This is a genomic window from Xenorhabdus sp. KK7.4 (genome assembly GCF_963876465.1).
Lineage (GTDB): Bacteria > Pseudomonadota > Gammaproteobacteria > Enterobacterales > Enterobacteriaceae > Xenorhabdus > Xenorhabdus stockiae.
This window is the reverse complement of sequence record NZ_CAWNQF010000074.1, coordinates 1-55,029: the sequence shown is the minus strand read 5'-3', so window position 1 is coordinate 55,029 and position 55,029 is coordinate 1. Positions and strand designations below refer to the sequence as shown.

At 44.8% G+C, this 55,029-nt stretch carries 60 protein-coding genes, 9 tRNA genes and 2 pseudogenes; 27 read left to right on the top strand and 44 right to left on the bottom strand.

Annotation, left to right across the window (positions count from 1 at the left end; translation table 11 throughout):
* Nucleotides 1–612 precede the first annotated feature (612 nt).
* Genes AACS90_RS12070 through AACS90_RS12060 form a run of 3 tightly spaced genes read right to left on the bottom strand, consistent with a single transcriptional unit; the run spans nucleotide 613 to nucleotide 3,528 of the window.
* Nucleotides 613–3,000, bottom strand: a complete 2,388-nt coding sequence (locus AACS90_RS12070; RefSeq protein WP_099122892.1) for a DUF5906 domain-containing protein — start codon at nucleotides 2,998–3,000, stop codon at nucleotides 613–615.
* Between the two features lie 2 nt (nucleotides 3,001–3,002).
* Nucleotides 3,003–3,410, bottom strand: coding sequence for a hypothetical protein (locus tag AACS90_RS12065; protein ID WP_193757253.1), 408 nt, complete (start codon nucleotides 3,408–3,410; stop codon nucleotides 3,003–3,005).
* Nucleotides 3,403–3,528, bottom strand: a complete 126-nt coding sequence (locus AACS90_RS12060) for a hypothetical protein (protein WP_256376545.1) — start codon at nucleotides 3,526–3,528, stop codon at nucleotides 3,403–3,405. The genes AACS90_RS12065 and AACS90_RS12060 overlap by 8 nt, the downstream gene beginning before the upstream one ends.
* A 193-nt stretch (nucleotides 3,529–3,721) precedes the next feature.
* Here AACS90_RS12060 and AACS90_RS12055 point away from each other — a divergent pair, with 193 nt between their 5' ends.
* Complete coding sequence (locus AACS90_RS12055) at nucleotides 3,722–3,901, top strand: YlcI/YnfO family protein (protein WP_099122890.1); 180 nt, start codon at nucleotides 3,722–3,724, stop codon at nucleotides 3,899–3,901.
* Nucleotides 3,902–4,078: 177 nt separating this feature from the next.
* Here AACS90_RS12055 and AACS90_RS12050 read toward each other — a convergent pair whose 3' ends face one another.
* On the bottom strand, nucleotides 4,079–4,357 hold the full coding sequence (locus AACS90_RS12050) for a helix-turn-helix transcriptional regulator (protein ID WP_193756948.1): 279 nt from the start codon (nucleotides 4,355–4,357) through the stop codon (nucleotides 4,079–4,081).
* Between the two features lie 133 nt (nucleotides 4,358–4,490).
* Nucleotides 4,491–5,708: a tyrosine-type recombinase/integrase gene (locus tag AACS90_RS12045; protein ID WP_099122900.1), complete on the bottom strand. Its 1,218-nt coding sequence runs from the start codon at nucleotides 5,706–5,708 to the stop codon at nucleotides 4,491–4,493.
* 320 nt (nucleotides 5,709–6,028) lie between these two features.
* Here AACS90_RS12045 and AACS90_RS12040 point away from each other — a divergent pair, with 320 nt between their 5' ends.
* Nucleotides 6,029–6,451 (top strand): GNAT family acetyltransferase, encoded by a 423-nt coding sequence (locus AACS90_RS12040; protein WP_099122889.1) that lies wholly within the window; start codon nucleotides 6,029–6,031, stop codon nucleotides 6,449–6,451.
* Nucleotides 6,452–6,478: 27 nt separating this feature from the next.
* On the opposite strand, the gene AACS90_RS12035 is transcribed toward AACS90_RS12040, so the two are convergent.
* Nucleotides 6,479–6,931, bottom strand: a complete 453-nt coding sequence (locus AACS90_RS12035) for a hypothetical protein (RefSeq protein ID WP_153043683.1) — start codon at nucleotides 6,929–6,931, stop codon at nucleotides 6,479–6,481.
* A gap of 209 nt (nucleotides 6,932–7,140) precedes the next feature.
* On the opposite strand from AACS90_RS12035, the gene AACS90_RS12030 reads away from it, so the two are divergent.
* From AACS90_RS12030 to AACS90_RS12005, 6 genes are all read left to right on the top strand, one after another.
* The gene (locus tag AACS90_RS12030; protein WP_099122887.1) at nucleotides 7,141–7,767 is read left to right on the top strand and encodes an RpoE-regulated lipoprotein; all 627 of its coding nucleotides are present in this window, start codon (nucleotides 7,141–7,143) and stop codon (nucleotides 7,765–7,767) included.
* A gap of 442 nt (nucleotides 7,768–8,209) precedes the next feature.
* Nucleotides 8,210–9,043 carry a sulfate/thiosulfate ABC transporter permease CysT gene (cysT, locus tag AACS90_RS12025; protein WP_099122886.1) on the top strand — a complete coding sequence of 278 codons (834 nt, stop codon included), beginning with the start codon at nucleotides 8,210–8,212 and terminating at the stop codon, nucleotides 9,041–9,043.
* Complete coding sequence (gene cysW, locus AACS90_RS12020; protein WP_099122885.1) at nucleotides 9,043–9,891, top strand: sulfate/thiosulfate ABC transporter permease CysW; 849 nt, start codon at nucleotides 9,043–9,045, stop codon at nucleotides 9,889–9,891. The genes cysT and cysW overlap by 1 nt, the downstream gene beginning before the upstream one ends.
* Nucleotides 9,892–9,911: 20 nt before the next feature.
* Nucleotides 9,912–11,000: a sulfate/thiosulfate ABC transporter ATP-binding protein CysA gene (gene cysA / locus AACS90_RS12015; RefSeq protein ID WP_099122884.1), complete on the top strand. Its 1,089-nt coding sequence runs from the start codon at nucleotides 9,912–9,914 to the stop codon at nucleotides 10,998–11,000.
* 136 nt (nucleotides 11,001–11,136) lie between these two features.
* Entirely contained in the window at nucleotides 11,137–12,018 is an 882-nt protein-coding gene (cysM, locus tag AACS90_RS12010; protein ID WP_099122883.1) for a cysteine synthase CysM, read from the top strand.
* 40 nt (nucleotides 12,019–12,058) lie between these two features.
* The gene (locus AACS90_RS12005) at nucleotides 12,059–12,790 is read left to right on the top strand and encodes a GNAT family N-acetyltransferase (RefSeq protein ID WP_099122882.1); all 732 of its coding nucleotides are present in this window, start codon (nucleotides 12,059–12,061) and stop codon (nucleotides 12,788–12,790) included.
* Nucleotides 12,791–12,869: 79 nt separating this feature from the next.
* On the opposite strand, the gene crr is transcribed toward AACS90_RS12005, so the two are convergent.
* The 5 genes from crr to cysZ form a co-directional block, all read right to left on the bottom strand.
* Complete coding sequence (gene crr / locus AACS90_RS12000; protein ID WP_099110538.1) at nucleotides 12,870–13,379, bottom strand: PTS glucose transporter subunit IIA; 510 nt, start codon at nucleotides 13,377–13,379, stop codon at nucleotides 12,870–12,872.
* Nucleotides 13,380–13,444: 65 nt separating this feature from the next.
* Nucleotides 13,445–15,172, bottom strand: coding sequence for a phosphoenolpyruvate-protein phosphotransferase PtsI (gene ptsI, locus AACS90_RS11995; RefSeq protein ID WP_099122881.1), 1,728 nt, complete (start codon nucleotides 15,170–15,172; stop codon nucleotides 13,445–13,447).
* A 261-nt stretch (nucleotides 15,173–15,433) separates the two neighbouring features.
* Nucleotides 15,434–15,691, bottom strand: coding sequence for a phosphocarrier protein Hpr (gene ptsH / locus AACS90_RS11990; RefSeq protein WP_038262654.1), 258 nt, complete (start codon nucleotides 15,689–15,691; stop codon nucleotides 15,434–15,436).
* A 462-nt stretch (nucleotides 15,692–16,153) separates the two neighbouring features.
* Entirely contained in the window at nucleotides 16,154–17,107 is a 954-nt protein-coding gene (gene cysK, locus AACS90_RS11985) for a cysteine synthase A (protein ID WP_099122880.1), read from the bottom strand.
* Nucleotides 17,108–17,215: 108 nt separating this feature from the next.
* On the bottom strand, nucleotides 17,216–17,983 hold the full coding sequence (cysZ, locus tag AACS90_RS11980) for a sulfate transporter CysZ (protein ID WP_099122879.1): 768 nt from the start codon (nucleotides 17,981–17,983) through the stop codon (nucleotides 17,216–17,218).
* 220 nt (nucleotides 17,984–18,203) lie between these two features.
* Here cysZ and zipA point away from each other — a divergent pair, with 220 nt between their 5' ends.
* Nucleotides 18,204–19,121 (top strand): cell division protein ZipA, encoded by a 918-nt coding sequence (gene zipA / locus AACS90_RS11975; RefSeq protein WP_099122878.1) that lies wholly within the window; start codon nucleotides 18,204–18,206, stop codon nucleotides 19,119–19,121.
* Between the two features lie 217 nt (nucleotides 19,122–19,338).
* Here zipA and AACS90_RS11970 read toward each other — a convergent pair whose 3' ends face one another.
* The 4 genes and pseudogenes from AACS90_RS11970 to AACS90_RS11955 form a co-directional block, all read right to left on the bottom strand.
* Nucleotides 19,339–19,644, bottom strand: a complete 306-nt coding sequence (locus tag AACS90_RS11970; RefSeq protein ID WP_099122877.1) for a type II toxin-antitoxin system RelE/ParE family toxin — start codon at nucleotides 19,642–19,644, stop codon at nucleotides 19,339–19,341.
* Between the two features lies 1 nt (nucleotide 19,645).
* Nucleotides 19,646–19,924 (bottom strand): damage-inducible protein J, encoded by a 279-nt coding sequence (locus AACS90_RS11965; RefSeq protein ID WP_099122876.1) that lies wholly within the window; start codon nucleotides 19,922–19,924, stop codon nucleotides 19,646–19,648.
* 191 nt (nucleotides 19,925–20,115) lie between these two features.
* Nucleotides 20,116–20,343 (bottom strand): ogr/Delta-like zinc finger family protein, encoded by a 228-nt coding sequence (locus AACS90_RS11960; protein WP_099122875.1) that lies wholly within the window; start codon nucleotides 20,341–20,343, stop codon nucleotides 20,116–20,118.
* A 148-nt stretch (nucleotides 20,344–20,491) separates the two neighbouring features.
* Nucleotides 20,492–20,905 (bottom strand): annotated as a pseudogene (locus AACS90_RS11955) (phage tail protein); the annotation flags it as partial.
* Nucleotides 20,906–21,143: 238 nt separating this feature from the next.
* On the opposite strand from AACS90_RS11955, the gene AACS90_RS11950 reads away from it, so the two are divergent.
* Complete coding sequence (locus tag AACS90_RS11950) at nucleotides 21,144–21,374, top strand: tail fiber assembly protein (protein ID WP_099122874.1); 231 nt, start codon at nucleotides 21,144–21,146, stop codon at nucleotides 21,372–21,374.
* Between the two features lie 26 nt (nucleotides 21,375–21,400).
* Here AACS90_RS11950 and AACS90_RS11945 read toward each other — a convergent pair whose 3' ends face one another.
* The 9 genes from AACS90_RS11945 to AACS90_RS11905 all read right to left on the bottom strand — a co-directional run bounded on the left by AACS90_RS11945 (nucleotide 21,401) and on the right by AACS90_RS11905 (nucleotide 27,376).
* A complete protein-coding gene (locus AACS90_RS11945; RefSeq protein WP_193757252.1) occupies nucleotides 21,401–22,021 on the bottom strand; it encodes a tail fiber assembly protein in 621 nt (206 codons plus the stop codon).
* Nucleotides 22,018–22,665: a hypothetical protein gene (locus AACS90_RS11940; protein WP_099122872.1), complete on the bottom strand. Its 648-nt coding sequence runs from the start codon at nucleotides 22,663–22,665 to the stop codon at nucleotides 22,018–22,020. Before AACS90_RS11940 ends, AACS90_RS11945 begins: the two co-directional genes overlap by 4 nt.
* Entirely contained in the window at nucleotides 22,623–23,753 is a 1,131-nt protein-coding gene (locus tag AACS90_RS11935) for a phage tail protein (protein WP_099122871.1), read from the bottom strand. Before AACS90_RS11935 ends, AACS90_RS11940 begins: the two co-directional genes overlap by 43 nt.
* Nucleotides 23,750–24,358 carry a phage tail protein I gene (locus tag AACS90_RS11930; protein WP_099122870.1) on the bottom strand — a complete coding sequence of 203 codons (609 nt, stop codon included), beginning with the start codon at nucleotides 24,356–24,358 and terminating at the stop codon, nucleotides 23,750–23,752. Before AACS90_RS11930 ends, AACS90_RS11935 begins: the two co-directional genes overlap by 4 nt.
* Nucleotides 24,351–25,259, bottom strand: a complete 909-nt coding sequence (locus tag AACS90_RS11925) for a baseplate assembly protein (protein ID WP_099122869.1) — start codon at nucleotides 25,257–25,259, stop codon at nucleotides 24,351–24,353. The genes AACS90_RS11930 and AACS90_RS11925 overlap by 8 nt, the downstream gene beginning before the upstream one ends.
* A gap of 4 nt (nucleotides 25,260–25,263) precedes the next feature.
* Entirely contained in the window at nucleotides 25,264–25,605 is a 342-nt protein-coding gene (locus AACS90_RS11920; RefSeq protein ID WP_099122868.1) for a GPW/gp25 family protein, read from the bottom strand.
* Nucleotides 25,605–26,255 carry a phage baseplate assembly protein V gene (locus AACS90_RS11915; RefSeq protein ID WP_099122867.1) on the bottom strand — a complete coding sequence of 217 codons (651 nt, stop codon included), beginning with the start codon at nucleotides 26,253–26,255 and terminating at the stop codon, nucleotides 25,605–25,607. The genes AACS90_RS11920 and AACS90_RS11915 overlap by 1 nt, the downstream gene beginning before the upstream one ends.
* A gap of 66 nt (nucleotides 26,256–26,321) precedes the next feature.
* Nucleotides 26,322–26,954, bottom strand: a complete 633-nt coding sequence (locus AACS90_RS11910; protein ID WP_099122866.1) for a phage virion morphogenesis protein — start codon at nucleotides 26,952–26,954, stop codon at nucleotides 26,322–26,324.
* Nucleotides 26,955–26,959: 5 nt separating this feature from the next.
* Nucleotides 26,960–27,376 carry a phage tail protein gene (locus AACS90_RS11905; protein ID WP_099122865.1) on the bottom strand — a complete coding sequence of 139 codons (417 nt, stop codon included), beginning with the start codon at nucleotides 27,374–27,376 and terminating at the stop codon, nucleotides 26,960–26,962.
* A 77-nt stretch (nucleotides 27,377–27,453) separates the two neighbouring features.
* Between AACS90_RS11905 and AACS90_RS11900 the strand changes: the two genes are divergently transcribed.
* Entirely contained in the window at nucleotides 27,454–27,651 is a 198-nt protein-coding gene (locus AACS90_RS11900) for a hypothetical protein (protein WP_099122864.1), read from the top strand.
* Nucleotides 27,652–27,699: 48 nt separating this feature from the next.
* On the opposite strand, the gene AACS90_RS11895 is transcribed toward AACS90_RS11900, so the two are convergent.
* The 7 genes and pseudogenes from AACS90_RS11895 to AACS90_RS11865 form a co-directional block, all read right to left on the bottom strand.
* The gene (locus AACS90_RS11895; RefSeq protein ID WP_099122863.1) at nucleotides 27,700–28,011 is read right to left on the bottom strand and encodes a cupin; all 312 of its coding nucleotides are present in this window, start codon (nucleotides 28,009–28,011) and stop codon (nucleotides 27,700–27,702) included.
* A gap of 55 nt (nucleotides 28,012–28,066) precedes the next feature.
* Entirely contained in the window at nucleotides 28,067–28,516 is a 450-nt protein-coding gene (locus AACS90_RS11890; RefSeq protein ID WP_099122862.1) for a lysis system i-spanin subunit Rz, read from the bottom strand.
* On the bottom strand, nucleotides 28,513–28,908 hold the full coding sequence (locus tag AACS90_RS11885) for a structural protein (RefSeq protein ID WP_099122861.1): 396 nt from the start codon (nucleotides 28,906–28,908) through the stop codon (nucleotides 28,513–28,515). Before AACS90_RS11885 ends, AACS90_RS11890 begins: the two co-directional genes overlap by 4 nt.
* A complete protein-coding gene (locus tag AACS90_RS11880; protein ID WP_099122860.1) occupies nucleotides 28,901–29,224 on the bottom strand; it encodes a phage holin, lambda family in 324 nt (107 codons plus the stop codon). Before AACS90_RS11880 ends, AACS90_RS11885 begins: the two co-directional genes overlap by 8 nt.
* 19 nt (nucleotides 29,225–29,243) lie before the next feature.
* Nucleotides 29,244–29,417 carry a tail protein X gene (locus AACS90_RS11875; protein WP_099122859.1) on the bottom strand — a complete coding sequence of 58 codons (174 nt, stop codon included), beginning with the start codon at nucleotides 29,415–29,417 and terminating at the stop codon, nucleotides 29,244–29,246.
* Nucleotides 29,418–29,439: 22 nt separating this feature from the next.
* Nucleotides 29,440–30,249: pseudogene (locus AACS90_RS11870) on the bottom strand (phage major capsid protein, P2 family); the annotation flags it as partial.
* A 10-nt stretch (nucleotides 30,250–30,259) separates the two neighbouring features.
* A complete protein-coding gene (locus tag AACS90_RS11865) occupies nucleotides 30,260–31,084 on the bottom strand; it encodes a GPO family capsid scaffolding protein (RefSeq protein ID WP_099122858.1) in 825 nt (274 codons plus the stop codon).
* Nucleotides 31,085–31,100: 16 nt separating this feature from the next.
* On the opposite strand from AACS90_RS11865, the gene AACS90_RS11860 reads away from it, so the two are divergent.
* The 3 genes from AACS90_RS11860 to AACS90_RS11850 are packed head-to-tail and all read left to right on the top strand — an operon-like array spanning nucleotide 31,101 to nucleotide 34,025.
* On the top strand, nucleotides 31,101–31,253 hold the full coding sequence (locus AACS90_RS11860; protein ID WP_339373616.1) for a hypothetical protein: 153 nt from the start codon (nucleotides 31,101–31,103) through the stop codon (nucleotides 31,251–31,253).
* Nucleotides 31,225–32,994 carry a terminase ATPase subunit family protein gene (locus tag AACS90_RS11855; RefSeq protein WP_099122857.1) on the top strand — a complete coding sequence of 590 codons (1,770 nt, stop codon included), beginning with the start codon at nucleotides 31,225–31,227 and terminating at the stop codon, nucleotides 32,992–32,994. Before AACS90_RS11860 ends, AACS90_RS11855 begins: the two co-directional genes overlap by 29 nt.
* Entirely contained in the window at nucleotides 32,994–34,025 is a 1,032-nt protein-coding gene (locus AACS90_RS11850; RefSeq protein WP_099122856.1) for a phage portal protein, read from the top strand. The genes AACS90_RS11855 and AACS90_RS11850 overlap by 1 nt, the downstream gene beginning before the upstream one ends.
* 1,534 nt (nucleotides 34,026–35,559) lie before the next feature.
* On the opposite strand, the gene AACS90_RS11845 is transcribed toward AACS90_RS11850, so the two are convergent.
* The 3 genes from AACS90_RS11845 to AACS90_RS11835 form a co-directional block, all read right to left on the bottom strand.
* Nucleotides 35,560–35,895, bottom strand: coding sequence for a DUF5405 family protein (locus AACS90_RS11845; protein WP_153043682.1), 336 nt, complete (start codon nucleotides 35,893–35,895; stop codon nucleotides 35,560–35,562).
* Nucleotides 35,892–36,137 (bottom strand): MazG-like family protein, encoded by a 246-nt coding sequence (locus AACS90_RS11840; RefSeq protein ID WP_099122854.1) that lies wholly within the window; start codon nucleotides 36,135–36,137, stop codon nucleotides 35,892–35,894. Before AACS90_RS11840 ends, AACS90_RS11845 begins: the two co-directional genes overlap by 4 nt.
* A gap of 98 nt (nucleotides 36,138–36,235) precedes the next feature.
* Nucleotides 36,236–38,461: a replication endonuclease gene (locus AACS90_RS11835; RefSeq protein WP_193757251.1), complete on the bottom strand. Its 2,226-nt coding sequence runs from the start codon at nucleotides 38,459–38,461 to the stop codon at nucleotides 36,236–36,238.
* Between the two features lie 29 nt (nucleotides 38,462–38,490).
* Between AACS90_RS11835 and AACS90_RS11830 the strand changes: the two genes are divergently transcribed.
* The 5 genes from AACS90_RS11830 (at nucleotide 38,491) to AACS90_RS11810 (ending at nucleotide 43,660) form a co-directional block, all read left to right on the top strand.
* Nucleotides 38,491–38,712 (top strand): hypothetical protein, encoded by a 222-nt coding sequence (locus AACS90_RS11830; protein WP_241538285.1) that lies wholly within the window; start codon nucleotides 38,491–38,493, stop codon nucleotides 38,710–38,712.
* Between the two features lie 84 nt (nucleotides 38,713–38,796).
* The gene (locus AACS90_RS11825) at nucleotides 38,797–39,810 is read left to right on the top strand and encodes a phage integrase (RefSeq protein WP_099122852.1); all 1,014 of its coding nucleotides are present in this window, start codon (nucleotides 38,797–38,799) and stop codon (nucleotides 39,808–39,810) included.
* 105 nt (nucleotides 39,811–39,915) lie between these two features.
* Nucleotides 39,916–41,949: an NAD-dependent DNA ligase LigA gene (gene ligA, locus AACS90_RS11820; RefSeq protein ID WP_099122851.1), complete on the top strand. Its 2,034-nt coding sequence runs from the start codon at nucleotides 39,916–39,918 to the stop codon at nucleotides 41,947–41,949.
* A 225-nt stretch (nucleotides 41,950–42,174) separates the two neighbouring features.
* Nucleotides 42,175–43,365 (top strand): NupC/NupG family nucleoside CNT transporter, encoded by a 1,191-nt coding sequence (locus AACS90_RS11815; protein WP_099122850.1) that lies wholly within the window; start codon nucleotides 42,175–42,177, stop codon nucleotides 43,363–43,365.
* Between the two features lie 79 nt (nucleotides 43,366–43,444).
* Nucleotides 43,445–43,660 carry a DUF3820 family protein gene (locus AACS90_RS11810; protein ID WP_099122849.1) on the top strand — a complete coding sequence of 72 codons (216 nt, stop codon included), beginning with the start codon at nucleotides 43,445–43,447 and terminating at the stop codon, nucleotides 43,658–43,660.
* On the opposite strand, the gene AACS90_RS11805 is transcribed toward AACS90_RS11810, so the two are convergent.
* Entirely contained in the window at nucleotides 43,661–44,038 is a 378-nt protein-coding gene (locus AACS90_RS11805; RefSeq protein WP_099122848.1) for a VOC family protein, read from the bottom strand.
* 78 nt (nucleotides 44,039–44,116) lie between these two features.
* Nucleotides 44,117–45,472 (bottom strand): MATE family efflux transporter, encoded by a 1,356-nt coding sequence (locus AACS90_RS11800; RefSeq protein WP_099122847.1) that lies wholly within the window; start codon nucleotides 45,470–45,472, stop codon nucleotides 44,117–44,119.
* A gap of 525 nt (nucleotides 45,473–45,997) precedes the next feature.
* Between AACS90_RS11800 and AACS90_RS11795 the strand changes: the two genes are divergently transcribed.
* On the top strand, nucleotides 45,998–47,287 hold the full coding sequence (locus tag AACS90_RS11795; protein WP_099122846.1) for a hypothetical protein: 1,290 nt from the start codon (nucleotides 45,998–46,000) through the stop codon (nucleotides 47,285–47,287).
* 105 nt (nucleotides 47,288–47,392) lie between these two features.
* Here AACS90_RS11795 and AACS90_RS11790 read toward each other — a convergent pair.
* From AACS90_RS11790 to gltX, 3 genes are all read right to left on the bottom strand, one after another.
* A tRNA-Ala gene (locus tag AACS90_RS11790) sits at nucleotides 47,393–47,468 on the bottom strand.
* A 30-nt stretch (nucleotides 47,469–47,498) separates the two neighbouring features.
* Nucleotides 47,499–47,574 (bottom strand) — tRNA-Ala (locus tag AACS90_RS11785).
* Between the two features lie 184 nt (nucleotides 47,575–47,758).
* On the bottom strand, nucleotides 47,759–49,174 hold the full coding sequence (gene gltX, locus AACS90_RS11780) for a glutamate--tRNA ligase (protein ID WP_099122845.1): 1,416 nt from the start codon (nucleotides 49,172–49,174) through the stop codon (nucleotides 47,759–47,761).
* 281 nt (nucleotides 49,175–49,455) lie between these two features.
* Here gltX and AACS90_RS11775 point away from each other — a divergent pair.
* The 7 genes from AACS90_RS11775 to AACS90_RS11745 all read left to right on the top strand — a co-directional run bounded on the left by AACS90_RS11775 (nucleotide 49,456) and on the right by AACS90_RS11745 (nucleotide 50,245).
* Nucleotides 49,456–49,531, top strand: a tRNA-Val gene (locus tag AACS90_RS11775).
* Between the two features lie 57 nt (nucleotides 49,532–49,588).
* Nucleotides 49,589–49,664, top strand: a tRNA-Val gene (locus AACS90_RS11770).
* Between the two features lie 81 nt (nucleotides 49,665–49,745).
* A tRNA-Val gene (locus AACS90_RS11765) sits at nucleotides 49,746–49,821 on the top strand.
* Between the two features lie 42 nt (nucleotides 49,822–49,863).
* Nucleotides 49,864–49,939 (top strand) — tRNA-Lys (locus AACS90_RS11760).
* Nucleotides 49,940–49,969: 30 nt separating this feature from the next.
* Nucleotides 49,970–50,045, top strand: a tRNA-Lys gene (locus AACS90_RS11755).
* Nucleotides 50,046–50,075: 30 nt separating this feature from the next.
* A tRNA-Lys gene (locus AACS90_RS11750) sits at nucleotides 50,076–50,151 on the top strand.
* Nucleotides 50,152–50,169: 18 nt separating this feature from the next.
* A tRNA-Val gene (locus tag AACS90_RS11745) sits at nucleotides 50,170–50,245 on the top strand.
* A 165-nt stretch (nucleotides 50,246–50,410) separates the two neighbouring features.
* On the opposite strand, the gene AACS90_RS11740 is transcribed toward AACS90_RS11745, so the two are convergent.
* From AACS90_RS11740 to AACS90_RS11720, 5 genes are all read right to left on the bottom strand, one after another.
* Entirely contained in the window at nucleotides 50,411–51,082 is a 672-nt protein-coding gene (locus AACS90_RS11740; RefSeq protein WP_099122844.1) for an L-fuculose-phosphate aldolase, read from the bottom strand.
* 12 nt (nucleotides 51,083–51,094) lie between these two features.
* Complete coding sequence (mtnA, locus tag AACS90_RS11735; protein ID WP_099122843.1) at nucleotides 51,095–52,198, bottom strand: S-methyl-5-thioribose-1-phosphate isomerase; 1,104 nt, start codon at nucleotides 52,196–52,198, stop codon at nucleotides 51,095–51,097.
* Between the two features lie 15 nt (nucleotides 52,199–52,213).
* On the bottom strand, nucleotides 52,214–53,473 hold the full coding sequence (gene mtnK, locus AACS90_RS11730) for an S-methyl-5-thioribose kinase (protein WP_099122842.1): 1,260 nt from the start codon (nucleotides 53,471–53,473) through the stop codon (nucleotides 52,214–52,216).
* A gap of 213 nt (nucleotides 53,474–53,686) precedes the next feature.
* Entirely contained in the window at nucleotides 53,687–54,052 is a 366-nt protein-coding gene (locus AACS90_RS11725) for a YkgJ family cysteine cluster protein (protein WP_099122841.1), read from the bottom strand.
* A 224-nt stretch (nucleotides 54,053–54,276) separates the two neighbouring features.
* Nucleotides 54,277–54,894, bottom strand: a complete 618-nt coding sequence (locus tag AACS90_RS11720) for an alpha/beta hydrolase family protein (RefSeq protein WP_099122840.1) — start codon at nucleotides 54,892–54,894, stop codon at nucleotides 54,277–54,279.
* Between the last annotated feature and the right edge of the window lie 135 nt (nucleotides 54,895–55,029).

The following is a 55,029-nucleotide window of genomic DNA, read 5'->3' as shown; positions in this document are numbered from 1 at the left end:
GTTAAATAACAATAAATGATAGGGGTGTTATAAAAAGATGTTCGCTTTGTGCATATATCAAATTTTCATAATTGGGTATATTTTCATCTAATAAAGTGCGTATCAAAATTAACAAAGGTTGCTTTTTAACCAATTAATTGTGGTTTCACGTTGGGAATAATAAAATCAATAAATTACGTTATATGGGGGAAATTATCACTTTTAACTCCCTGATATCCCTTATCTCCTGCATGGTGCAGGTTTTATCCGATTTTCAATAGTATTCGAGTGCCCTGTGCCTAAATGCAGGTCTTGCATGTTTGTGTATAGGAACATTAATTTTTCATTGGTGTTTTAACGTTTATAAAAAAATGTCTCGAGGTTATCTACCTTATCTACCAATTCACGCTATCCCATGTAGCACAAGGCCTTGAGTGGGTAGGTGACTGATTTTTTACTGTCTACCCGTTGTCTACCTGTCTTGATTTCATCTACCTACTTTTTTCTTTCCTTTGGGTAGATAAGGTAGATAATAGGTAGATAATCTTTAAATAGTTATCTACCCAATTAACCATATGATTAATTTAAGTAAATTTCAATTAGGTAGACAAGGTAGATAACCAAACGCTATTTTTAGATAAACTCGTCAGCTTTATCGGTGAGTTGTACATTAGTTTGCCGTCTGCCTTTTATAGTTCGAGTCAGATATTCAGCCTTGTACTCCTTTGCGGCTTCTTTAACCGCTTTACCAAACTCAGTTACACTCAGTGGACGTCCCAGCCCCTGATATTCCATGAATGAAAGGTAAAGGTGATAAAGGTATCTTTTTGGCTGGCGTTCTTCTTCGGTTTTACGTCCACCACCCATTTCTAACCCTCTCGGTTCACTCATAAAAGCCAGTGTTGCGCACAAATCTAAAACAGGGTTAGATGCCCGTTTAACCTCCAGAGCTTCATCACTATCACGCTGCTGAAGTAATAGCACTTTGGCCTGTTCGGGATCGTCAAATGTTGCCAGCAATCGCCTGACAATAACCGGAATTTCATGGGTTATCTTTTCTGACAAATGTGGGTCTTTATCTTCTTCTTTCACTTTATTGTTAAACTGGTAAATGACACGCCGACGCGCCACGCCGCCAGCACGTTCAGTAAATATCATCGGGGTATTGTTAGTAGCAATAACCACTGCGCGAATAATCTCTGAATACTGCTGTTCATGTTTTGGATCAATTTCGACTGCATCACCACCCGTAATCGCTTTTATCCCCGTGCCTTCCCCGGTGTATTTAGGTTGGTCAGGCAAGGTGATCATGCTTTTACCTACAAACTGTGCCCGTCCTCGTGCAGTGTCCAACGCTGCCATATTGCCACTGGCTGTATTGTGCTGGCCTGCTAATAACGTTGCTATCTGAGTAAAGACGCTTTTACCGCTGCCTCCTTCACCCGTAATTTCTAAAAATAGCTGCCAGTCATAACGGTTCGCCAGCACCATATATAATGCAGCAAATATCCGCTTCATCTTGTACGGATCTCGGTCAGCAGCGTGGCTTATCCATTTATGGAAATTAGGTGCACCATCCCGCAAATTCTCATCCGGTTTTGCTGGGGTATACTCAATACCATTGTGATTTAATAGCCAATTTTCAGGTCTGTGAGGTGAAAAGCCTTTTGTTTCAATATCAAAGACACCATTCGCAAAGGGGATCATGCTCTGGCATGGCTCACCCATAACAGGTGCAACAATCTTTAATGCTTCAACCACGTTATTAAGCGCACGTTTACTAAAGTTAGTGCCATGCGAGGTATACACTTTTCCCATTTCCCGGCTTAAATCCAGAAATGATGTTTTCTTCCAGACTCCCGATTGATATGTATAGAACCCCTCGCTTTCTGAGTGAATAGCAATCCCTTCATACCGTTCTGTTAGCAATAAAGCCTTTTCATTATCCGCCAGTTGTGCAAGGTTGTTACCCGTGCGTTTTTTCTTCTGCTTTTCCGGATTAATTGAAATAACGTTAGCTGTTTCCACTTTCTTTTCCCCCACCTGATACAACCCTTCACTGAATGCCTGCTTTGCTGCCTCAATACCGTGCTGCTGGCGATAATCGTCCCAATCAGCTTTTAATGCCGTAGGCGGTAACGTCACCCAGCCCTTAATCGCTTTGGCTGTATTCTCTGACGCTATCTTGCCAACATTCTTTTTTAGCCTGCCGTTTTTGTCTCGCTCTCCCGGTTCGTGCCAGTCATTATCAGCAGCAAGGATGATTTTTGCGTCTGGCCATTGCGCTTTGATCTGCTCGGCAACACTCAGTAAATTGCTTTCATCAATCGCCGCCAGCACAACGCCCTCATATAGCTGGCTGACGGTTAACGCCGTGGCGTAACCTTCGGTGATGATGAAAGTGTCTGGTGTTCCGGTAATCTCTGAGGCAGGAATAAAACTGCCTTTCTTCTGAGTCCCTGAAACAAGGCGCTTTTCACCGTTCGGCTTGATAGTCTGCGCCCCCGTGATTTTGTCGTCCAGAGTCTGAATCACCAGCAATAAAGAGCCATCTTTCAATAACCGCTGATTGGGGCATTGCAGTCCCTTTTTCACCAGATATTGAGATTCGCCCGTAGTAGTAGTGGCAACCAGTGCCGCAATGCGTTCAGCAATCGGCTTCGCTGTTCGGGGCTGCTCTTTAGCGGGTTTGGGTTCAGGCAAGGGAAGTGCCAGCGCATCAGCTACCAACTTAGCGGCGGCAAAGACCGTGATCCCTTTGGTTCTTGCCACTAAATCCAGCCCATCACCATGATTCGGCTCATCACACTGGCGACAATGCCAGTCACCATGATGGTTATCATCGATAAAGTGGAAACGATCAGTGCCGCCACAGATTGGGCAAGCACCGTGTTTGCCTTTTGCCGGAACATCAACACCACAAGCAGGCAACAGGCTTTGCCAGTGATTGATGGCTGATTTTTTAACTGTTCTAATAACATCTAACGGGCGGCTTTTCTGATTATTATTTCCCTGACTCATGATCACTCGTCCTCGCCATTAACCGCTGCATAGAGCGAATAGTAAACTTCCTGATTAATATCACAGGCTAGCGATAGCAAATCGTGTAACTCTTCCGAACAGTGTTGGCTTGCCTGTTCAAGAATGACCTCATATAAAGACGTACATAGTCCCGCACGAAATGAAGCCTGGCCTAATGGATCGGATTTCCTGTATACAATGCAATTTAATAATTTATTCATCGGTGGCTGCGGAGCATACTTCAACAGGGTGTGGTGAACTTCCTGATGAATGCCGTGCGCCAATGCAATCAGATTATTTAAATTGATTTCGCATTCACCTTTGGCTTTTTGGGTAATGAACGTGAAAAGTGAAATACCCAGACCTGCACGATATAGCGCCTGTTTTAGTGAGATAGGTTTATTACTCATAGTATGCCCCCTGACGTAATGCGAAGATCAAGGAGGACATATCAGCCAGCCGCTGAGTGTCGGATGTAATAAGGAATGTAAATTTAAGGCGAGTTTGGTTAGACTGTGTATCAGCCATAGCATTAGCTCCGATAATGTTGTGGTCAGACGCCTCGACAGTGTTAGCGCACTTCGGGGCGTTGCTGTTTGTATCACCTGAATAAAGCATGGTGTCAGCCACCATCGTATTTTTAAGTGTCAGCCACGTCAATTCTTTTTTATAAAAATTTTTTGCGTATACTGTCAGCCACCAACTACTAATGGATGCAGATATGGCAACGAAAGCAGTAAACGCAAAGTCAAAAAAATTAGAAGCTCGTGTACCGCATGAGCTTGTTGATTCAATGGAAAAATTTAAAGAAGAAGGCGAAAGCACTGCGCAGTTCATAATTTCGGCTATGTCGGGTGAAATCAAACGCCGCCAACGTAAAACCAAAGTATCATCTGAGTAATAATCATCAATTAACCCTCTTAAAGAGGGTTGTCTCTCAAATTGATGGTTATTAAGTATCAAAGAATTTCTATAACTAATATCTACCATCACACCAATTATTCCCGAAATTAAGCTGCTTTTAGGGTGAATTTGACCGCTGCCAATTAAGGCAGTTAATTTTTTATGACGTTATTATTTAATTGGTAGATTTGCGGCTATATGGATTATTCACGTTTTCTACTGTGGGCGGATTATGCACCCAATGCAGCAGATCGCTAAGCAACCAAGCACAGGAGTTACGGCCTAGTGGTTTACGGGCAGGGAAGCGGCCTTCATTTTCCAATTTCCATGCTGACGTTCTGGAAATAGAGGTGATGTGCTGGCGTTCTTTTTCACGTATAAGCCGATCATAAGGTTCACCATATTCGGAAAGGATAGAGCGACGTTCTTCTGGTGTAGGAGTGCTGTATTGCATGATTATGTTACCCTCACTGTTTAATTGTTTTTGTGAGGGTATTTTACTTAACAGAAATTATTACGAAAGAAAGCCACATTTGTTACGTATATATCACAATGATCATGTTCATCATCAAACTCATTAGTTCCCATTATTGAGCTGCTTTTAATATAACCACGTTATCATGATTAGCCGCCAATAGATCTAGCCTCTCGCACCATTGGTTTAAAGCAACTCGTTTCTCTGGTAGGTATTGGCTCTTGTTATATATCGCCATGACGCCCGGCAAAATATGGCCTAAAAGTTGATCAACAATATGTGGGGCTACTTTCATATCATTTAATTTTGTGGAAAAAGTGCGCCTTAAATCATGCAAAGACCATTTATCTACATGGCCTAATCTTCTCCATATCTTCGTTCCATACTCAGATACTGTTTCGGTGCTTTTAAGTTCTCCTAATAGGTAATCATTTTTATTATTTTGATAAACAAGGTTTTCTAAGAATGATTTCATGCGCTCAGGTATCGGGCGAATAATTCTTTCACCTGTCTTGCTATTTTCTTTTGGGACAGTCCATAACATAGAATTAAAATTCCATTCTGAACATTTAGATAATCTGATCTCTCTCGTCCTGCAACCAAATACAATCAAAATTTTCAATAAATTATTATAATAGGGCAGGTAACTTCCTGATCTTATGGATTCCCATAATTGACCAAGTTCATTATCTTCTAAATAACGCTGGCCTTTAGTTTGTTTTTTTCCGACATCAGAAATAGTCAAATCATCCAATACATGGCTAATTGCATATCTTCTTACACGGCAAAATTTTAGAGCTTGTTTGCATAATTGAAGCATCCCACCAGCAGCCACCGGCGCTTCCTTTTTCATTTTATCAAAGCATTGTAGCCAATATGTTATTTCACAGTCAGATAATGCCATTTCACCAATATAGAGATAAATATGCTTTTCTAATTGGCGAATGAGGGCATCAATATTGGCTCGATTGTCTTTGCCATAGTGTTCGATCCAATACTCAATGGCGTCTTTTACGGTGACTGGTTTTAATGATTCCTGCATCGTTAAATTAAATTGTAGCTTTGGATCTTTACCGGATGCCAACCAGTTACGGCATTTATCCCGTGTTTCACGGGCTTGCTTGAGGGGCATATCAGGGTAGCGCCCAATGGTGAGACGGTTTAACTTTTTACCATCAAGTCGGTAGGTAAAGACCCAACTAATACCACCAACTTTAGAGGCTTTTGCACTCAATCCAGCGCCATCGGCAAAAAATTCAATCTTATTTCTTTCTTTTCCGTGTAGGGTTTTAAGTTTTTTATCACTGAGCTTGTTTAATTCGGCAGCCATGATCATTAAATATATTTATATAATTGTTTATACATAGTGTGCTGCAAGAGAGGTAAAACGTCAATAAGCACTGGAACAATATACAGGTAGGTAAATAATTAATCATTTGATTTTAAAATAAAAACAATAATCATAGACAAACATCGAAACATTAAACTAATATATATTAGCTATATTCATTTCTGCTTTCATTCTGGTTAGTTTATGGCTATAGGCAGTATACCTGTTAGTATCAATGAACGCATTTTCATATTGATTCCGAAATGAAAGTAGTGATTATTGACATTAAACTGATTGCTTATTAAACAGGCTGGCTAACTATGGAAATTAGGGTATTTCGGCAAGAAGATTTTGAAGCCGCTATCACACTTTGGGAGCGTTGTGATCTGATTAATCCCGGTGATGATCCGGAACTCGATATTGAGCGTAAATTAACTCATGATGCTGATTTATTTCTGGTTGCTGAAGTGGCGGGAGAAGTTGTTGGGACTGTAATGGGTGGCTACGATGGGCATCGTGGTCATGTTTATTATTTAGGTGTTCACCCCGAATACAGAGGGAGAGGCATTGCTAATGCATTGGTTTCCCGTCTTGAGAAAAAATTATTAGCGAGAGGTTGCCCTAGTATTCTGATTATGGTCCCAGAAGAAAATGATGCCACCATTTGTATGTGTGAAAAAATGGAATATGATTATTGGGGACAGGAACATACTGTCTTTAATAAGCGTCTGATTATTGATTGAATATTTAAGGTAAATGGCTGAGAAATATTATGTTGTTCGGCCATGAGCTGTACCTTTATATAAAAAACTCAATAATTTTCTCGCTGTTTTTTTTATCACATGATGAAGCTTGAATTTATATTTACTTTCTGCAAGGAGATTTTTTGATATTAAATAGTTTTTACGTTCAATTTCTGGCGTAATCAAAATCTGAATTTTTCCATTGTTATCTTTAAGGAAATAATAATGATATTTAATTGGTAATTCAGGTTTGTTTATTAAGATACGCCAGTTGATTAAAGGAAGGTTGCAGACTTTATTCTCCTTTATATTCCCGGGTGTCTTTTCACTTTCCTGAATTATAATGTCTTTTTTTATATCATTTGTTAGATATAGCATTTGAGGTATTGCTGTTTTTGTCATATCCCTTGTTGTTACAAAACTGTTTGTTACAGTAGGGATATCCAGAAAATCAATAAATGTTGGGATCATTGCCGCCACCACGCACTTTCACCATTGGTTTATATTTATTCCATAATCCGATATGATATCTATCTATTTGTAAATAATTGCTCAATGGACTTATAAAACTGTATTTTTATCTGTCTTTTTATATACCTCTGTATTAAGGAGGTTATTCACTCTTAACTTGCTGTTTTTGAATGATATCAATAATAAGATGTTAGGATAGACAAAGGTAATGAATTGTAATGAAAAGATATTTTTTATTTAGCCTGTTATTTAAAAAAAGAATTATGGCGTTCAGTGGCCTGATAGGTAGTTCATTGTTATTAACTGCCTGTGCAGGAACATCCGGGCTTTCATGGTCTTCCCTGTCTCCTTTAAATTGGTTTAGCCGTACTCTGGAGGTATCTGAACAGGGGGTAGGGGAAATCAATAAACAAACAGATATGAAATTATCTGCCATTCAGCAGGGGTTGGATAACAGATATCGCCTGCGTAGTGGTATGGAGATGAAAAATGGCAAATTTTTCAGTGTAATACAGGGTATAGAGGGAGATCAGGTCAGAATTGAATTATCGGGTCTGAATCATGGAAAGGTGGCTCATATTATCATTCTGGATGAAGGGATTAAGACCACTTGGGGAACAAAAATAGGTACATCTTTCTCTACGCTGTATGACAAAGCTTATGGTGCCTGCCTGCGTTCCGACGACATAATAACTATGCAGCAGGAGATTGTCTGTATTGCTCCCCAAAGCCGAAATATCAGTTACGTATTTACGGGAACATGGAATGGTTCGGAAGAATTGCTCCCTCCTGATGATGTGCTGAAAACATGGAAAATTTCCCGCATTATCTGGAAAGCCAACTAAAAGATATATCTAATAAATTTCAAATTATTGTGGCGGCAAGGGAGCGCTGCCAATAAAGAGATAATTTGAACGATGGAGGTTATACAGGAAATATTTTAATCAAGTCAATATTCCGGTCGACAAAATCAGCTCCAGTATGTCAGGTGTTAATTCTCCCAGCCCTCAGTTAATAACCCTTTATTTTTTATAGCTTATCTCGTTTCATCATTTCTCATAAAAATTCGGTATATAAAACAGGAGGTAGTTAACTATCCTGTTATAAATATTCTGGATACAGTATGGATAAATTATTGTTAAAAACAGTCATTAAAAAATTCTTGCTGAATAGCTTGATGGGTAAGGTTTGAATGAAGCTTGTGGTCGAGTTACTGGGTAATTCTGATAAAAATTTACTTCAACACTGGCAATGTGTGGGAGCAGCTTTGAGAAATGGGTGCCAATAATGTTTGTTGCATCCAGTAAACGAGTATTACCCGGATTTGGGCTGAGTCTGGGTTGTAGCCTGCTTTATACTTGCCTGATCCTGCTATTGCCGCTAAGCGCATTAGTCATACAACTTTCCAGCATGACATGGGAACAATATTGGCAGGTCATTGCGAATCCACAGGTTGTCGCAGCTTATCAGGTGACTTTATTGGCGGCGGCTGTCGCCAGCTTATTCAATATGTTTTTTGGAATGCTAATGGCGTGGATACTTACCCGCTATCGTTTTCCGGGGCGCAATCTGCTTGATGGATTAATGGATTTACCCTTTGCATTACCAACAGCAGTCGCTGGGCTGACTCTGGCAACTCTGTTTTCTACAACCGGATGGTATGGTTCTTGGCTTGCTCATTTTGATATTAAAGTCGCCAATACCTGGCTGGGGATTGCGGTTGCGATGGCATTTACCAGCCTGCCTTTTGTTGTTCGTACCGTTCAGCCGGTACTCGAAGAACTAGGCCCTGAATATGAAGAAGCTGCTCAGACATTAGGGGCGAGTCGCTGGCAGACTTTTCGGCGGGTTATTTTGCAGGAAGTCTCCCCTGCATTGATAGCAGGTACAGTGCTCTCTTTCACTCGTAGTCTGGGAGAATTCGGCGCAGTTATTTTTATTGCGGGTAATATTGCGTGGCAAACCGAAGTAGCTTCTCTGATGATTTTCGTCCGGTTGCAGGAGTTTGATTATCCCGCTGCCAGCGCGATTGCTTCAGTTATTCTTGCGGTATCACTGTTATTGCTGTTTAGCGTTAACTTATTACAAAGTCGCTTTGGTAAGCGGATCGGGGGACGTTAGTGGCTGATTTTTCTGAATATACGCAGATGATGCGTCCCTCAATAAACTGGGGGAAATGGTTCCTGATTGGGGTGGGAGTGGTTATTTCCATCCTGTTTCTGGTCATTCCGATAGCGTGGATTTTTCTGACTGCTTTTTCACAGGGAATCGATATTCTCACCCAGAATCTTGTTGACCCCGATATGCTCCATGCTATTTGGCTGACTGTGCTGATCGCGCTTATTACAGTTCCTATTAATCTGGTTTTTGGAGTAGTCACTGCATGGCTGGTAACCCGCTTCCAATTTCCCGGCAGACAATTGTTGCTGACATTAATTGATATTCCATTCGCCGTTTCACCTGTTGTGGCTGGGTTGCTTTATCTGCTGTTTTACGGTGCTAACGGTTGGGTGGGGGAATGGCTGGGAGACTATGACATCCAGCTAATGTTTTCATGGCCGGGTATGGTTCTGGTCACGGTATTTGTTACATGCCCATTCGTTGTCCGTGAATTGGTGCCGGTCATGCTGAGTCAGGGCAGTCAGGAGGATGAAGCGGCAATATTATTAGGGGCTTCTGGCTGGCAAATGTTCTGGCGTGTGACATTGCCGAATATTCGTTGGGCATTGCTGTATGGCATTGTTTTAACTAATGCCCGGGCAATTGGTGAATTTGGTGCGGTATCTGTGGTATCCGGCGCAATCAGAGGGGAAACATATACTTTACCTTTGCAGGTTGAACTGCTTTATCAGGATTATAACACTGTTGGCGCATTTGTGGCGGCGGCTTTATTGGCAGTTATGGCGATTATTACCCTGATTGTCAAAAGTGCCTTGCAGTGGCGTTTGAGTCATTTGAATCGCCAGTAAATGAAGGTCGGGAGCAGGATATGAGTATTGAAATCAGCAAAATCAGTAAATCTTTTGGTCGTGTTCAGATACTGAATGATATATCACTGAATATTGAATCTGGTGAAATGGTTGCTTTGCTTGGCCCATCCGGCTCCGGCAAGACGACTTTACTGAGGATTATTGCCGGACTTGAACAGCAGAGTGCGGGGCAACTTAAGTTTCACGGTAAGGATGTCAGTCAGGTACATGCAAAAGATCGGCAAGTTGGTTTTGTTTTTCAGCATTATGCTCTGTTTCGTCATATGAGCGTGTTTGATAACGTTGCTTTTGGCTTAACTGTACTTCCCCGGCGCCAGCGACCTGAACGAGAGGCACTGCGTCGCAAGGTCATGTCGTTACTTGATATGGTGCAATTATCCCACCTTGCAGATCGCTATCCGTCACAGCTTTCTGGTGGCCAGAAGCAGCGAGTGGCTTTGGCAAGGGCACTCGCTGTTGAACCTCAGATCCTCTTACTGGATGAGCCATTTGGTGCTCTGGATGCGCAGGTTCGAATGGAATTACGCCGTTGGTTACGCCAGCTTCATGAAGAATTGCAATTTACCAGTGTGTTTGTCACTCATGATCAGGAAGAGGCAATGGAAGTTGCTGATCGGATTGTAGTGATGAATCAAGGTGCTATCGAGCAGGTTGGCACGCCACATCAGGTATGGAAAGAGCCGGAAAGCCGTTTTGTGATGGAATTCATGGGCGAAGTGAATCAGTTACATGGTGAGATTAAAGGCTCTCAGTTGTGGGTTGGCGGAAAAACTTTTCCACTGGAGGTGGCACCATTGCATCAGGGAAGTGTTGATGTATTCTTGCGACCGTGGGAGATGGACCTCAGTAAACAACAAACATCATCCTGCCCTTTGCCTGTTAAAGTGACGGAAGTTAATCCACGAGGGCATTTTTCGCTGTTGTCTGTCCAGCCTGTTGGTTGGGGAGACGAGAGTTTATCGGTTATCTGGTCGGATAGCTCATCAATTCCAGTTCGTGGCAGCCAGTATTTTATGGGAGGCAAAGGTGCCCGCCTGTATGAAGGAGATTCACCATTAAAAGTATTAAAACTCGCTGAATCTGCTTAATTTTTCATTATTCTCATAACCCCTGGGTTTCCCCTGCTTTCTACAAGAAAACAGGGGTTTTTTATTTAGAGCTTGCGACAGTTTTCTGAATACGATTATTCTGTTGCTTATTCTCATATGTGATTCAGGTAACGCAGTGGCAAGCTTAGAAAATTTTATCGGTAATACTCCGTTGGTGAAATTACAACGAGTTACTGAAAGTATTGATGCAGAAATTTGGGTGAAACTTGAGGGCAATAATCCTGCTGGCTCTGTAAAAGACAGAGCCGCTCTCTCAATGATCCAACAAGCCGAACTACGGGGAGAAATTTCACCGGGGGATGTCCTGATTGAAGCCACGAGTGGTAATACGGGCATTGCATTGGCTATGATTGCAGCAGTAAAAGGTTATCGGCTTAAGCTACTGATGCCTGAAAATATGAGCCTTGAACGTCAGGCATCAATGCGGGCTTATGGCGCTGAATTAATTTTAGTTAGTAAAGAGCTGGGTATGGAAGGTGCCAGAGATTTAGCACAGCAAATGGAGCTGAATGGCGAAGGAAAGGTGCTTGATCAATTTAATAATACAGATAATTCGCTGGCACACTTCAAGACAACAGGGCCGGAAATTTGGCAGCAAACGCAAGGGCGTATTACCCATTTTGTCTCCAGTATGGGCACAACCGGCACTATTACCGGAGTGAGCCGTTACCTGAAATTTCAGTCGGATAATATACAAACCATAGGCTTACAGCCGGCAGAAAACAGCCATATTCCCGGTATTCGGCGCTGGTCACCAGCATATATGCCCGGAATTTACCAAAAAGATCTGGTGGATCAAATACTGGATATTACCCAGAGTGAGGCGGAAACGATGATGCGGTTGTTGGCACAGAAAGAGGGTATTTTCTGTGGGGTAAGCTCTGGCGGAGCCGTTTCCGGAGCGTTACGTATCGCGGCTGAAAATCCGGGAGCCGTTATTGCGGTAATTATTTGTGATCGCGGCGATAGATATTTATCTACAGGCGTTTTTAATTAACTTTTCTTATTTACTGAATCTAACTTAGTGAGTAAAGGTTATGTCCTTATTTTCAAAAACGATCACTGACTATTGGCAGTCTTCATTATTAAATGGAGAAATTATTTATAGTGATGATGTTCTTACTATCGCTATTAATGCAAGACTGGCAGAGGAGGATCGTGTGATGGTGCTGGAAACTATTGATGGTCAAATTATATCAGTGATGACTCCTGCACTGGCTGAAAAAGCAGGGCTTTATCATCAGGACGAAATGTCTGAATCGACTTTTCGCCAGAAATTACATGAAGCAGCTATTACTCTCCATGGTGCAGATTATATTTTTTATTTTTCAGAAGAAGAAAAGAAAAAATTATTGCAGGAAAATATTGACAGCATGCTACGTCAGCTAATGGAAAAAGAAGATGAAGATGTTTTCTCTGCGTTTCAGTCTGCTGTTTCTGAGGAGGATTTGGATAATGCTTATGTTGAGCTGGATCATTGGGCTGTGTTCGGCTCTTTTGCTCAAGACGGACTGATGTGTGCTGCCAGTATGTACCCGTGGGACGATGCGCTTATTGCTAATATGGGGGTTCTGACTTTAAAACCTTTCAGAGGAAAGGGACATGCCAGACAAATTGTGCGTGCAATCAGTAAACATGCTTATGTTCAGGGATATGAGCCTCAATACCGATGCCAGATTGATAATTTTGCATCTTCGGCATTGGCAAAGTCTGTGGGATTGATGTTGTTTGGCAAATGGGAAATGGTTTCTCCTGATTCAATTAACTAATAAAGAAATCGCCTCTGTTTTATCATTTAACCCGATAAAACAGAGGCGACCCACAACAGCTTACCAGTGATGTATTCAGCTACTTCTTAATTCGCATGATAACAGATTCACCAACGACCACTGATCCACTGACTTTAGATAATTCTTTGATTTCATCCATGTTAGAGATAACAACAGGAGTTAAGGTTGACTTGGCTCTTTCTTCCAGAAACGCTAAATCAAACTCTAAAACCAAATCACCTTTCTGTACCCGCTGGCCCTCTTCGGCAATCCGTTTAAAGCCTTCACCTTTCAGTTCAACGGTATCAATACCGAAGTGAACGAAAAGCTCTATCCCGTTATCAGATTCGATGGAAAAAGCGTGATTAGTTTCGAAGATTTTACCAATGGTGCCATCAACAGGGGAGACAATCTTATTACCTGTAGGCTTGATAGCGATACCATCACCTACAATTTTTTCCGCAAAAACAACATCCGGAACATCTTCGATATTAACTATCTCACCTGATAATGGGGCGATAATTTCAATACTGCCGCTGTTCTTTTTATCATCTGAAACTAATGATTTCAGTTTATCAAGCAGACCCATAAATCTTCTCCTAATTGTTTTAATGGGACCGTGTACTGGCTAAGGTGCTGTCTTGGTCAATTGACTTAGCAGAGCGTTTTTTCTCTGATAAAAGTATCAACCAATTCCATCAACTCCTGTGCAGTTGGCTGAGTTAAAGCTTGTTCTGCTAGCGCTTTTGCATCACCGTAATTCGCATTACGAATGATTTTCTTGATGCCTGGAATGGATATTGCGCTCATACTGAATTCATCCAGCCCCATGCCCAGAAGCAATAGTGTAGCACGCTCATCTCCAGCCAGCTCACCGCACATGCCCGTCCATTTACCCTCTGCGTGTGAGGCGTCAATCACCTGTTTGATCAGGTTCAACACTGCTGGCGACATTGGATTATAGAGATGAGAAATCAGCTCATTACCACGGTCTACCGCAAGAGTATACTGAGTTAGATCGTTTGTCCCAATACTAAAAAAGTCAACTTCTTTTGCAAGATGTTTAGCAATGGTTGCAGCAGCAGGCGTTTCTACCATGATACCGACTTCAATCGATTCATCGAACGCCTTATTTTCATTACGTAGCTGATCTTTAAGCATCAACAGCTCTGTTTTCAGTTCCCGAATTTCTTCAACAGAAATGATCATTGGGAACATGATTCGGAGTTTACCAAATGCAGAAGCTCGCAGAATAGCACGTAACTGAGAATGTAATATTTCTTTGCGATCCAGGCAAATACGGATTGCACGCCAGCCAAGGAACGGGTTCTCTTCTTTGGGCAGATTCATATAAGGCAGTTCTTTATCACCGCCGATATCCATAGTACGGATAATGACAGCCTGATTACCAACAGATTCGGCAACAGCCTTATAGGCTTCAAACTGTTCTTCTTCAGTTGGCAGAGAATCGCGATCCATAAACAGGAATTCGGTACGGTACAAGCCAACGCCTTCTGCCCCATTGCGTTCTGCGCCTGCAATATCACGCACTGTGCCGATATTGGCGCAAACTTCTACCTGATGACCATCCAGCGTAATGGCTGGTAAATCCTTCAGTTTTGCTAATTCGGTTTTTTCTGACAGATATTCGTTTTTGATTTTTTTGAGTTGTTCAATTTCAGTGTCAGATGGATCTATATAGATATGATTATTAACAGCATCCAGAATAAGGTAGCTGCCATTTTTAATCTGAGTTGTTGCGTTGGTTGTCCCGACAATCGCAGGCAGTTCCAGAGAACGCGCCATAATTGAAGTGTGAGATGTCCGGCCACCTAAATCTGTAATGAACCCCAGCACTTTATCCAGATTGAGCTGTGCGGTTTCTGAAGGTGTCAGGTCATTTGCGACCAGAATAACTTCTTCTGCAATGGAGCCTAAGTCAATAATCGGCATACCCAGAATATTTTTCAGCAGGCGTTTACCAATATCACGAACATCAGCTGCACGCTCTTTTAAATACTCATCATCCAGCTCTTCCAGTGCTTTGGCCTGATCTTCGATAACAGAGTGGACGGCGGCATCTGCTGTAGCCAGATTTTTCTTTATCAGCGTAATAATTTCCTGTTCCAGCTCCTCATCTTCCAGCAACATGATGTGGCCTTCGAAGATTTCGGCTTTTTCTGCGCCCAGATTTTTTTCGGCTGTATTTTTGATGACTTCTAACTGAGCAGAGGCTTTATCCCGGCCTTGTTTAAAGCGGGAGATCTCTTGTTCGACCTGTTCAGGAGTGATTTTTTTATGATTGATTATGATGGGGTCTTCTTTCAGCAATAATGCCTTACCGAAAGCAATACCTGGTGATACTAAGATGCCTGAAATCATACTATATGACCTTAACTGCGGGTGATTATATTTCATTGCGCCTTCAGAGGCAGGCTCTAAATATCCCCAGATTTTGTACTCCGGGGATGGTACTGGATGAAATAGACTGGCTTTATATACTCGTTGTCTTTCTAGTTGGCTCTTTTTGGGCTGTACTTACTATAGACACCGTTTTTATAAGAATACGGTGCTCTGTACCCCAAAGGTTAGCTCCCTTGCCATCATGATGCCACTTGAAATCCATTGAGTATGAGTGAGTGATTATTCCAGTTCACCCATCAGTTTCACTAAATGTTCAACTGCTTGTTGTTCATCTTCACCTTCAGCAGAGATTGTAACAACAGTTCCTTGAGTCAGTCCCAGCGTTTGCAATTTAAACAGACTTTTCGCACTGGCTGATTTGCCGCCAGAAGTAAGAGTAATATCGGAAGAAAAACCCTTCGCTTCTTTAACAAACTGTGCAGCAGGGCGAGTGTGAAGGCCATTTGGTGCAGTAATAGTAACTTCTTGCTGGAACATAGTATTTCCTCAATAACTTAAATTTTCGTTGGTAAGCCAAGAGAATACTAAAACTAGTTTAGCTGGATTAATCCTGACTTGTACAACCGTTAAATTAATAATGATAAATGCCTTTAGTCTTTCAGGTCATTTTTTAGCGGCTTTATGCATTTGCAGCCTTGATACAGCACGAAATCCATAGGTATAAAATGCATTAAATCATTATCAAAAAATTAACATATTTGATGCCACTCTATTGTTGACTGGATGTTAATACACACTAACCCAATATGAGTTGAACCAAACAAGATTCTTTATGGCAGTCTTACGATTAATTTCGTGCATCAAAATAATTACTGGTTAAATACTAAAGCTGTCTGAATAAATCATCTAAGAAAGTTTTAAACTTTGATCTGATGCACAAAAAAGCACCCTTGAGGTGCTTTTTTGTCAATAAAGTTAAAAAAGGAATGAGGTGAAGATTTAATCGTTGGCTAAATCGGCAAACAGTGCAGTGCTCAGGTAACGTTCAGCAGAAGAAGGCAGAATGACAACAATATTCTTATCCTTGTACTCGTCTTCCTGTGAGAGTTTAATGGCCGCAGCAACCGCAGCACCTGAAGAAATGCCAGAAAGAATGCCTTCTTTTTCAGTGACTTCTCTGGCTGTTTTAATGGCTTCTTCGTTACTGATTTTAAATACACGGTCAACTAATGTTAAATCCAGGTTATCAGGGATGAAACCTGCACCAATTCCCTGAATTTTGTGTGGGCCAGGTTTTAGTTCCTCACCTGCCAGTTTTTGGCTGATTACGGGGGAATCTTCAGGCTCGACGGCAACAATTTTTACTTGCTTACCTTGTGTATTTTTCAGATAGCGGGCAACACCGGTAATAGTGCCTCCTGTACCTACCCCAGCGACAAAGACATCAACATTCCCATCGGTATCTTCCCAAATTTCTGGCCCTGTCGTTTTTTCGTGGATTTCAGGGTTTGCCGGGTTACTGAATTGCTGTAGCAAAACATATCGTTCAGGCGCACTGTCACGGATTTCATTCGCTTTATCAATAGCACCTTTCATGCCCTTCGCGCCTTCGGTCAGCACTAATTTTGCTCCCAACGCTTTTAGCAGCTTACGGCGTTCTAAGCTCATGGTTTCCGGCATTGTTAGTGTCAGTTTATAGCCACGAGCCGCAGCGACATAAGCAAGAGCAATACCCGTATTACCACTGGTCGGTTCGATAAGCTCTTTATCCTTTGTCAAAATGCCACGTTTTTCTGCATCCCAAATCATGTTGGCACCGATACGGCATTTCACACTGAAACTCGGATTACGGGACTCTATTTTGGCCAGAATACGACCATTTCCGAAATTTTTCAGGCGTACCAGTGGAGTGTGACCGATGGTCAACGAATTATCTTCATAAATTTTGCTCATTGTCCGATTGCCCTTAAGATGCTCATGAGTTGTGATTAATTAACCATACGCGAACAGCTTATGAATGGAAATAAAGTTTCAGTCTATTCTTATTATATAAAAGAATATTTAACGATTTCTTAGAGCATGCTGAGCACGGTAACGATCAACCCACATAGCTGTAGCACCACAAACTGCAACAGGCATAATGAACAAATTGATGACTGGGATCATCGTTAATATACTTACTGCCGCTCCAAATTGTAGGTTGTCAATTTTGTCCTGTCGCAGGGTATTACGCATACCTATAAAACTGACCTTGTGGTTATCAAAAGGGTAATCGCAATATTGGATAGCCAGCATCCAGGCACTGAAAATAAACCAGAGAACGGGGGCTACAGTTTGCCCAACACCCGGAATAAAATACAATAATAATAGAGCGATAGCGCGAGGGAGGTAGTAGAGGATTTTGACTATCTCACGTTTCAGAATACGGGGAACATCTTTCAGTAAATCAAAAATGCCTGTATCGGGTGCTGGAATGCCGGTTAATTGCGCTTCCAGTTTCTCTGCTAATAATCCGTTAAAGGGCGAAGCAATAAAATTTGCCAGTGTGCTGAAAAAATAGGTAAAAATAAGCAAAACAGAAATAATAGCCAGCGGCCATATTAAATAGTTGAGCCATTGCATCCAGTCCGGTACTTTATCTAGCGCCCATTGTATCCAACCATCCATTTTCTGATATAGCCACCAGAAAGCACCACCGATCAATAAAATATTAGCCAGTAAAGGCAATAAAACGAATCTTTTGATGCCCGGGCGGGTTACCAGATGCCAACCTTGTACAATATAATGAAAACCGCCTAGATGTTTTGGCAATTTTGTCGAATTCGTCATATTTTCTTATTCTCTCCTGAGTGATTGAGACGGTATGATATAGGCAGTATTTTCCACTGACCAGTGGTTTAATGTGTAAAAAACACTCGAAAAAACAGGGGATATCTCTCTTTATGATAAGAAAAGTACGCAGAGGCTTGCACTTGTGCTATTTGACAAATACTCTTATCTAAAGAATATTCAGCCGTGGTGGCAATTAATTTAAACAACAGAGATAGCAATGATGCAGGATTTGCGTCTGATATTAATCGTTGTTGGTGCGATAGCCATAATAGCTTTGCTATTACATGGGTTGTGGACCAGCCGTAAAGAGCGTTCGTCACTCTTTCGTGATCGCCCAGTGAAACGTCGTAAACAGGAGCGTGAGAAAGAGTCAGAGGATAATGATGGCGATGAGCTGTTTAATAATTCGTCTAATTCACCTGTTCAGGAACCAGCGAAATCTCGCCGTGAACATCGTGAAGAGCCGGTTATTGAGCGTAATGCACCTGATTTGTCAGAAGTAACATCGGATAATGGAATCGATCCTTTACTCTCAAAACAACAATCTGAAGCACCAGTGGCAAAAGAGAATGCCATTAATGAAAGCCAGAAAGAATCGCAGCTTGGCCTGTTTGAATCTGCTGAGCAAAATGGTGCGGAAGGTAAGGAAGCGGAGGCTGTCAGCGAGCAGTCTGAGTTGGAAAATGCCACGAAAACTGAAGCTGAGCAAGCTAAAAAAGAGACTGTGTTGGTACTGCATGTCGCGGCCCATCATGGTCAGGAGCTGAATGGCGAAGTGTTGCTTCAGAGCATTTTACAGTCCGGTTTCCGTTTTGGGGATATGAATATTTTCCACCGTCACCTTAACCCATCGGGTAGTGGTGCAGTACTGTTCAGTCTGGCTAATATGGTTAAGCCGGGGTCATTTGATCCAGAACGCATGACTGATTTCAGCACTCCGGGGATCTCCATGTTTATGCTCGTTCCTTCATATGGTGATTCTAATCAGAATTTTAAACTGATGTTGCAGGCAGCACAGCGTATTGCTTCTGATGTAGGAGGAGTTGTGTTAGATGCCGAGCGTAAGATATTAACACCGCAAATGATTGAGAATTATAAGGCACGTATTCGTAATACACTCAGTGCTCAGGAATAAATTTTCTTTTTAGTATTAAGCCCCCGCTCAGTCGGGGGTTTTTCATGATGCAATGCTTTGATTATAAATGGATTTTATAATGAAGCATCCACATTTCATCCACTTTATGACTGAAATCTTTAGCAAAAGCCCCTCATATTTTGAGGGGCTTCATATAATCCACGTCACGTTTCCTTTTTGACCTTCTGAATCACAGATGAAATGCCACACGCTTTCCTCAGAAAAGCCCGGCTATTCTTCTGGCGGTATGCAATATTCTGAGAACCTTTATCGTTTCCCTATCCTCATCGTAACGGTAGAGCATGATGAAGGGAAAATGAGGAATAACGAGTTTTCTATAACGTTCATCCGGGCTGTTACGTGCCTTTATGCCTGCATATGGGGTCACTTTCAGAAGTTCAGCCATTTCCACGAATTTTGCATCTACCTCATCAGCTAATAACAGCCCAGCCTGCTCAAAGAAGTAGAGATAAATTTGCTCTCGGTCAGTTTGTGCGCTTTCTTCCCATAAAATAGTGATCACTTTATCCCCTGCTCAGCTTAGTACGCAGTAGAGCCATCCGGCGCTGGCTTTCAGCCTCATCAATAAAGTGAGCTGACCCGTTTTCACATTGGTCAATCGCTTTTTCAATTTCCGCTTCTAACCAGTGAGCATGGGTATTTTTTTGATATTCACGTTCTTCATTTGCCAATTCTTCGGCTTTTTGTCTCATTAGCTTTGTTAAGTCTGTTTGCTGACGTTTGGCCGCTTGCATGGCTAAGCGTTTGGTTTCTTCATCAATACGAAAATGAATCGTCTCCATTCATTCCCCCTTAGTTCGCTATCATTTCAAAGTATGTTGTCATTTGTGTTGTCATATTAGCATAGCCGACTAAAACAACAATGTTGTTTTAAAAAAGAACAATCTTGTTGATTGAGTAAATTTCGGGGCAACGACTTGAATAAACGGAAGGGTAATGCAAAAAGCCCCTCAATAATAAGGGGCTAATGATTTTAAGGGCCATCAAAGCACATGACCGTTTGCTGCCCCTTTTCAGGATGTGGCGGGGCAAACTCAACTAACGTTGGCTTAGTCACCCAGCGGACAAAGGTTTCATGGCTTACGAACGTGGCACCGCAATTGATATTCTGGCACTGGTTATAGCGTTCTTTGGTTTCGGTGGTGTGTTCAAAACTGCTGCGTGTGTGGGCCACATGGCCGCAAAGGGGGCATCTCATCATAATATGAGTACCTCAAAATCAGGAAAGCGCCAGCTGTATTAGGCGATGGCGCGATTATAACAAACTAAATACCGCTGTCTTGTTCTTTCTTCAATGAGGGTTTAGACGGGCAAGTCATGATTTTCGCCACCTCGCGCAGATCCTGTCTTTCTTTATCGTGACCGGGTACGGCCAGAATGCGCGGTTTCACCCCGAGCTGGCTTTGCGCGGCCAACAGGGCCTGCATGCCGGTTTTTTTGCCCTCAGCAGTGACACCACCAATGATATTCGTGGTGGTCTCGGCTTCGGTTTTGCCCTGTGCCACGCGCACGACGACGGTGACGGGTTTCGCCTGCTCGGCAATCGCCCGCAACGCATGGGCCAGCGTGCCGGTTTCCCCCGCCTTGCCGCTGGCGGTCAGTACATCGGTCAGCAAGACCGGGGTGTTTAAGGGAAAGGTGTTGGGGTCAGCATCGTCGGCGGTGGCAACCAAGCCGATAATCGCGGTACTGACGGTGGTAATGGTGCGGGTGCCTTCGTTGATTTCCTGCACGCGCACGCCGTGGTGATAGTCCTGGGCCATAGCCATCTGCTCCGGTAAAAGGGATAGTGCTATGGTGGTCGGTGTGACAATAAAATGCAGGTAATAGGGACTGTGTGGGGGCTGATACAACGCCGGTGGGCAAGGTTGACTCTTCAGTCGCTTTGTCTGTTTTTCAAGACAATGTGCATCAATTCACATAAACGAAGTTCCTCGCTACGCTATTCGGGCTGTTGAAACAGTATCACATCACCACCTATTATCATCAGAGAGAACAAGCATGAGCGAATCAGACAACACCCCCATTCAGGATAACAGCGCCATTGAAGCGGCCAAACGCAAACAGGAATGGTTAGTATATGAAGCCCGCGGCGAGATCGACAAACTGCGGGAAGAACTGGAACAGCAACTGCGATTGAAACAATTGCAATGGGATATGTATACGGTCAAAGTGCTGGAAGTGGATCTGTCTACTGCCCCTAACATTGACTGGCCTAAACAACCCCAATAACATTCAGGGGCATCATGCCCCTGTCATTATTTCGGTTGTTCAGGCCAGTGGATATCCGGTGCGATGGAACAGTCTACGTCGGAGAGCCTGACGCTGTAAATTTCCCATGCCTGTAATAAGGTGACTTCCCGCTCAGTGGCCATGCCAAGACGCTTTCGTCGTTCAAGCTGCCTTATCTGTTCTTCTGCCTCATGCAATAAAACCTGCCGGTGGCTTTCTGCCTGCTGTAACGCGTGCTGATGTTGGGCCACCGTATCCGTGACCCATTGTTGACCATCCCAATTATCAAACGGGGTATCCGGTGCCTGTTCTGTGTGTTCCGGCCTGAGTTCACCGAGGTAATCAATCGCCATTTCTTGTCGGGTTGCTGTGTCGTAAACCTTTTTTCCACGATAATCAATCACATGCTGCCAGACGGTTTCATCCATGCTGCGCACAATTGCCCTCCCTGTGGTTGCCGGTAGTACCGGCTTATCCAGATAGGCATACTGGGCTACACTACAGGCATAGGGGATCTGACTCATATCGGCTCCCAGATACTCACCGGTCACGGGATGCGCACGGTAAATCACCGCCCAACCGGCCACTGTGGATAACCCATTTTCATCAAACTCAGCCCAGTTAATGTCAGTTGTATAGTGCATCATTTCATCCTCGTAATTAAAATTTTGGCCACGTTTTTCATTCGGAATTCAGGGGCCACGGGGACCACATTAGATGCCCGGAACTCAATGTCACACAGTCCGGTATTACTGCCGGTGCCCACACTTACCCCGCCCCGATTGATTTTTTTCAGGGCACCGGTGGTTTTGTTTTCTGCCAGGGTGGTTCTCAGCGCATCCAGTTTGCCCGTTATCTCACGCATGGCATCATCCTGATAGGTGCCCACTTTTCTGCCCGGATCTTTTCCCGCCCCGTTATCCGCACAGCGGATTGCATAGCCCCGGTCATCAGGCAATCGCAGTGCAGGAAAAATTTCCGCCAGTACCGGGTAAACTGACTTCGAAAAAATCCCGCCTTCGTTACGACCAAAATTATCCGGTATGGGGGCATCCGCATTCCAGATAACGGAAGCCCCGATCGGGATCGCCATTAAACGGGTCTCCGCTTTGTCATAAACATTGAGGTTGGTTCGGGCCTGCTCCTGTGTTTTTGCCCCTGTTCCACCTGCCTGTAGGGGAACCAGACAGTTATCAACGTCACCCTGACTACTGACCGAGAACGTGACCCGTCCTGTACTCCCGTTTCTCAGGGATAACCATCCACCATCACCAATCTCCAACACGGCCATTTTGCGGGGGTTTTCATTGCACTGCTGGCACCGGCTCCCGTAAACAAATCTCCCCGGGCAAAGTTGCCGGTATCCTGTTTACCGCCCAATAATTGGTTAATTTCATCACGACTATAAATGTTCAGATTAGTTCTGGCCTGCTCTGCGGTTTTAGCGCCGGTGCCACCGGATTGAACCAGTACTAACCCCTGACCAATGTTACCCGCACTATCCACTGAAAACGTGATCTCACCCGTTTGCTCATCTTGCAGAGACAGAAATGGGCCGTGCTTTCCGTCAGCAACAACCAGACTGCCGTGTTTAGTGGGCGTCAGAATGGCACTAATATTGCCCGCCGCAGTAAATAAATCTCTGCGGGCAAAGGCTTCTGTTGCGGCGCGTTGGCTCATAACGTGATCACTGGCCGCCCCTGTTTTTTGCACGACTCTGGATTTTTCGAGACGACTATTGGCGTTATTATTTGCAGTCGTTGCCCATTCATACGCTGTTTTTACCGCTTTCGGCGTTGCCGCCTGTGCTTCGCTATTGCTGTCGGTGGCATTACTTAAGCTAACAAAGCCTTTTTCTTTCAGGGTAGCATCAGGGTGTCGGCGGCTTTTTTCATGGTCGCTAATCGTTTTCGCCACGACCGCATCCGCATACTCACGAGTTGCGAGCACCACCGACGGGTCAATTTTCAGCGTGACGGCATTCGTATGGCTGACTATCAGCACCATGCGGATGGTCTGCGTTCTGCCTGAGCCTTCCTGTAACTGCGGCTTATAAGTTTCGGCGCAGTTGGCGACGGCCATCAGTACGCCGTGCTTATCAAACAGGCCGATTTCCCGTATCCACCAACCGCCCTCATGTTCGGGTATCACCTGCTCGGCAATAATCTGGTGGGTGTTTTTCGGGTCAACACTGAGCACGTTAATGGCCGCCCGGCGTTTTTCATTGACCAGCTTTTTCTGGTTGGCATCCGGCATGGGCAGTTTGCCGCCCCCATCGCCGACGGCCATGTGGGTAATTTCAATTTTGGTGCCCAGTGCGGCGGCATTCGCCAGCCGGTCTGCCCCTAATCGGGTTAACAGGGCAAAATATTTACTCATGCTCCAATCCTCATGGTATCAATAATATGTATCCCAGCCCCGACGACATCCGCCCCGGTGACCGTGAGACTCTCTGCCAGATAGGGGTAAACGGTCAGCACATCGCCGTCATAGCAGGTCGCAGCACAATAGGCGGTACCACCGGTTTCTAACTGAATGGACAGGCCAATCAGGTGACGCGAGGCGGGTTTAGCATCAAAAATGAGGCGTTCCAGTTCGTGGTAAGTCGCTTCGGTGATACCGGTGTCCATCACGCCGATATCGAGGCGAAAGGTGCCGGGCGCATCATGGTTCTGCCACCACTCGATAACACGAATGAGATAGCCGAACGGCTCGACTACCCGACGAATGGCCCCGATGGTGCCCTTGTGTTTATGGACAAACATCGCGGCCTTAATCGACTCGCGTTTGACGGACTCCGGCCAGTCCATATCCCAGCGGTCCACTGACCATGCCCACGCCAGATAGGGTAGTAACCTGACCGGACAGCGGTCGGGCTGCCATACATCCCGTACCGGCACGGGAATATCCGCCAGACTGCTGAGCGCTTCGGCGGCCGCCACTTCCAGCGGGGACGAGCCAACCGGTAACAGACGGTTATTCATCCGAACCCCCAAGCGTGATGTGGGCGGAGGTACAGTAACTGGCCTGTGTTTTATCCAGAATCATATCTTTCTGAGGCTGTTTCAGCTCGACCCGCTGCACACCGGGCACATGCAGGGCCGCAAAGATGGCACTGCGCACAATGTCGCGGCCAATTCGGTGCTGCTCGGCGGTGTAGCGCGCCAGTCGTGCCCGTGCATCCTGCAATATCGGCTCATATTCCGGCGTCGGGTACAGGTACAGCACCGCATCAATGGCATAATTGACAATCTTGGCTGATTGCACCGTCAGGCGATCAGCCACCGGACGAACATCCTCGTCATTCAGGGCATGGCTGACGATATCAATCAGTTCGCTATTTGCCGTGCCGTTCCCGTCACGAGAGAGAATACTGACCGTCACGCAGGCCGGTGACGGGCTAATCACCGACGCATCGGCAACACGACCGTCAGCACTGCGGGCATGGTATTCATACGATGCCACCGGCCCGGCGACACTTAAGCCCTCAAAGGCTTGCGGGATACGCACGCGAAAATCAGCGTCGGCTTCCAGCACGGCAGGTATGGGCGGTACGGCGGCATTATCGGCCGGCTGTAAGATCAGTCTGCTGACATTGTTATTGGCCCCCAACTGGTCTAAATCCGCCCCTCGGGCAAACGCCACCATTGCGGCGCGGGCCGCTTCATTGATGCGCTGGCGCAGCAACAGTTCCCGGTAGGCATTTTCCTGTAACAGTTTGGTCAGCGGTTCGGATTCCAGTGCCAGTGTACGGGTAAGGGCCTCGCGCTGGTCGGGCGGATACAAGGTAATTAACGCGGCTTTGCGTTCAGTCAGCAGGGTTTCAAAATCCAGCGGTTCGACTACATCGGGCGGCGGTAACAGACTTAAATCAATGGTGGGCATCAGGTCACCTCACGGGCACGGAAAATGTGACGGGGTCGCGGGACGGCTGAAAGTAACCGTTAATTTCTACTGTGGCCTGCCCGGCATGGCCGGAGGTCACACTGATGGCGGTCAGCACAATGCGCGGCTCCCATTGCTGGATAGCGGTATAACAGGCCGCCATCAGTTGCAGGCGTAACGCGGGATTCTGCGGTGCGTCGATTAACTCCGACAGCAGAGAACCATACTGACGGCGGGTCAAGCGGCTCCCGATGGGGGTTAACAGGATATCGCTGACCGACTGGCGCAGATGATCAACCTCCGTCATGGCTTCCCCGGTCTGGCGATTCATGCCTAAATACAACATCAGACCGGCCCACCGGAGGTGCCATCGCCGGAACGCACGCCAACATGGTGATGCGTATCGACCACCACCCCGTTAGAACTGAACTGGCCGTCAGTGTGGGTGATATTCCCGTGCATCGTCCCACCCTGACGGATTGCCAGACTGCCGGTAGTCAAGTGGTTTGTACACATGACGACCGGGGTGGCTAATGTGATCTGCTCACTGGCGGTACAGGTGATTTGCGGCGCGGTCACCTGCACGGAGACCGAGGCCGTCACCGTTGCGGTTTTGATCCCGCTGACCGTTAACGCACTGCTGTTCGGTTCATACTCCATCACCGCCCCGTCAGGAAAGACAATATGCACCGCATCCGAAGACACTGACGGTGCCGGACATGCATCGGAAAAGACAGCGGGTAAGACAAACGCCGTGGTGAGGTCACCGCCGATAGCCAGCAGAATCACCTGCTCCCCGACACTGGGTGCCCACCATGTACGGGCACGCCCGGCGCGGGTGGTGAGCCAGTTCAGCCAGTCGGTTTCAAGGTGACCGGTTTCTACCCGGCACAGGCCACGGGCCGTATCGACCTGTGTCACGGTGCCGGTGCGGATCAGGTTGCGCAGCCGGCGCAACAGTTCCGTGGTTTGGGAATGAGCGTATTGTGTGTTCATGCCCACAACATGGCACTAAATCCATGCACCTGCACGGCGGGGGGCTTGTACCAGCTCTGACACAGTTCAGCGGGTCAGGTGGGCAAGGATTTGCTCTTCGATATGTTGAATATCCTGAGGGGTGAGACCTAACAGGCGACGCTCCGGGTATTTCACTTCAATCTGCTTGCCGCGTTGGCGCTCTTTCAGGCCAAACTGATGCACCCGGGCAACGTTGGCCACTTTCGGCGCGAAGAAAATCACCGCTTCCTTATCACTGGCTGATAGACGCAGATAACGGGCGGTCGCCAGTTTCTTAAACATGCGGGTCTTTTTGCTGCCCTTGCTCGTCTGGAGGCGGTCAGTTTTCTTTTCCAGCATCTGCTGGATATCGTTGCGGTAGAAGGTGCGCAGCCCTTTGCGCTCAGTATCATAACCGGTGATCACCTTGCCGTTTTTGCCCTTGCGGTACTGCCAGTTTTTTAGGCTGCGGGTTTCCCCGCGCCAGACAAACTTCATGCCTTTCTGCACCGTCAGGATCTGCGCTTTGCGCTGACTATAGCGGCTGCCATCGGGGTTACGCTGGGCACGGATGCGTTGCATCTGACTCTTGCGCAGGTCACGAGCGATATCGCGGGCCAGTTGTTTACGGCTGGCCGGGGAAAGCTGAGTGAGTAAGGCGGTCAGAGCACTGTCCAGCGGTTGTAAGTCATCATCCATCTTTATCACCACTGCGCAAAGGGGTTGGCCGGCTCCGGGATAGCGGTCACGGTGCTGATGCCGTCCTCGGTACTGACCAGTACTCGCTCAGTGAGTTTCAGATCAATACTGATATCAGCGGTCTGGTCATTGAGGATATTGACATCAAAGGTAAAGCCACTGCGGCGGTTATCGGGATTGGCAAAGATATCCGGCTGGTGCTCACGCAACCAATGGCCGACAACAGCCATTAAAATATTCTGATCCCCCGGATAGGCTTCAATAATCAGGTTCAGGGTATATTCGTATTCATACGACAGCGACGGCGCTAAGGTGGCCAGCACCGCGCCATCTTCCACAAACAGGTGAAGATATTCGGGATTATCACGCAGATAAGGGATTTTGGCGGTCAGTTCTGCGCGTAATAAATGCGGTTTATTCATTAATCACCTGTTCTATCAATGGGAATATAATGATTTTCCCGTGAAGTCACCCTATATCAAATGAAAAGGATAATGTTATGTTCTTAGATCCAAAAGCCCATACCGGCAGAGGCGGTGGTCTGTTTCAGGAAGTCGATCCTGATGGCAATGGGATCATGCACTTTGTTGTGGTGGGGGATAATAAACGCATGCCCCAAACCACGCAGCCCGGGCATAAATGGCAACCCGTTAATGCACTTCCTGCCGAGGCATTTATCCAATATCGTGATGAATAGCATCAGGCCCTAAATACACGACAACCGTTTATCGTCCCGGGCGGTTGTTTAAACACTACCTTCCCGTTCTATCACCAGTATTCGGGCTTCACCCACCGGGTGGGCGACATGTTCTGTGCCGACGGTGGCATAAAACAGATCGCCGGTTTCCAGCCGAGCGATTTTAATCTGCCCGTGTTCTTTGTAGTGCATCTCCACCGTGCCATCCATCACCGCGAAAACTTCTTCCCCGTCATTGATATGCCATTTGTACGGCTGATCCGTCCAATGCAGTTTGACGGTGACGCCGTTCAGATTGGTAATAAGCTGTGAACCCCATGCCCGGTCGGCTTTAAATGTTTTGCTTTTGATATGTTCCATCTGATTAATATCTCTACGGTTATTTACAGGCCGTTAACATACTACAGCGCCGGATTTATTGACACTGAGTCTGAATATAATCCTGTAACCCGGCGATCATTTGCTCAGTGGTAGTAATGCGTTCCCGGAGTAACCAATAATTTCGGACAGCGGTGTCTGTAGGTCGGGCGCGGGTTGCATCAGCCATGCCGGGGGTGGCAACGGTTTCAATGGCGGGACACTGGGCTTTGATGTACACCCGCTCAGGATGAGCCAAAGAAGCAGTATGCAACCGGTCAATTTCAGTCTTTGCATGGGTCAGTGCCTGTAAACGTTGCGCATCCTGCTCAGCCAACTGTTTGATGCGCGCCTGTTGTTTTGTATTAATGACAAGCTGTTCTGATAGGGATTGGTGAAGTTGTTTATTTTCTTTCCCTAACGCCAGACTTCTATCAATGTAAAAGCGGCAAACGGCCCCTAACAGAACAATGCCAATGAGAGAGTAAATTTGATATTTCAAATTCATAGCAACTTAAAGGCTTTTTCAAATATGGCCTCAGAATAAGGCTGCTGGCCGTTCTCCATCTGAATGATGGCTTTCACCAGCCGGCGCATCGTCACGGCGTTATCGACATCAATCACCGCATGGCTGGCGACCCCGACGGCGTTACACACATAGGCAATGTAGTTTTCCGTGTGGTTCTCATGGGGCGGTGCCCAGCGGGTAATGATTTGGCGGATATTGTTCAGGCCGTATTTACGCTCATAGTTACGCAGAATTTTCAGCATCGCCCGAATGCCCCATTCCGGCGCGATAAACTGGCAAAAGGCGCTGTCGGTCTGAGGATCAGTCAGGCCCTGCCAGTTATCGCCGTGGCGGATATTGCCCGGATTATGGTTGCGAATACCTCTACTCATGCGGTTTGTCTCCCAGTCGTTTATTAATGGCGCGGATCGCAAATTCCCGCAGTTTTTCAACGCCGATAAAGCCGATAGCGCCGCCCAGTGCCGGTGATACCGTGCCGGGAATGCCGAACACTTCCAGCCCGCTGGCGATGCCCCATGAGAACGCCCCGCACAGTAACGGTTCGACCCAGCGGTTTTTACGCTCCACGCCGTCATAAATCAGCCGTCCATAACAAATCAGTACCGCTAACAGCGAACCGGAAATTTGCGGCCACGTCTGCTGTAATCCGTTTAAGACCTCGGCCCAGAGATCAGGTTGTTTGTCCATGTTGTCTTCTCATCATGTTTTAATCCCATAATTGCAGGGTGGGAGTGACCGCTGCCGGCGCAATATCCGGCAATGTCACCTCGGTGCCGTGCGGCAGGATAGCGCCCAAATCTGCCAGACCGGGGTTAGCTTCCAGTACCTGTTCGGTGACGCCCTGTGTCCGGCCGTAGTGACGCCAGCACAGCGCATCCACCGTGTCATATTGTTGTGCCCAGACCGATCCGTTTCTGGCTGATAATCACATCAGCGGCCATTTTCTCGCTGTTCGGTTGGGACTGATTGACCAGCGGGAAGTATTTGTCAGCCAGCAGTTCGCGGCCACAAATCACCATCAGTTCGGTGTCGTCCTGATATTCGGCGTCAATGGCGTTGTTGACCGTATCCATCACCAGCGCGTCAAGGTTAAGGAAATCACCGCCGGCCCCGACACGGATCACGTCAGAAATCGGTTTGCCTTCGCTGTCGGCAATACTGCTCAACACATGGGTCGGTGCATCCTGTCGGATTTTTTGCAGCCAGCCTACATTCACATCTTCCAGCATTTTGTATTGAGTGCGGTTGGAGGTTTTGGCACGCTTAATGCCGTTCCAGCCAATCATGATGCGATCAAGGGCCTGTCGGCGGATAATGGCGTTACGGATACGCAGCTGAAAATCCTTGAATTTCGCCCACAAATCCAGTTTCACGTAAGTCAGACTGGTATCGAAGTTGGTCTGTTCACACCGGTATTCAACGGTCGTCAGGCGGGTCGGGTCAGTGGTTTCGCGGTCTTTGTCGTCCGTATCGGTGGTGCCGGCAATGGTGGATCCGATGCCTAAGCCAATGGCCTGCCCGGATTGCTCACTGACCGGCACGACGTTCACTTTTTGCAGGAAGTCGGCACTTTGCTGGATCTCGTCTTCCAGTGTTTGCGCCACCGACGGCTGCACTTCCACCTTGCCGCTGAAGGCACTGGCTTCGACGCCGTAAATCTCCCCCAGTCGGGTCAGGTAGGCATTAAATTGATGGCGGGTCTGGTTCTTCATGGGTGCTCCGTTAGCAGTTAGTCTGGTGTTCGGCAGTGCCGGTGTTGCCTAGCGACACCGGGCGCTGCTGCGGCTGGTTATCCTGCTGGCTTAACTGGGTTTTCAGGTCATTCAGCTGGGTTTCCAGCGCGGCCTGTTTTTGTCTGAATGCATCAAATTCATCGGCCTGCTTTGACAGCGTCTGGACGGTCTCCGCTGTCGCCTGCTGCTCTTTGGCGCACAGCTCGACGGCCTGATAGATATCGGTAAAACGGGCCTCATCGGATTGCTGTTTTTTCTGGAAAAAGTCCTGAATGCGGGAAAACAGCGACGGTTTGTCACTCTCAGGGATGGCTTCCACAAACTCCAGCACCGTCTCTTCCGCGGCGGTGAACAGATTGTCAGGGTGTTGTTTGCGGGCATTCAGCGGGTTCGCGGCCGCACTGGCGCTGAACTGCAACATTTCCGTACCGAGGCTGGCCGGGCTGTCGGTGACCGCGAGGCCCACCAGATACGCGCCGCCGGAATCGGCAAAATCCAGATTGATTTCGGCTGAGGTGTAGACTTTCTGGCGCTTGCGGTTCATTTCAATCAATTCGTCCGTCGGCGTCAGAATGCCGTACAGCCCCAACTTGCCGGCGAGTGCGCCCTCTTTGATTTCTTCGGTGTAGACGGATTCCACATCGCCATAGCGCGGACTCCATGAGTAGTTGTAGTGCTCCATATTGATACGGGCACCGTAAGTGGACGGATGATAATTGGCTGCAATCTGGCTCAGCCACTCACGCTGGATCTTGCGCCCGTCGGTGGTGGCACCTTCCACACAGATACGAAACGGTTTGGATTTCTTGGACATTATTTGCCCCGGGTTAATGGGTGGGTCATGGGCTATTAGTTTGTGTCGTTACGCCGGGGAAACAATCAATGGGCCTTGTGTTGGGACTGGCACAACCGGCCCGCGCGGAGAAATGGCGGCCGGGGCGGTAGTCTGGCGGCATGAAAACACCGACACCGATAGTGAATAACTTTGACCCGCGCAAGCAGGCCATGCACCTGTATTTTAGCGGGTATCGCATCGCGCGCATTGCGGACATGCTCAATGAGAACGCGACCACCCTTCACAGCTGGAAACGCCGCGACAAATGGGACGAAGTGACGCCCTTTGAGCAGGTTGAACTGGCGCTGGAAGCGCGGCTGTGCCAGCTGATTGCCAAACAGCAGAAAGAAGGCAGGGATTTTAAGGAAATTGACCTGTTATACCGCCAGCTGGAGCGGCAGGCCCGTATCAACAAGTACAGCCATGGCGGCAATGAAGCCGACCTGAACCCGAACATTGCTAACCGCAATAAGGGCGAGCGCCGGCCACCGGAAAAGAACGTGTTCAGTGACGAACAAATCGAAAAACTGGCACAACTGTTTTCTGACACGATGTTTGGTTATCAGCAAGTCTGGTATCAGGCCGGCCAGCAACACCGTATCCGCAATTTGCTGAAATCCCGCCAGATTGGGGCCACGTACTTTTTTGCCCGTGAGGCGCTGATGGATGCGCTGACCACCGGACGCAACCAGATTTTTCTCTCGGCCAGTAAAGCCCAGGCTCATGTGTTTAAAAGCTACATTCTGGAGATGGCGCGGGAAGTGGATGTCGAGCTGAAAGGCGACCCCATTACCTTAAGCAACGGGGCGATGCTCTATTTTCTCGGCACCAATGCCCGTACGGCCCAGAGTTATCACGGCAATCTCTATCTGGATGAATATTTCTGGATCCCCCGCTTTCAGGAACTGCGCAAAGTCGCCTCCGGGATGGCCATGCATAAACAGTGGCGACAGACCTACTTTTCCACCCCGTCCAGCCTGACCCACAGCGCCTACCCGTACTGGTCGGGCAAACTGTATAACCGGGGACGGGCCAAAGCGGACCGGATTGAGGTGGATATCAGCCATGAGGCGCTCGTCAATGGCCTGTTGTGTGCCGATGGCCAGTGGCGGCAGATTGTCACCGTGGAAGATGCGGTCGCCGGCGGCTGTACTCTGTTTGATATCGACCAGCTACGACTGGAATACAGCCCGGATGAATACCAGAACCTGCTGATGTGTGAGTTTATGGACGATATTGAATCCATCTTCTCACTGCAACTGATGCAGGGTTGCATGGTGGACAGCTGGGAAGTCTGGGACGACGTACAGCCGCTGATGCTGCGCCCTTATGGGTATTATCCGGTCTGGATCGGCTACGACCCGGCCAAAGGGGGCGAAAACGGGGACAGTGCCGGTTGTGTCGTCATTGCCCCGCCGCAGGTGGTTGGCGGTAAGTTCCGTATTCTGGAGCGCCACCAGTGGCGCGGCATGGACTTCCGCGCCCAGTCAGAAGCCATTCAGCTACTTACCGAACGCTACAACGTGGAATATATCGGTATTGACTCGACCGGTATCGGCCACGGGGTTTACCAGAACGTCAAAGCGTTCTTCCCGTCGGCGCGGGAGTTTGTCTATAACCCGTCGGTGAAAAATGCGCTGGTACTGAAAGCGTGGGACATTATCAACCACCGCCGGCTGGAGTTTGACGCCGGTCACACCGACATTGCCCAGAGTTTTATGGCCATTCGCCGGGCCACCACCGCCAGCGGCAACCGCCCGACTTACGAGGCCAGCCGCAGTGAGGAAGCCAGCCACGCTGATTTGGCGTGGGCCACCATGCACGCGCTGTTTAACGAACCGATCACCGGTGACGTGCCCCACCATAAAAATATCGTTGAGGTCTACTGATGTCCCGTAAAAACAGAAACCGCCCGGCCAGACCGGCCGCGCCTGCTGCCCCGATGGAAGCCTTCACCTTTGGTGACCCGGTACCGGTACCGGTGCTGGACCGGCGAGAGATATACGACTATCTCGAGTGTGTACTGGTCGACAGCTGGTATGAGCCGCCCATCAGTTTCCACGGGCTGGCCGTCTCGTTCCTTTCTGCCCCGCATCACAGCAGCGCGGTGTCTGTGAAACGCAATATTCTGTACAACACCTTTATGCCTCATCGCTTGCTGAACCGCCAGACCTTCGATTCATGGGCGCTGGATTTTCTGCTGTTCGGTAATGCCTATCTGGAACTGCGAAAAAACCGCCTCGGCCAGCCGCTGGGCCTGAAACACTGCCCGGCCAAATTCACCCGGCGCGGGGAAGATTTGGACACTTACTGGTTTGTGAAGTACGGCTACCACAGCCAGCCGTACCCGTTCCCGACCGGACAGGTCTTTCACCTGATTGAACCGGACATTAATCAGGAACTGTACGGCCTGCCGGAATATCTGGCGGCGCTGCCCTCAGCGTTACTGAATGAATCGGCCACCCTGTTTCGACGCAAGTATTACCAGAACGGCAGCCATGCCGGTTATATCCTCTATATCAGCGATGCGTCACAGAATATTTCGGATGTGAACAATATCCGCGATGCGCTGAAAAACAGCAAAGGGCCGGGCAACTTCCGCAACCTGTTTCTGTATGCACCCGGTGGCAAGAAAGACGGCATTCAGACCATTCCGTTATCCGAAGCGGCGGCCAAAGATGAGTTTCTGAATATCAAGAACGCCAGCCGCGATGATATTCTGGCGGCGCACCGCGTTCCGCCGCCGATGATGGGCATTATCCCGCAGAACACCGGCGGCTTTGGCGACGTGGAGAAAGCGGCGAAAGTGTTTGTGCGCAATGAACTGCTGCCATTGCAAAGCAAAATGAAGCAGCTCAATGACTGGCTCGGGGAAGAGGTGATCCGGTTTGAGCCTTACTCGCTGGATGGAGAAAGCTGACTTCATTCTTGAGCCACATCACATGACCGTCTGCAAAGGCGGTTTTTTTTGCCTGAAAAAAAGGTGATTTCAGTTCAGAATAATGTGGTAATGAAATTGGTGATTGGCACGACCAATAAACACCGCTGCGCGCAGTCGTGACCCCGCCGCGTCTGCGCACTAAATGCAGTGCTTTTTATGCACCTGCACGGGATCGTTTGAAGCGCGCCAGTGCTGGCGCTTTGCGGGATATGCGATCCTTGTTTGGTTTTGCGGATTGGTGCGGAGAATAGGCCGTTTTATGCAAGTAAAATCTATTACATCTGAAAGTAAAATCTATTACGTTTTTTGGGTTAGCTTGAACTACATTTATTCATAATTATCCGTAATGCTTAAGGTAATATCATGCTCAGATCATCTGATGAAGAAACCTCTCTTCGTGACTTCATTCGATTAGAAGATAGCCGTGGCAGGAGGTGGATTAGTACTAATCATAATGAGATAAGTTTTTATCCGAATACCGCCGAGCGTTCACGCGATGGCAATAGATATCCATACTTAAGACTTCAATGTAGGAATGACACACTGCTCGATCTATCCTGCTTTTCTGCACCTACTAATTCTTTTGGTTTTTGGGGTAGTTCTGGCAATGCACGCGAAGTAACATTATTTTCTCATCGTCCTGGGGCATGGCATCCTCTGAGGATTGCAATAAATCACACAGATAGGAATTACGAAGCAATGAATACCACCGTTCAGGCTGTTCAAAGCTATTGGGACTCACGATAATTTTCTCAATATAAATAGTATTTAATTGTTGCTAACCTTCTTTTTTCCACTCATCAAAGGTAGGAAGAATGACAAGATTGTGACATATCACACCTTCACAATTTGACTTCATGCCAGCCCAGCGTAGCCCAACAGGCAGAATCACCTGACAAGCAGCATACTGTCACCGGAAGTGCATTCACCACATTTTTGACATTGCTGCGCTGCCAGTGTTTCCATTTTTGACGTAACGCCGCATTACCACCTTTTGCGAATAAACAACGTCAGATATTCAACTACGTCATACGGAGGAGGTCTTATGGCTCAATTACCCACAATTGATATGTATATTAATATTTTTCTTACATCCGAAAGGAGACATAGAGGAAATTGGACTAGACTTTATGCTACGAATTCACTACTTTACTATGACACTTACTTACAGCCAAATGCTGCCTTTTTAGATTTAGAATATCGTAACGATTGTAACCTAATGGCACTTAGCTATCACCCTCCGTTTCCGGCGAGCAGACATGAATTATTTCAAAATAATTTGTGGTATGACACTACCTTCAATCTTCTACCCACTAGATTTCAAACTGTCGTCAGGCGTGTTATGCAGTATTGGACACCCAATGATTGGCGGGGGTTTTAATTTATTATCCCAATCCCACCCATCCAAGGTGGGGTTGCTTACCTCTTCGTGACATGTCACACCCTCACAATTTGACTTCATGCCAGCCCAGCGTAGCCCAACAGGCAGCATCACCAGACAGGCAGCATTCTGTCACCGGAAGTGCATCACCACATTTTTCACATTGCTGTTCTGCCAGTGCTTCCATTGTTTGACGTAATTCCGCATCGTCTTTGCGGATACCCTCGCAGCAAAATCGGTTGCAATTTCCTCAATTCGCTGGCTGAGTTGCTGCAATGTTTTTATATCATTGCTATCAACTTCCATTCTGATCAGGTCGCGGATTAATTCATTCAGCTTTGCGTAATACCCGAATGGTGTTAAAGACTCCTTACCGGCATTTTTCCCGGTTTTTGTTATCCTCTTTTTATTCAGCGTGTATGCTCTGCTATTCGATGTAACGACATATTTACCTAAATCGATTTTCATTGATGGTTCTCCTGATCTAACCGGTCATACATCTCAATAATCTGCAATGCCACCGCAGCTACTTGTACCAGCTCTGCCCGTGCCGTTCCTGCATGACTGCCACCAAATTCATCATGCAAAACAGCCTGCGCGAACTCGCCGACTTCCTCGGTCAATATCGTCAGCCAGACAAACGGGGATAAATCACGATTAGCTCCCCATTTTTCATCCTGACGACCCATTTCAGCAGTCACATCAAGCATGGCCTTTGTACTGATATGCTTTTCCTAATGGACTTTGTTAACCAATGCATCGCACCGCCTGACTAATTCCCCGGCGTCTACCCTTAAATTAGAAACTGTCACTGTACTTTCCTCATTTCCCCAATATTCATAATTCGCGCCTGTAATGCCTCTCGGTGCGCCTGTTTGCGAGCCTCAAACTCGCGTTGCTTCCGTTCCTGCTCCTCCGGTAAATCCATCAACTGCACAGTGCCGTCACGCACTCGCAGACGCTGCCCCCCAAAGCTGATACTCATACCCTTGATAAACATCGTTTCCATTGACTGATTACTGATTTCGAACCCCATTAACCCAGTCAACCGCCTGACCTCCGGCAACATCGCCTCTTCTTTTGGCGTTAACGTGATACGTGAGATAACCCGAGGCCCCGAAACGCTGATTTCCTCGCGCTGTACGCTATTCTCAGCCGCGTTGATTTCCATCGCCCGTCCCCATTGGAGAACATCGGATAACGCCTTACCGCTTAAGTCTGCGGGTAATGCGGGGCTGTCCTCCCATGCCTGCCAATCCCCTGATCCACAGTTATTGACAGGACTCCGAGGCGCGCCGATGGCGCTTTTTAAAAGATCAAGACCCTCACCGGCCACAGCGGATGCCGGGGCTTGGCTGTCGTGCTTTTTGACAATCCGGTATTCCCGCTCGCGTGTTTTCAACACGCCGGCGGCAGGATTGAGCTGCGCGTAAATCCCGACCACGTTAGAAACCGCCTCGTCATAGGGATTAAGTTTGTCGCTGACTTCACGGGCAACGCGGATAGTCTGCTGATCACGCGGGGTACAAGGGCCACCCTGTGACAGAATGTAGTTTTCAAAGTCACCCTGATCGGCCGCCGCCCGGACCTTTTCGGCTACATCACCCAACTGGTCAGCAATGCAGAGACTGCGCAGGCGACGGCATTCACGGTACGCGCCTTTGGAGGGCAGGTTATAGAACTGAAATTGCGGAATACGCCATGTAGAGGCCCACGCTGTCACAGCCGCGGCCGCATCTTTTAACGGCATGCCGGTTTCATCATCGGTCAGACCATCCAGCGCGTAACCGTCGATATTCTTAGCAATGTATTTAGCGATATAACCGACTGCGCCACCTTTATTCATATGCCGGCATTCGAAGCGATACTTCTGTGCGCCCCGTTCGTCGCCATCTTCCTGCAAGGCTTTTTTACGCATGATCTCCACCGCTGCCGCCCGGCTAGCCTTATCGGTAAACAGCAACAAATGCCAGTGCGGTGTACCATCATGGTGCGGTTCAACCACCCTGACACCATAAACATTCAGCCCTGCATCCTTAAATGCTGTGCGGATTTTCGCCCAGACCTTCACCAGATAACGCTGGCCATCTTTCGGGGTATAGGCTTCATTGGCCCAGCTACTGTTCAGCACTGCCACCTTGTCTGCCCCCATCTGGCGGGTCGGGTGATATTTTGACGGCGTAGTGATGGTGATAAACATCCCGATATCCCCACGCGCCGAGGCAACCCGTTCAATCCCGGCAATCTGTGCCATCAGTTCCATATGGCGAATTTCCGGGTTAGAAATGCTTTGCATTACCTTCTCAACCAGATCAAAGCGCTCGCCGGTGGCCACATCCTCAATATCCATTGATTCAAGGTACTGCATATTGGCCAGACGCTGAGACTTCACTTCCTGAATAGCCTGACGGCTGGCATACGGGGAACGGTTTTTATTGACTGCCATTGCGGCAATCAGCAACGCTTCCCGCCAGCGGGTACGGTGTGCCTTAAGCCGGCGATACCAGAAATCGTCATTGACCAGACGGGATACCGCTGCAATCACATCGCTCTGTTGCAAGGTACCTTTCAGGTAGCGGCCATAATGCGCCGGTGTGACATGCAGCCCGCGCGACAATTTCGCCAGCTCGCCATAAATCGGAGACAGGTTGCGCATCTGATAGATAGCTTTTTTATCACCGTTCGCCTCAGCAATGCACTGATCACAATACTGCTCAAACAGCGTAAAGAACCCGGCAGCAATTTGGGCTGACAGTTTTTTTAGCGGTTTGTTATGGAGATCAGGCAAGTGATTAAACTGGCTGATATCGGGCAGACAATGAAACTGTCTGCTCTCGGTATAAAGGTGAGCCGTTGTCACTAATGTAGCTGGGGTATCCCGTTCAAAACGACGGGTCACGGCCACAAGGCGCGGCCAGAGTTTTTTATGAAAATCGAAATACAGAAAATCCTGGGCTTTCAGCAGGCCTTGTTCTTTCAGTATCTTTTCATAACGTTTCTGATAGGGATAGCCCCAGCTCTTTATGATCCACAAAACTACGAACATTTAGAGGAGAAAAAAGCATGAACATCTATGAAAAACTGAAGCAGATTATTGAAGTTGAAAGTCTGAATTTTGATATTTATCAGGGTATGAACTGGCTAAAAGTTGAAGGGATTTTACAGTACAGAAAGTGTGAAAAGTACAGTGCGTGGTTAGTTACTGGAAAAATAATTCCTGAAGCTGGTCAGATTTCGCCGGCTATCGCACACAGTGGGCGTATGACAACAACATTGTTGTTTTAAGAGACAAAGATTGGCTAACTATTTATCAAGACTATGTTTTTTGTACAGAGATAGAAATACCTCGTCTAACTGGAGGGCGCAATCATGGCAATTAAAGCGCTTGAAGGTGGACGTTATAAAGTGGATATAAGACCGCAGGGCAGATCGGGAAGACGAGTCCAGCGTATATTTAACAAAAAAGCGGATGCAATTGCATTCGAACGAAACATCTTAGCTAATGCTGATAATCAAGACTGGAAACCAATAGAAAAGGATTACAGAAAATTATCTGAGCTTTTTGATATTTGGTGGAAATATGAGGGGCGTAACTTAACCTGGGGTGTAAAAAGGAGACAGACTGTGATGAGCATGATCAGGGATATGGATGACCCTCCGGTTTACCAGTTAACTTCCCGTTTCCTAAACGAGTATCGTTCCAGAAGATTATATGAAGGCATAAAAGCATCAACAGTCAATAGAGATATGACAATGCTTGGCGGTATTTTTACTACTCTGATTGAGATAAAGGAATATAAAGGAATTCATCCAATCAAGGGTATGAAACCGCTCAAGGAAAAAACGCCAGAGATGTCTTATCTTACTGAATCAGAGATTGCTGCATTATTGAATTCGATTACTGATGATGCCTGGCGTTTAACGATTCTATGTTTGAACACTGGCGCAAGGTGGGGAGAGATTACTAAGTTAAAGGTGGAAAACATGCTGCATAATCGTGTTACATTTACTGAAACAAAAAATGGTAAACACAGAACTCTCCCTATTTCTGATGAAGTAATGGGGGCAGTTAAGACTAAACAGTCAGGTCTCTTATTTGATGTTAATTATCAATCTTACAGAAAGATGCTGAAAGAGATAAAACCAGACCTGCCTGTTGGTCAAGCAGTGCATGTTTTGCGACACACTTTTGCTGCCCATTTTATGATGAATGGAGGAAATATATTAACCTTACAGAAGATAATGGGGCATGCCAGCATTCAGCAAACTATGACCTACGCGCATTTTGCTCCAGATTATCTATTGGATGCTATTAAGTTTAATCCACTAAGGGGATGTATCCACATTCCATCCACATTATCGGGGAAACATGGGCATCAATAGCACCCCGATAGATTCATAAACTATTGAAACATAAGAGCAGCCCTTGTATAAAGGACTGCTTTATCCCCGGCTCAGTCGAGGGTTTTTCATCTCTGGTGAGAAGTCATGAAAAATATTATTCAAAAAATTAACGAACTAAGAACAACATTGCGTCATCATGAGTATTTATACCATGTTATGGATGCACCAGAGATCCCGGATGCGGAATATGATCGCTTAATGCGGGAACTAAAATCACTGGAAGAACAGCACCCGGAACTGATTACTGCGGATTCACCTACCCAGCGGGTCGGAGCAGCGCCATTAACTGCATTTGAGCAGGTGCGTCATGAAATCCCGATGTTATCTCTGGATAATGTTTTTGATCAAGAAAGCTATCTGGCGTTTGATAAACGTGTTCGTGATCGTCTGAAAGACAGTCGTGAACTGGTATTTTGCTGTGAACTCAAACTTGATGGTCTGGCTGTTAGCCTGCTGTATGAAAACGGCGAGTTAGTGCGGGCGGCTACCCGTGGCGATGGTACTACGGGAGAAAATATAACCGCTAATGTTCGTACGATCCGCGCAATTCCACTGCGTTTGAAAGGAGACAATATTCCAGCTCGTATTGAGATCCGGGGTGAAGTCTTTATGAAGCAGGCTGGTTTTGAAAAACTTAACGAAGAAGCCCGTCGGACAGGTAATAAAGTATTTGCCAATCCTCGCAATGCCGCAGCCGGATCGTTGCGCCAACTTGATCCGCGCATTACAGCTAAACGTCCACTGACTTTTTATTGTTATGGTGTTGGCGTTATTGAAGGCGGAGATTCAGAAAACGGGCAGTTGCCAGCAAGCCATTACGGGCGCCTGATGCAATTCAGGCAGTGGGGGCTTCCGGTCAGTGACAAAGTGAAATTATGTCAGGGAACCCAGCAGGTATTGGATTTTTACCGTGAGATAGAGCAACAGCGCCCTGAGCTGGGTTTTGATATTGACGGTGTTGTTATCAAAGTTGACTCCCTTGAACTGCAGGAAGCACTAGGATTCGTAGCCAGAGCACCTCGCTGGGCGACGGCATTCAAGTTTCCGGCACAAGAACAAATAACCATAGTGCGGGATGTTGAATTTCAGGTAGGGCGTACGGGCGCTATTACGCCGGTTGCACGTCTGGAGCCGGTACAGGTTGCAGGTGTCATCGTCAGTAATGCCACTTTGCATAATGCAGATGAAATTGAGCGTCTGGGGTTGCGCATAGGTGATACTGTTGTTATCCGTCGTGCGGGTGACGTTATTCCACAGGTTGTCGGTGTCATTCAGGAAAAAAGACCAACAGAGAGCCAGGAAGTTGTTTTCCCGGAGCATTGCCCTGTTTGTGGCTCTGATATTGAACGTGTTGAAGGAGAAGCGGTAGCACGTTGTACCGGTGGATTATTCTGTGGTGCACAGCGTAAAGAAGCATTAAGGCATTTCGTTTCCCGCCGTGCAATGGATGTGGATGGAATGGGAGAGAAAATTATTGAGCAGCTGGTTGATAAGGAATATGTCAAAACTCCGGCTGATCTTTTCCGTCTTACTGCAGGGAAATTAACGGGTCTTGAGCGTATGGGGCCAAAATCCGCTCAGAACGTGGTGAATGCGCTGGAAAAATCCAAGAAAACAACCTTTGCCCGTTTTATTTATTCACTGGGAATTCGTGAGGTCGGAGAGGCGACGGCTGCTAATTTAGTTGCTCATTTCGGGACACTGGGAAAATTACGTGTAGCAGATACGCAAGCTCTGATTGTTGTTCAGGATGTGGGAGAAGTTGTTGCCAGTCATGTGGTTAATTTCTTTAATGAACCACATAATCAGGCAGTCATTGATGATCTCGTCAATAATATTGGCATCCACTGGGAATCGGCAGAAGTACCACAAGTCGCAGATATTGATAGCCCATTTGCAGGTAAGACTGTGGTGTTGACCGGATCACTAAGTCGTTTATCTCGGGATGAGGCTAAAGACAAATTGGCTGCTTTGGGAGCTAAAGTTACAGTCAGTGTTTCCAAAAAAACCGATCTGGTGATTGCTGGTGAAGCAGCCGGTTCCAAATTAGCGAAAGCCACAGAGTTAGGGATAGCTGTTATTGATGAAGAAGAAATGCTTCGTCTTTTAGGTGAGTAATAAGTAGGGACGTAATCTTCAGAAAGGCGCTATTGAGGTTTCAGTAGCGCCTATACTTTGCATACATGATAGCCATGTTCTGGTTAAAAGTGTGATCCGGTTTGCTAAATTTAGGTTTTGTTACCTCTTGCATAATAAATTAATGTGATAATTATCACGATTTATTATCGTATATTACGAAATGCGGTTATAAATTTGCACCTCGTCAGATTTGGAGTTCCTTTTATGTCTCATATTTTTCATTTTGTCCTCGCCTTAGTGCTCATTGGTGGCCTGGCGATTTTGGCGAGTAATAACCGGAAGGATATAAGGATCCGGTATATTATTCAGTTACTTGTTATTGAACTTGTTCTGGCGTGGTTTTTCCTGAATTCGAATGCCGGATTAGGGATCGTCAAAGGGTTTGATAACCTGTTTGTTCACTTGCTGTCTTATGCCGCAGAAGGTACTAACTTTGTTTTCAGTGGTATGATTGACGCAAAACTGGCATTTTTCTTCCTGAACGTACTTTGTCCTATCATCTTTATTTCCGCCCTGATTGGTATTTTGCAGCACATTAAAATTCTGCCGATTGTGATCCGTGCTATTGGTACAGTTCTGTCCAAGGTGAATGGTATGGGTAAACTAGAATCTTTCAATGCAGTCAGTTCATTGATTCTGGGCCAGTCAGAGAATTTCATCGCTTATAAAGATGTATTGGACAAAATGTCTGAACGCCGGATGTACACCATGGCTGCAACCGCGATGTCTACAGTATCTATGTCCATCGTGGGTGCTTATATGACGATGCTGGATGCAAAATATGTGGTTGCAGCTCTGATACTTAATATGTTCAGCACCTTTATCGTTCTGTCTCTCATTAACCCTTACTCTGTTAAAAGTGAAGGGGATATTCATATGAGCAACTTGCATGAAGGGCAAAGTTTCTTTGAAATGCTCGGTGAATATATTCTGGCGGGTTTCAAAGTTGCATTGATCGTATCGGCCATGCTGATTGGTTTTATTGCTCTGATTGCGGCTATCAATGCTGTCTTTGATATGATATTTGGCATTACCTTTCAGGAATGTTTAGGCTATGTTTTCTATCCGTTTGCCTGGATTATTGGTATTCCTGCTGATGAGGCACTGAAGGTAGGCAGCATCATGGCGACCAAGCTGGTTTCTAATGAGTTTGTTGCTATGCAGGGTTTGCAGGAAATTGCCGGGCAATTGAGTGAGCGTTCAAAAGGAATTCTGTCGGTATTTTTAGTTTCTTTTGCTAACTTCTCCTCTATCGGAATTGTCGCCGGAGCTATCAAGGGCTTGAATGAAAAACAGGGAAATACTGTTGCACGTTTTGGCCTGAAACTGTTGTTTGGTTCAACATTGGTGAGTTTCCTGTCCGCAGCCATCACCGGACTGGTAATGAGTTTTTAAATTCACAGTGACCTGTGTTTCAGAATGAAAATGGCATCTTATAGGTGCCATTTTTTTACATAAAGAAAAGGCTTAAAGAATGGATAAAGAAAACCTACTGGAAATTGCTAACACAGTAATGCCATTTGGAAAATATAAAGGAAGAATGTTAATTGATCTTCCGGAAGAATATCTTCTTTGGTTTGCCCGTAAGGGAGAATTTCCACAAGGCAAGCTGGGGACACTAATGGAAATGACCCTTGCAATTAAGATTGAAGGGCTGGATTCACTGGTAAAACCATTGAAAAAATCCTAATTAACCGTAAGTTGGGTCAAGTGGCGCTATCGGTGATGAAATATCGATTAGTGCACCACTTTTATCCTTGATTAACATGCGCCGTTGCCCATAAGGTAAGTCACGTGGTGGTTCGATAATATCCAGCTTAAGTGTTTTTGCTTTCTCAAAATAAGAATCAATATCTTCTACAACAAAAGTGATAATCACGCCTTGGCAAGCCTTGTGGTATGTTTCTGGAATGAATTCACTTGTTTTTAAAAAAGCGGAAACTTGCTCATTTGATTCAGAAGACATGGAGATAAACCAGTAGGATTCATATTCAATGTTAAACTTCAATAAGTTAACAAATAAATTCCTCGTACTTATTAAATCATCAGTGAGAATATTAACTAACATATTGATCTACCTTTAAAGATTAGTCAGATTATACTTAGCCTTAAACTGTTTTATGTGATTGTAAATCTATACGAACATTTATGATGTATGTTTAAGTATTCTCTTAAATTTTAAACCTAATACCATTGATAGAGTTATACAGTTTGTTAATAAGCCAAAAACAAGCCCACACCAAAAGCCAATAAAGCCCATTTTCTCTGTAATCAGGTCTGTTAACCCTAATGTAAAAGCCAAAGGTACGCCAATAAACCAATAACCGAAAAGAGGAACATAGAAAACTATTTTTGTCTCATGAAACCCACGTAAAATCCCTGATAATATGGAGTGTATAGAATCAAATAGTTGAAATAATAATAAAAAGACGATTACTCCGAGAGCTATATTTATTACAAGAATATCTTTTGTATATAAACTGATAATATGTTCAGCATAAAGAAAAAACATAATTCCTAGCATAAGAGTAATCAATGTAGTAGATACTAAAGAGAGTAAACTAAATCCTAGTGTTGATGAATAAGCTTTCTTAGCACTCAAGTAGCTTATTTTTACTGTTGTAACAGCAGAAAATCCACCGCTAATAGTTATTATCATGGATGATATTATAATTATAATATTATTAGCTGCAATATATACAGTACCTAAAGTTGCAATGCCAAGTGAAATGGCATCAATAAATATCACTTCAACAAAGAGTGCTAATCCACTTGGGATACCGATCAAAAACAATCTTTTTAATCCTGAGTTGAGTTTTAGAGATAATTTAAATCTGTATTTTTCATATTCTTTTTTTCGCAAAAAATAGATAATCAGCAAGATAGCACTGAGGGTGTTGATAATTGCAGTTGTGATCCCTGCTCCTACTCCACCCATTTCTGGTACGCCAAATTTACCAAAAACGAAAATGTAGTTTAAAGGTATATTGACTATAAGAGCAAAAATAGAGATATACATCGCAACTTTGGTGTTTTCAAGTGCTTGCAACAAAGAACGAAAGACATTGAATATCATCACACCCGGTACACCAAATGCCATAGCTGTAATATAACCTTTTGTGATGTGTACAACATCTTCATCAATACCAATAAGCGATAAAAGCTGAACCGCTAATAATAAGAAGACAACAATAGGAATCGATAAAATCAATGCGGCAGATATGTAGTTATTAACACACTCTTTAATGCCTTCGATATCATTATTTGCCCGAAGTTTAGCAACATCAGCAGATAGCATCAGGATAACGCCAAAACCCAATACAAAGATGGGGAACCAAATACTACTCCCTAGCGATACGGCAGCGAGCGCATTTGTCGAGTAGTGGCCTGATACGATAACATCCACGGCACTCATTGCTATTCTGGTAAGCTGCGTTACTATGATTGGGGTTGATAGTAAAAAAAGATACTTTATATCGTTCAACAAGGCAGTTTTTTGCATGATTTTCCCTGTAAAAATATTATTTTTTTAATTACCCTGTATTAATTTCAACATAATAGAATGATCGTATAAGTAGCTACGGTTTTTATTTTTTTTGAAAGTTTATTACTGAGTGGCTGAGATAAATAGTAGAGTATGTTATTAGGACTGAAATTTTTTAGATTAATTAAAACTAATACTGATTATAATCATCAAATAAAAACTAATGCAACATATTGTTAACACTTTGTTCGTAAAATATCACTTTTATTAGGTTTTGAGAGTATGGCTACTTTGGGGATTCTATTAACCATTTGATATATAGTGAATTAATTCTTTTGTTCTATATTAATGGCGGAAATATTTTTGTTTTAAGGGTGGTATTTTAACTTTTGTGATTGTATTTTCAGGTGATAACTATTTTTCATTACCAAAATGACTTATGTTTTTTTAATATGTTTTATGGTTTTTCTTTACATTGAAGATGATATGGAAATTTTTATTTTATTTTATCGGGTTTATACTAAATTATTTTAAGGTGGTAATATGAATATTGATAATAATATAGTTTTATCTGAGAAAACAGAAGAATCGTCACCTATTACTGTATCTATACCTGATGGTGCTGATGTTATTGTTGGACAGCATATATATCTAGTCGTAACAGTGAAATCGCCACAGGTTAAGTCTATTAAGAGTATTTCAATAGAAGATCCAAAAAAAAATATTTCGGTACTAGAGGTAGTAGAAGATTGGAAGTTAATAAATGATACTTCCGGTAAAGCTATATTTACATTGGAGATTGATGATAAATTGTCATCAAATACTTCAATTAGCTATACGGTTCATGCTTATTCGGATAAGAATATTGATGTAGAGGGAATCGCACCTTTGAACGTTGGTTATATGACAAAAAGAATGAAGAAGAATAGTGTGATTTCATTAAATACAGAAATAGAAGTTCTCGATACATTAGATGCACCTAGTCCTATTGATGATCCAAATAGTAAATATAATGTTTATTCCGGTGTAGTAACTGATGAAAATAATAATCCATTAATAAATACTCAAGTGATAATATCATCTGTATCTCGACAGAAATCATTAGATCTTGCTAATATAACAACAGACCCAATTAGTAGTAACACACCGGAACTTATTGAAATTCAAAAGCGAAAATCTCTTCCTGATTTTATTGCGGTTAATAGTGATGAAAGTGGAAGTATAAGATTTCGTGTTTATTCTAAACAAGGCTTTAGTGGTACAATTGATTTTACTACTGAAATTTTGGGGATAATTAATCCAACATATGCTGAATCCGCGTATATTGTTGGAAGTTATGAATCTTCAACTTTCCATCTCCAGAATCCATTGATACTTGGAATTTTACCAGGGGGAATTGTTAGAAAAAAATCTGGAGTTAAAGAATTTAAAGTAGGTGTTCCAGAATATAAAAATCCCAGAATTGATGATGCTATTATATTCTTGATGAAGGATGAAAATAATAAAACAATCCAATTTAAACCTGTACATTATGTGGATGATGTCCAAAATATTGGGGGATATAGTTTTCATTTATCATATGAAAAAATACCATTTAATAAGAAAATGGATTTTTATTATATAATTTTAGATTTCGCTGGGAATTATTCTTATTCCAAGAAATTAAACGTTATCTTTGAAGATGATTCTGGAGCTGGAACTAACCCCAATAATGGAGGCAACACAGGAAATGGAAATCACTGCGACAACGGTCTTTATAATAAAGTCGATGTAGACTCAAATTATGAAGATGGAAAATTCAGTTTAAAAATAAAAAGCATCACACTGATTTAATGTTTTTAAAATACCTGAGCATCAAAAGAAAAGCAGGGCAATTTTTCTATACACGACCATAAGAAAAAATCCCTGAAAACTTGCGTCTTCAGGGATTCAGAATTTTGGTGGAGCTAAGCGGGATCGAACCGCTGACCTCTTGCATGCCATGCAAGCGCTCTCCCAGCTGAGCTATAGCCCCACAAATGTGGCGTTCCGAATCAGGATATTTTGGTGGAGCTAAGCGGGATCGAACCGCTGACCTCTTGCATGCCATGCAAGCGCTCTCCCAGCTGAGCTATAGCCCCAAATCAAAATCCTGTGGAACGGAGCGCATCATATGAAACCCAGCGAATTCTGTCAACGAATTCATTAGTATTCTATGTATAAGCGCTGAAAAAGCCATCAATACTAGGTTGTGAGAATAAAAAATAAAGGCACAACAATAAACTGAGTGCCTTTACATTTACGTTAGCCTGTTTCTAATGCTGATTATTGCGCTTCACGCTGTGCAATATAAGCGAGGGCTTTATCAATACGAGCCAATGAACGAGCCTGATTGATGGCGTGAATGGTTACATCAACACTTGGTGATTGGCCTGCACCAGTAACTGCAACGCGCAGTGGCATGCCTACTTTACCCATTCCTACTTCCAGTTCGTCAGCTGTTGCCTGAATAGCGTGATGAATATTTTCAGGTGTCCATTCGGTAATGGATGCCAGTTTAGTGCGTACAACTTCTAATGGCTGACGCGCAACCGGACGCAGATGTTTTTTCGCAGCATCGGCATCGAACTCTGCAAACTCTTCATAGAAGTAACGCCCAGCGCTGGCCATTTCTTTTAATGTTTTGCAACGCTCACCCAGCAGTTTGATCAGATCCACTAACTCTGGGCCTGTGCGGGTATCGATACCTTGCTGTTCAATATGCCATGCTAAATGAACGGCAACTTCTTCTGCTGGCAGGGTATTGATGTAATGATGGTTCAGCCAAAGCAATTTTTCAGTATTGAAAGCACTGGCTGATTTGCTGATAGCATCAAGGCTGAACAGTTCAGTCATTTCTTCAACTGTAAAAATTTCCTGATCACCGTGTGACCATCCCAAACGTACCAGATAGTTCAGCAATGCTTCTGGCAAGTAACCATCATCGCGATATTGCATTACGCTGACCGCGCCATGGCGTTTGGACAGTTTTTTACCGTCGTCACCGAGGATCATAGAAACATGTGCATATTCTGGTACTGGCGCGTTGAGCGCTTTCAGAATATTAATCTGACGTGGTGTGTTGTTAATATGGTCTTCACCACGAATAACGTGAGTGATTTCCATATCCCAGTCATCAATAACAACACAGAAGTTATAAGTTGGTGAACCATCAGTACGGCGGATGATCAAATCGTCCAGTTCCTGATTACTGAATTCAATCGGGCCACGGATGCTGTCATTAAAAATAACAGAACCTTCCTGTGGGTTGCGGAAACGTACAACATGAGGTTCATCATGGCTGTGCTGGCACTCACTATCACGGCAACGGCCGTCATAACGAGGTTTTTCACCATTTGCCATTTGAGTTTCACGCAATTGCTCCAGATGTTCCTTGGAACAGTAGCAACGATAGGCTGTACCATTTACCAGCATTTCATCAATAACCTGATTGTAACGGTCAAAACGTTTAGTCTGATAATAAGGGCCTTCATCCCAATTCAGGTTTAACCAGTTCATTCCGTCCATAATCGCATCAATGGCTTCCTGAGTTGAACGCTCCAGATCTGTATCTTCAATGCGCAGAACGAATTCACCTTTGTTATGGCGACTGTATAGCCAGGAATAAAGGGCGGTGCGTGCGCCACCAACGTGAAGGTAGCCAGTAGGACTTGGCGCAAAACGGGTTTTTATTTTACTCATTGGGAGTTGCCTTAATGACGTTCTACTTCTCAGAGAACGTTTTGGATGATTGAAGTAACAATTAAAATAACAATAGTGGGGAGCATTTTATCACTGGACTTCAATTCCTCAATGGCGTTGATGGTAGGTTATTGAGAAAAACCCAAATGCATTGCCTAAATGATAACCTTATGTGACTATAATTGTTTCATTCTGTGTAATTTTGCGACGAACGGAAATTTTAGCAATAAAAACCGTTGACTCACCTCGAACTATCCCTATAATGCGACTCCATCACGACGGGGCGATTAGCTCAGTTGGTAGAGCATCTCCCTTACAAGGAGGGGGTCATCAGTTCGAATCTGGTATCGCCCACCACTCTCAGTGATAAACTGAAAGCGGCAGGCCGTAGTGATAAAAAATGATTTTATGATTGGGCGATTAGCTCAGTTGGTAGAGCATCTCCCTTACAAGGAGGGGGTCATCAGTTCGAATCTGGTATCGCCCACCAATCGTAAATCAGTGATATATCGATGTTGTTACAGATAATTATTCAGTAATAGTCATCATGCAGTAATAGTCAGCATGAAGTGGGCGATTAGCTCAGTTGGTAGAGCATCTCCCTTACAAGGAGGGGGTCATCAGTTCGAATCTGGTATCGCCCACCACTTCATTAGATTGTTCCGCAGTATCACACTGATATTTTAGATGGGTCGTTAGCTCAGTCGGTAGAGCAGTTGACTTTTAATCAATTGGTCGCAGGTTCGAATCCTGCACGACCCACCATCTAAATATCAAAATCAAAATTATCTAATTGGGTCGTTAGCTCAGTCGGTAGAGCAGTTGACTTTTAATCAATTGGTCGCAGGTTCGAATCCTGCACGACCCACCATTTAGATATAAAAATCAGAATTACCTAATCGGGTCGTTAGCTCAGTCGGTAGAGCAGTTGACTTTTAATCAATTGGTCGCAGGTTCGAATCCTGCACGACCCACCATTTAGGTAGCCATGAAGTGGGCGATTAGCTCAGTTGGTAGAGCATCTCCCTTACAAGGAGGGGGTCATCAGTTCGAATCTGGTATCGCCCACCACTTCATATAATTCCCCTAAGAAATCATCAAAAAATATAAAACCAAGCAAGGTTTATATTCACATTTTATTCAAATAATTCCTGTTCATTACCGCGAATGAGTAATACAAATAAAACAGCATTATCTTTTAGTGAAATCAAAGCATGCTGTTTTTTTAATCTGTTATTATGCTTTTAATCCGTATCGTTTGAATTTCATCAATACTTTTTGCATTTCTTCGGATGAGAGTACAGGGATCCGTTCTGCAATATTGCCTACAGAGTTCCCTATTACGGGTAGTATTTTCAAATAGAGTTGTGCCAATATTTCGATTTCATTGGCCAGCCATAATGCTTTTTCCAGATTGGCTTCCATCGCAATCATACCGTGGTGCTGCATTAACAGTGCCTTGCTATGCCTAATCCCTGTTTTGACACTTTCTGCCAGTTCTTGTGTCCCGAATGTTGAGTAGGGAATACAGGGAACATGATCCGTTCCTGTCACTGCCACCATATAGTGAATAGCCGGGATACCATGATTGAGAATTGAAACGGCAGTTGCATTGACTGCATGATTATGTACAACAGCATTTAATTCAGGGCGTGCTTCATAGCAGGAAAGATGGAAGTGCCATTCGCTTGAGGGAATTTTATCTGATTCTGCTTCTCCCGAATAATTAATGTAGACAATTTGCTCCGGGGTTAATTTTTCATAGGGGATCCCGCTGGGGGTGATAAGAAATCCATCTTGATAACGGGCACTAATGTTACCAGATGTGCCTTGATTTAAACCCAGAGCATTCATCTTAAGGCAAGTATCGATAATTGCTTGAGCAATATGTTTTTTACTGACTGTCATAAAAAATAATCATTATAAATTATATGGATATAAATCAGGAAAGAGCATGCGTAAGCCTTCTGCGCTGGCATCACAAATTCCACGTTCTGTAATTAACCCGGTAATTAATTCTGCCGGGGTAACATCAAACGCATAATTCCCGCAAACCGTTCCCTGAGGTGCTGTATTGACCCAACTGTGTTTTCCGTCAGCCGTCATTCCGTAGACGTGTGACTGTTCATCACCTGAACGTTGTTCAATGGGGATCTCTTTTACGCCGTCCCAGACGGTAAAATCCAGTGTCGGTGATGGTAACGCAACATAAAATGGTACCTGATTTGCTTTTGCAGCCAGAGCCTTAAGGTAAGTGCCAATTTTATTACACACATCACCTCTTGCGGTTGTCCGGTCTGTACCTACGATACACAAATCCACTTTGCCATGCTGCATTAAATGTCCACCGGCATTATCGGCAATTAAAGTATGTGGTACACCATGTGAACCTAACTCAAAAGCCGTCAATCCACCCTGATTACGAGGGCGAGTTTCATCAACCCAGACATGAACCCTGATACCCGCATCATGTGCCATGTAAATAGGTGATAATGCGGTTCCCCAATCCACAGTTGCCAGCCACCCAGCGTTGCAGTGAGTTAATATATTCATTACTTCACCGGCTGATTTTGTGGCTGCGATTTCTTGTATGATTTTTAAACCATTTTCACCAATCTTATGACACAGCTTGACATCTTCATCTGCAATTTCATTGGCAGTACGATAAGCAGTTTCTACACGCTGAACGGGAGGCGTGTTTTCTAGTGCCTGATATGTGCGATCCAGCGCCCATTTTAAATTAATGGCGGTTGGCCGGGTTTTAACTAAAGTATCGTAAGCTATTTGTAGATTTTCATTGCTGCTACTTTGACGCATCGCCAGTGCCATACCATACGCAGCAACTGCACCAATTAAAGGTGCACCTCTTACCCACATATCTTTGATAGCTGTTGCAGCATCCTGAACGGTATTCAACTGAATAGTTTTTAATTCAAAAGGCAGTTTGGTCTGGTCAAAAATTTCGACAGTATACCCATCGTCAGCAAGCCAAACAGAGCGATAATGGGTTCCATTAATCTTCATCTCGGTTTCTTAACCTTATGTAATATGATGTTTAATCTGTGAAAAATTCTGGTACTTATTCTTGTTGACAATTAACTCACGTGCCAGTTTTAGTGCTTGTTTTTCACAACCGGCTCGTAATGTCGGGTCATCAATCTGTTTGAAATCAGCAACACCGGCGAAGCCTATAATGCGGCGATTAATTTCAAGCCCGGCATAGACCAGAGTTTCTTCGAATAAATTGGAGAAAAAATCATCCTGGGCAGTTTTAAGGAACGATGAATTGAAAGTTCCCTGTTGGTAGATGGTGACAGGATAGGCTTCTCCGGTTGTTTTTTCATTCCATAATTGACGAAAATGATGTTCAAATATTTCCCATGTTTTTTCAATCTGCATGAAGAGCCATGATTGATAATCAGCACATTGCTCTATATTCTCCCGCAGAGCAGGTTGAGCAAAATAAGCCATAAACAGATTGCCGATATAATTGCCTATATCGAATGCCATTGGACCCATAAAGCTAAATTCTGGATCAATCACTTTTGTGGAATCAGGTGTGACCATAATGGAGCCGGAGTGAAGATCACCATGCAAAAGTGCCTGCGTTTCAGTCATGAATTTGTATTTATACCGCATTGCAGTTTGGATCATGGCCTGATCTTGCCAGATGGCATGAATATCATTATCAAGTTGAGGGGAAGTCCAGTTGTTTCTTTCGGCATTAAAATATGGCTCTGTAAAAATCAGATCTTCAGTGATCTTACAAAGCTCATGGTTATTGGCAAAACGGCTTACCAGTTCTTTTTTCTCTTTGCTATCCATCCCTATATCAGAGGTATGGAATAGTGTATCAGCAAGAAAAATGCCAATGTCTTTAGCTAGATGAGGGAATTTTTCACCAGAAATCAGTTTATTGCGTAAGATAATGTGTTTATCTAAATACTCCATCGCAAACAAAGACATTTCTTCATCATAGAAATAGACATCGGGTACATACTGATGAGCAAATTTTTTTTCTTCTAATAGGGCATGGTATTCGAAATAGGTTCGGACAAGGGAAAGCTGCCATGATTCACCAGCAGCCCGAACGTAAGGTAAGGATTGTTTGACCACAATAGTTTTTTCTGTTCCGGCAACAATAAAAACTAAATTCAGGTTTCCATCACCTATTTCCTGTATCTGCCAGGTTTCAGGCAATCCTCCGAGTGAGATGGTGGCGGGTAAATTTTTCGCAAGATAATGTGGTAAAGACTCACAGGTCTGGGGGATATACTCAGTAGGAACATAAACAGACATTATTTTTCATCCTGATAATATCATGAAAGAAAGTTCATAAAATGAACAGGGATAACACATTTTGCGGTAATGGATTTTTACAGTTGTTAACTATAAGTATACAAAAGTAAAGTGTCTGTGATGAAAATAACGAATATGGTCTGATAACAATAAGATATATCCAAGAGATTTCAAATTGCATCGTAATGATAAAAGTACGACGAATGTGCTAGTTCAGGTTTGTGGTTTTGGTAGTGGAGGAAGGCCATGAGCAACTCTGGCACGATCACAGGCTTCATTGTAATTGTCAGTTTCCCATGCCTGCGAAAATTCTCGGCAAGGGGAAGGGCGCTTGTCATAAATAGTACAGGAAACCGAATGGCCAACTTTGCCCTGTAAGTTTATACAACGGGGATGGGGCTCGTTTGTACCTTTCATGCAGCACATAAAATCGTTCAGTTTTTCAGTGGCAGCAACCGGGACTGTACCTCCTCCATCCTCAGCTTCCGCCCAATAAAATGAGACCCTGAAAAATGCACAGCAGGCACCACAGCTAATGCAGAAATTATTCTGTGATTGGGTATTTAATATATGATCCATACCAGAAGTCTCTATCTGATGTTTAAGAGCCACATTTTGACGAAGTTATTAACTATGGAAAATTATCTTTTTTGTATAAAGATAACTATTTGAGGATAGGTTATCTTTGTGAAAAATGGCGAACTTCAAGAGAAATTTATTTTTAATTGAAAAAAGAAAACTGCCTCTTTTAAAGACAGTTTTTTATTTAATTAACAGATTGTTACTTTGAAATAGGTGAGTTTTTATTTAGGGAATACTTGTTGGAAAAAGATAAGGATATGGTTCAGGATCTCATTATGAATTTCTTCCCGGCTTCTATCTCCACCATCTTTACAAATAACTCCACCTTTTGGGTTATTTTTTTCAATAAGAGCGATTGCATTGGGTTTACAATTTGGCCTAAAGCTAAAATGCATTGCATCGTCAATAACGATGTATTTTGATTTCTCTTTTGGAAGGTTTTTAGCCAGATACTCAGATTCCAGTTCAGCAGGCATATCCCCCACATCAACACCAGCGGCTATAACGAGTGTTGGTATATTTATCATGCTTAAACTTTGAGATGAAAAGCCTCTGGTTAGTGCCAGATCAAGGGAAATAATGGCTTTAACTCTCTGGTCACCCAAATCACCATCTAATTTTGCTTTGATGATTTCATTTTTACCTATTCCTAATTCAGATAATATGTTGCAAGAAGCAAGAATTTGATTAGTTTTGCAGTCAGTAACTAATAAATCTGAGTTGAATCTAGCGCCTGTAAGTTCAACAACAGACCAGCCGCCTAATGAATGACCAATTGCTGCTATTCGTTCTTTATCAATTAACTCAGCAAAATCAGATTGCTCTAAATAACTTTTCATAATAGTGGGACACTCGATTTACTTTCTCTGAAAGAGTCTATTTGCAGATTTTTTCAAGAATTTTTTCACATTACTGAGCAGTTGCCACATATACCGACAACAATGGTTACGTGTGACTGTTTCATGTAACGTGTG

What these genes read in the sequence shown, in the direction of transcription:
- AACS90_RS11905 (WP_099122865.1), bottom strand. Translation starts at nt 27,376, where the DNA reads ATGAATAAACCGCATTTATTACGCGCAGAACTGACCGCCAAAATCCCT.
- zipA (WP_099122878.1), top strand. Translation starts at nt 18,204, where the DNA reads ATGATGCAGGATTTGCGTCTGATATTAATCGTTGTTGGTGCGATAGCC.
- cysT (WP_099122886.1), top strand. Translation starts at nt 8,210, where the DNA reads ATGTTTGTTGCATCCAGTAAACGAGTATTACCCGGATTTGGGCTGAGT.
- ptsI (WP_099122881.1), bottom strand. Translation starts at nt 15,172, where the DNA reads ATGATTTCAGGCATCTTAGTATCACCAGGTATTGCTTTCGGTAAGGCA.
- AACS90_RS11930 (WP_099122870.1), bottom strand. Translation starts at nt 24,358, where the DNA reads ATGAATAACCGTCTGTTACCGGTTGGCTCGTCCCCGCTGGAAGTGGCG.
- AACS90_RS11815 (WP_099122850.1), top strand. Translation starts at nt 42,175, where the DNA reads ATGTCTCATATTTTTCATTTTGTCCTCGCCTTAGTGCTCATTGGTGGC.
- AACS90_RS11895 (WP_099122863.1), bottom strand. Translation starts at nt 28,011, where the DNA reads ATGGAACATATCAAAAGCAAAACATTTAAAGCCGACCGGGCATGGGGT.
- cysA (WP_099122884.1), top strand. Translation starts at nt 9,912, where the DNA reads ATGAGTATTGAAATCAGCAAAATCAGTAAATCTTTTGGTCGTGTTCAG.
- AACS90_RS11865 (WP_099122858.1), bottom strand. Translation starts at nt 31,084, where the DNA reads ATGTCCAAGAAATCCAAACCGTTTCGTATCTGTGTGGAAGGTGCCACC.
- AACS90_RS11935 (WP_099122871.1), bottom strand. Translation starts at nt 23,753, where the DNA reads ATGAGTAAATATTTTGCCCTGTTAACCCGATTAGGGGCAGACCGGCTG.
- AACS90_RS11885 (WP_099122861.1), bottom strand. Translation starts at nt 28,908, where the DNA reads ATGAGTAGAGGTATTCGCAACCATAATCCGGGCAATATCCGCCACGGC.
- mtnA (WP_099122843.1), bottom strand. Translation starts at nt 52,198, where the DNA reads ATGAAGATTAATGGAACCCATTATCGCTCTGTTTGGCTTGCTGACGAT.
- AACS90_RS11920 (WP_099122868.1), bottom strand. Translation starts at nt 25,605, where the DNA reads ATGTTGTATTTAGGCATGAATCGCCAGACCGGGGAAGCCATGACGGAG.
- AACS90_RS11965 (WP_099122876.1), bottom strand. Translation starts at nt 19,924, where the DNA reads ATGGAGACGATTCATTTTCGTATTGATGAAGAAACCAAACGCTTAGCC.
- AACS90_RS11800 (WP_099122847.1), bottom strand. Translation starts at nt 45,472, where the DNA reads ATGCAAAAAACTGCCTTGTTGAACGATATAAAGTATCTTTTTTTACTA.
- AACS90_RS11740 (WP_099122844.1), bottom strand. Translation starts at nt 51,082, where the DNA reads ATGACAGTCAGTAAAAAACATATTGCTCAAGCAATTATCGATACTTGC.
- AACS90_RS11915 (WP_099122867.1), bottom strand. Translation starts at nt 26,255, where the DNA reads ATGAACACACAATACGCTCATTCCCAAACCACGGAACTGTTGCGCCGG.
- AACS90_RS11890 (WP_099122862.1), bottom strand. Translation starts at nt 28,516, where the DNA reads ATGAATTTGAAATATCAAATTTACTCTCTCATTGGCATTGTTCTGTTA.
- AACS90_RS11850 (WP_099122856.1), top strand. Translation starts at nt 32,994, where the DNA reads ATGTCCCGTAAAAACAGAAACCGCCCGGCCAGACCGGCCGCGCCTGCT.
- AACS90_RS11830 (WP_241538285.1), top strand. Translation starts at nt 38,491, where the DNA reads ATGAACATCTATGAAAAACTGAAGCAGATTATTGAAGTTGAAAGTCTG.
- AACS90_RS11840 (WP_099122854.1), bottom strand. Translation starts at nt 36,137, where the DNA reads ATGCTTGATGTGACTGCTGAAATGGGTCGTCAGGATGAAAAATGGGGA.
- AACS90_RS12060 (WP_256376545.1), bottom strand. Translation starts at nt 3,528, where the DNA reads ATGGCTGATACACAGTCTAACCAAACTCGCCTTAAATTTACATTCCTT.
- AACS90_RS11855 (WP_099122857.1), top strand. Translation starts at nt 31,225, where the DNA reads ATGAAAACACCGACACCGATAGTGAATAACTTTGACCCGCGCAAGCAG.
- AACS90_RS12050 (WP_193756948.1), bottom strand. Translation starts at nt 4,357, where the DNA reads ATGCAATACAGCACTCCTACACCAGAAGAACGTCGCTCTATCCTTTCC.
- mtnK (WP_099122842.1), bottom strand. Translation starts at nt 53,473, where the DNA reads ATGTCTGTTTATGTTCCTACTGAGTATATCCCCCAGACCTGTGAGTCT.
- AACS90_RS12005 (WP_099122882.1), top strand. Translation starts at nt 12,059, where the DNA reads ATGTCCTTATTTTCAAAAACGATCACTGACTATTGGCAGTCTTCATTA.
- AACS90_RS11805 (WP_099122848.1), bottom strand. Translation starts at nt 44,038, where the DNA reads ATGTTAGTTAATATTCTCACTGATGATTTAATAAGTACGAGGAATTTA.
- AACS90_RS11900 (WP_099122864.1), top strand. Translation starts at nt 27,454, where the DNA reads ATGTTCTTAGATCCAAAAGCCCATACCGGCAGAGGCGGTGGTCTGTTT.
- AACS90_RS11940 (WP_099122872.1), bottom strand. Translation starts at nt 22,665, where the DNA reads ATGGCCGTGTTGGAGATTGGTGATGGTGGATGGTTATCCCTGAGAAAC.
- AACS90_RS12065 (WP_193757253.1), bottom strand. Translation starts at nt 3,410, where the DNA reads ATGAGTAATAAACCTATCTCACTAAAACAGGCGCTATATCGTGCAGGT.
- AACS90_RS12040 (WP_099122889.1), top strand. Translation starts at nt 6,029, where the DNA reads ATGGAAATTAGGGTATTTCGGCAAGAAGATTTTGAAGCCGCTATCACA.
- gltX (WP_099122845.1), bottom strand. Translation starts at nt 49,174, where the DNA reads ATGAGTAAAATAAAAACCCGTTTTGCGCCAAGTCCTACTGGCTACCTT.
- AACS90_RS11825 (WP_099122852.1), top strand. Translation starts at nt 38,797, where the DNA reads ATGGCAATTAAAGCGCTTGAAGGTGGACGTTATAAAGTGGATATAAGA.
- ligA (WP_099122851.1), top strand. Translation starts at nt 39,916, where the DNA reads ATGAAAAATATTATTCAAAAAATTAACGAACTAAGAACAACATTGCGT.
- AACS90_RS12030 (WP_099122887.1), top strand. Translation starts at nt 7,141, where the DNA reads ATGAAAAGATATTTTTTATTTAGCCTGTTATTTAAAAAAAGAATTATG.
- AACS90_RS11720 (WP_099122840.1), bottom strand. Translation starts at nt 54,894, where the DNA reads ATGAAAAGTTATTTAGAGCAATCTGATTTTGCTGAGTTAATTGATAAA.
- AACS90_RS11945 (WP_193757252.1), bottom strand. Translation starts at nt 22,021, where the DNA reads ATGATGCACTATACAACTGACATTAACTGGGCTGAGTTTGATGAAAAT.
- AACS90_RS11795 (WP_099122846.1), top strand. Translation starts at nt 45,998, where the DNA reads ATGAATATTGATAATAATATAGTTTTATCTGAGAAAACAGAAGAATCG.
- AACS90_RS12045 (WP_099122900.1), bottom strand. Translation starts at nt 5,708, where the DNA reads ATGGCTGCCGAATTAAACAAGCTCAGTGATAAAAAACTTAAAACCCTA.
- AACS90_RS11810 (WP_099122849.1), top strand. Translation starts at nt 43,445, where the DNA reads ATGGATAAAGAAAACCTACTGGAAATTGCTAACACAGTAATGCCATTT.
- AACS90_RS11910 (WP_099122866.1), bottom strand. Translation starts at nt 26,954, where the DNA reads ATGGATGATGACTTACAACCGCTGGACAGTGCTCTGACCGCCTTACTC.
- AACS90_RS12070 (WP_099122892.1), bottom strand. Translation starts at nt 3,000, where the DNA reads ATGAGTCAGGGAAATAATAATCAGAAAAGCCGCCCGTTAGATGTTATT.
- AACS90_RS11880 (WP_099122860.1), bottom strand. Translation starts at nt 29,224, where the DNA reads ATGGACAAACAACCTGATCTCTGGGCCGAGGTCTTAAACGGATTACAG.
- AACS90_RS11860 (WP_339373616.1), top strand. Translation starts at nt 31,101, where the DNA reads ATGGGTGGGTCATGGGCTATTAGTTTGTGTCGTTACGCCGGGGAAACA.
- cysK (WP_099122880.1), bottom strand. Translation starts at nt 17,107, where the DNA reads ATGAGCAAAATTTATGAAGATAATTCGTTGACCATCGGTCACACTCCA.
- AACS90_RS11925 (WP_099122869.1), bottom strand. Translation starts at nt 25,259, where the DNA reads ATGCCCACCATTGATTTAAGTCTGTTACCGCCGCCCGATGTAGTCGAA.
- crr (WP_099110538.1), bottom strand. Translation starts at nt 13,379, where the DNA reads ATGGGTCTGCTTGATAAACTGAAATCATTAGTTTCAGATGATAAAAAG.
- AACS90_RS12055 (WP_099122890.1), top strand. Translation starts at nt 3,722, where the DNA reads ATGGCAACGAAAGCAGTAAACGCAAAGTCAAAAAAATTAGAAGCTCGT.
- AACS90_RS11725 (WP_099122841.1), bottom strand. Translation starts at nt 54,052, where the DNA reads ATGGATCATATATTAAATACCCAATCACAGAATAATTTCTGCATTAGC.
- ptsH (WP_038262654.1), bottom strand. Translation starts at nt 15,691, where the DNA reads ATGTTCCAGCAAGAAGTTACTATTACTGCACCAAATGGCCTTCACACT.
- AACS90_RS11845 (WP_153043682.1), bottom strand. Translation starts at nt 35,895, where the DNA reads ATGAAAATCGATTTAGGTAAATATGTCGTTACATCGAATAGCAGAGCA.
- AACS90_RS11960 (WP_099122875.1), bottom strand. Translation starts at nt 20,343, where the DNA reads ATGATGAGATGCCCCCTTTGCGGCCATGTGGCCCACACACGCAGCAGT.
- cysZ (WP_099122879.1), bottom strand. Translation starts at nt 17,983, where the DNA reads ATGACGAATTCGACAAAATTGCCAAAACATCTAGGCGGTTTTCATTAT.
- AACS90_RS11950 (WP_099122874.1), top strand. Translation starts at nt 21,144, where the DNA reads ATGAGCGAATCAGACAACACCCCCATTCAGGATAACAGCGCCATTGAA.